This is a genomic window from Pseudomonas sp. P9_31 (genome assembly GCF_034008235.1).
Taxonomy (GTDB): domain Bacteria; phylum Pseudomonadota; class Gammaproteobacteria; order Pseudomonadales; family Pseudomonadaceae; genus Aquipseudomonas.
Window position 1 is genome coordinate 5560002 of the sequence record NZ_CP125375.1, and the last position, 57671, is coordinate 5617672.

Annotated in this window: 44 protein-coding genes (2 of these 44 cut by a window edge); 36 read left to right on the plus strand and 8 right to left on the minus strand. The window is 59.5% G+C overall.

Annotated features, from left to right (window positions below; all coding sequences use genetic code 11):
• The 12 genes from QMK51_RS25180 to QMK51_RS25235 form a co-directional block, all read left to right on the plus strand.
• Window positions 1–484, plus strand: the 3' end of a protein-coding gene (locus QMK51_RS25180) for a protein-disulfide reductase DsbD (RefSeq protein ID WP_320392366.1). It extends 1256 nt beyond the left edge of the window; the window shows 484 of its 1740 coding nt (coding positions 1257–1740); its start codon lies off the left edge, out of view; its stop codon occupies window positions 482–484.
• Window positions 485–616: 132 nt separating this feature from the next.
• Window positions 617–1069 (plus strand): type II 3-dehydroquinate dehydratase, encoded by a 453-nt coding sequence (gene aroQ, locus QMK51_RS25185; protein ID WP_123358611.1) that lies wholly within the window; start codon window positions 617–619, stop codon window positions 1067–1069.
• A gap of 46 nt (window positions 1070–1115) precedes the next feature.
• A complete protein-coding gene (gene accB / locus QMK51_RS25190) occupies window positions 1116–1577 on the plus strand; it encodes an acetyl-CoA carboxylase biotin carboxyl carrier protein (RefSeq protein WP_320392367.1) in 462 nt (153 codons plus the stop codon).
• Window positions 1578–1594: 17 nt separating this feature from the next.
• Window positions 1595–2953: an acetyl-CoA carboxylase biotin carboxylase subunit gene (gene accC / locus QMK51_RS25195; protein ID WP_320392368.1), complete on the plus strand. Its 1359-nt coding sequence runs from the start codon at window positions 1595–1597 to the stop codon at window positions 2951–2953.
• Between the two features lie 247 nt (window positions 2954–3200).
• Window positions 3201–4079, plus strand: coding sequence for a 50S ribosomal protein L11 methyltransferase (gene prmA / locus QMK51_RS25200; RefSeq protein ID WP_320392369.1), 879 nt, complete (start codon window positions 3201–3203; stop codon window positions 4077–4079).
• Between the two features lie 30 nt (window positions 4080–4109).
• Window positions 4110–5333, plus strand: a complete 1224-nt coding sequence (locus tag QMK51_RS25205) for a DUF3426 domain-containing protein (RefSeq protein WP_258697741.1) — start codon at window positions 4110–4112, stop codon at window positions 5331–5333.
• A 185-nt stretch (window positions 5334–5518) separates the two neighbouring features.
• Window positions 5519–6529 (plus strand): tRNA dihydrouridine synthase DusB, encoded by a 1011-nt coding sequence (gene dusB, locus QMK51_RS25210; RefSeq protein ID WP_320392370.1) that lies wholly within the window; start codon window positions 5519–5521, stop codon window positions 6527–6529.
• A complete protein-coding gene (gene fis / locus QMK51_RS25215) occupies window positions 6526–6846 on the plus strand; it encodes a DNA-binding transcriptional regulator Fis (protein ID WP_003186237.1) in 321 nt (106 codons plus the stop codon). The genes dusB and fis overlap by 4 nt, the downstream gene beginning before the upstream one ends.
• A gap of 80 nt (window positions 6847–6926) precedes the next feature.
• A complete protein-coding gene (gene purH / locus QMK51_RS25220; RefSeq protein WP_258697743.1) occupies window positions 6927–8534 on the plus strand; it encodes a bifunctional phosphoribosylaminoimidazolecarboxamide formyltransferase/IMP cyclohydrolase in 1608 nt (535 codons plus the stop codon).
• A gap of 151 nt (window positions 8535–8685) precedes the next feature.
• Entirely contained in the window at window positions 8686–9981 is a 1296-nt protein-coding gene (gene purD / locus QMK51_RS25225; RefSeq protein WP_258697744.1) for a phosphoribosylamine--glycine ligase, read from the plus strand.
• Between the two features lie 99 nt (window positions 9982–10080).
• Window positions 10081–12858: a hybrid sensor histidine kinase/response regulator gene (locus QMK51_RS25230; RefSeq protein WP_320392371.1), complete on the plus strand. Its 2778-nt coding sequence runs from the start codon at window positions 10081–10083 to the stop codon at window positions 12856–12858.
• Between the two features lie 64 nt (window positions 12859–12922).
• The gene (locus tag QMK51_RS25235; RefSeq protein ID WP_017336334.1) at window positions 12923–13519 is read left to right on the plus strand and encodes a MarC family protein; all 597 of its coding nucleotides are present in this window, start codon (window positions 12923–12925) and stop codon (window positions 13517–13519) included.
• 414 nt (window positions 13520–13933) lie between these two features.
• On the opposite strand, the gene QMK51_RS25240 is transcribed toward QMK51_RS25235, so the two are convergent.
• Both QMK51_RS25240 and QMK51_RS25245 read right to left on the minus strand, forming a co-directional pair.
• Window positions 13934–14287 (minus strand): hypothetical protein, encoded by a 354-nt coding sequence (locus QMK51_RS25240; RefSeq protein ID WP_320392372.1) that lies wholly within the window; start codon window positions 14285–14287, stop codon window positions 13934–13936.
• 14 nt (window positions 14288–14301) lie between these two features.
• Complete coding sequence (locus QMK51_RS25245; protein WP_320392373.1) at window positions 14302–15126, minus strand: hypothetical protein; 825 nt, start codon at window positions 15124–15126, stop codon at window positions 14302–14304.
• A gap of 242 nt (window positions 15127–15368) precedes the next feature.
• Here QMK51_RS25245 and QMK51_RS25250 point away from each other — a divergent pair, with 242 nt between their 5' ends.
• Complete coding sequence (locus tag QMK51_RS25250; RefSeq protein ID WP_320392374.1) at window positions 15369–16019, plus strand: hypothetical protein; 651 nt, start codon at window positions 15369–15371, stop codon at window positions 16017–16019.
• Window positions 16020–16141: 122 nt separating this feature from the next.
• Here the strand turns inward: QMK51_RS25250 and QMK51_RS25255 are convergent, their stop codons facing one another.
• From QMK51_RS25255 to cobG, 6 genes are all read right to left on the minus strand, one after another.
• Window positions 16142–23176: a TcdA/TcdB pore-forming domain-containing protein gene (locus QMK51_RS25255; protein ID WP_320392375.1), complete on the minus strand. Its 7035-nt coding sequence runs from the start codon at window positions 23174–23176 to the stop codon at window positions 16142–16144.
• Between the two features lie 76 nt (window positions 23177–23252).
• A complete protein-coding gene (locus QMK51_RS25260; protein ID WP_320392376.1) occupies window positions 23253–30338 on the minus strand; it encodes a TcdA/TcdB pore-forming domain-containing protein in 7086 nt (2361 codons plus the stop codon).
• Window positions 30339–30925: 587 nt separating this feature from the next.
• On the minus strand, window positions 30926–32629 hold the full coding sequence (cobJ, locus tag QMK51_RS25265) for a precorrin-3B C(17)-methyltransferase (protein WP_320392377.1): 1704 nt from the start codon (window positions 32627–32629) through the stop codon (window positions 30926–30928).
• On the minus strand, window positions 32629–33360 hold the full coding sequence (locus QMK51_RS25270) for a precorrin-2 C(20)-methyltransferase (protein WP_258700795.1): 732 nt from the start codon (window positions 33358–33360) through the stop codon (window positions 32629–32631). Before QMK51_RS25270 ends, cobJ begins: the two co-directional genes overlap by 1 nt.
• On the minus strand, window positions 33360–33986 hold the full coding sequence (locus tag QMK51_RS25275) for a precorrin-8X methylmutase (RefSeq protein WP_007937188.1): 627 nt from the start codon (window positions 33984–33986) through the stop codon (window positions 33360–33362). The genes QMK51_RS25270 and QMK51_RS25275 overlap by 1 nt, the downstream gene beginning before the upstream one ends.
• Window positions 33979–35301 (minus strand): precorrin-3B synthase, encoded by a 1323-nt coding sequence (gene cobG / locus QMK51_RS25280; protein ID WP_320392378.1) that lies wholly within the window; start codon window positions 35299–35301, stop codon window positions 33979–33981. Before cobG ends, QMK51_RS25275 begins: the two co-directional genes overlap by 8 nt.
• A 144-nt stretch (window positions 35302–35445) precedes the next feature.
• Between cobG and cbiE the strand changes: the two genes are divergently transcribed.
• From cbiE to ureC, 23 genes are all read left to right on the plus strand, one after another.
• Window positions 35446–36657 carry a precorrin-6y C5,15-methyltransferase (decarboxylating) subunit CbiE gene (gene cbiE / locus QMK51_RS25285; protein WP_320392379.1) on the plus strand — a complete coding sequence of 404 codons (1212 nt, stop codon included), beginning with the start codon at window positions 35446–35448 and terminating at the stop codon, window positions 36655–36657.
• Entirely contained in the window at window positions 36650–37747 is a 1098-nt protein-coding gene (locus QMK51_RS25290; protein ID WP_320392380.1) for a cobalt-precorrin-5B (C(1))-methyltransferase, read from the plus strand. The genes cbiE and QMK51_RS25290 overlap by 8 nt, the downstream gene beginning before the upstream one ends.
• Complete coding sequence (locus QMK51_RS25295; RefSeq protein WP_320392381.1) at window positions 37744–38478, plus strand: cobalt-precorrin-6A reductase; 735 nt, start codon at window positions 37744–37746, stop codon at window positions 38476–38478. Before QMK51_RS25290 ends, QMK51_RS25295 begins: the two co-directional genes overlap by 4 nt.
• A 270-nt stretch (window positions 38479–38748) precedes the next feature.
• Complete coding sequence (locus tag QMK51_RS25300; RefSeq protein WP_223483948.1) at window positions 38749–39147, plus strand: DUF2946 domain-containing protein; 399 nt, start codon at window positions 38749–38751, stop codon at window positions 39145–39147.
• Between the two features lie 48 nt (window positions 39148–39195).
• Window positions 39196–39675, plus strand: a complete 480-nt coding sequence (locus QMK51_RS25305) for a copper chaperone PCu(A)C (RefSeq protein ID WP_320392382.1) — start codon at window positions 39196–39198, stop codon at window positions 39673–39675.
• Window positions 39676–39696: 21 nt separating this feature from the next.
• A complete protein-coding gene (locus QMK51_RS25310; RefSeq protein WP_258697758.1) occupies window positions 39697–40134 on the plus strand; it encodes a DUF2946 domain-containing protein in 438 nt (145 codons plus the stop codon).
• An 84-nt stretch (window positions 40135–40218) separates the two neighbouring features.
• On the plus strand, window positions 40219–42336 hold the full coding sequence (locus QMK51_RS25315) for a TonB-dependent copper receptor (RefSeq protein WP_320392383.1): 2118 nt from the start codon (window positions 40219–40221) through the stop codon (window positions 42334–42336).
• A gap of 127 nt (window positions 42337–42463) precedes the next feature.
• Window positions 42464–43843 (plus strand): PepSY domain-containing protein, encoded by a 1380-nt coding sequence (locus QMK51_RS25320; RefSeq protein ID WP_320392384.1) that lies wholly within the window; start codon window positions 42464–42466, stop codon window positions 43841–43843.
• Window positions 43844–44064: 221 nt separating this feature from the next.
• Window positions 44065–44853, plus strand: coding sequence for an ABC transporter ATP-binding protein (locus QMK51_RS25325; protein ID WP_320392385.1), 789 nt, complete (start codon window positions 44065–44067; stop codon window positions 44851–44853).
• On the plus strand, window positions 44850–45797 hold the full coding sequence (locus QMK51_RS25330; RefSeq protein ID WP_320392386.1) for an ABC transporter substrate-binding protein: 948 nt from the start codon (window positions 44850–44852) through the stop codon (window positions 45795–45797). Before QMK51_RS25325 ends, QMK51_RS25330 begins: the two co-directional genes overlap by 4 nt.
• Window positions 45794–46804: an iron ABC transporter permease gene (locus QMK51_RS25335; RefSeq protein ID WP_320392387.1), complete on the plus strand. Its 1011-nt coding sequence runs from the start codon at window positions 45794–45796 to the stop codon at window positions 46802–46804. The genes QMK51_RS25330 and QMK51_RS25335 overlap by 4 nt, the downstream gene beginning before the upstream one ends.
• Before the next feature lie 517 nt (window positions 46805–47321).
• Window positions 47322–47693: a DUF6124 family protein gene (locus QMK51_RS25340; RefSeq protein WP_320392388.1), complete on the plus strand. Its 372-nt coding sequence runs from the start codon at window positions 47322–47324 to the stop codon at window positions 47691–47693.
• A gap of 385 nt (window positions 47694–48078) precedes the next feature.
• Window positions 48079–49344, plus strand: a complete 1266-nt coding sequence (gene urtA / locus QMK51_RS25345; RefSeq protein ID WP_258697766.1) for an urea ABC transporter substrate-binding protein — start codon at window positions 48079–48081, stop codon at window positions 49342–49344.
• 166 nt (window positions 49345–49510) lie between these two features.
• Window positions 49511–51013 carry an urea ABC transporter permease subunit UrtB gene (gene urtB / locus QMK51_RS25350; RefSeq protein ID WP_320392389.1) on the plus strand — a complete coding sequence of 501 codons (1503 nt, stop codon included), beginning with the start codon at window positions 49511–49513 and terminating at the stop codon, window positions 51011–51013.
• Entirely contained in the window at window positions 51013–52092 is a 1080-nt protein-coding gene (gene urtC / locus QMK51_RS25355; RefSeq protein WP_320392390.1) for an urea ABC transporter permease subunit UrtC, read from the plus strand. Before urtB ends, urtC begins: the two co-directional genes overlap by 1 nt.
• Entirely contained in the window at window positions 52089–52958 is an 870-nt protein-coding gene (urtD, locus tag QMK51_RS25360; RefSeq protein ID WP_258697769.1) for an urea ABC transporter ATP-binding protein UrtD, read from the plus strand. The genes urtC and urtD overlap by 4 nt, the downstream gene beginning before the upstream one ends.
• A 186-nt stretch (window positions 52959–53144) precedes the next feature.
• Window positions 53145–53843 carry an urea ABC transporter ATP-binding subunit UrtE gene (gene urtE / locus QMK51_RS25365; RefSeq protein WP_007907370.1) on the plus strand — a complete coding sequence of 233 codons (699 nt, stop codon included), beginning with the start codon at window positions 53145–53147 and terminating at the stop codon, window positions 53841–53843.
• A gap of 30 nt (window positions 53844–53873) precedes the next feature.
• Window positions 53874–54713 (plus strand): urease accessory protein UreD, encoded by an 840-nt coding sequence (locus QMK51_RS25370; protein WP_320392391.1) that lies wholly within the window; start codon window positions 53874–53876, stop codon window positions 54711–54713.
• A gap of 154 nt (window positions 54714–54867) precedes the next feature.
• Window positions 54868–55170, plus strand: a complete 303-nt coding sequence (gene ureA, locus QMK51_RS25375; RefSeq protein WP_007937143.1) for an urease subunit gamma — start codon at window positions 54868–54870, stop codon at window positions 55168–55170.
• A gap of 9 nt (window positions 55171–55179) precedes the next feature.
• The gene (locus QMK51_RS25380) at window positions 55180–55713 is read left to right on the plus strand and encodes a GNAT family N-acetyltransferase (protein WP_258697771.1); all 534 of its coding nucleotides are present in this window, start codon (window positions 55180–55182) and stop codon (window positions 55711–55713) included.
• 5 nt (window positions 55714–55718) lie between these two features.
• Window positions 55719–56252, plus strand: a complete 534-nt coding sequence (locus QMK51_RS25385) for a GNAT family N-acetyltransferase (protein WP_258697772.1) — start codon at window positions 55719–55721, stop codon at window positions 56250–56252.
• Window positions 56252–56557 carry an urease subunit beta gene (locus QMK51_RS25390; RefSeq protein WP_030128285.1) on the plus strand — a complete coding sequence of 102 codons (306 nt, stop codon included), beginning with the start codon at window positions 56252–56254 and terminating at the stop codon, window positions 56555–56557. The genes QMK51_RS25385 and QMK51_RS25390 overlap by 1 nt, the downstream gene beginning before the upstream one ends.
• Window positions 56558–56696: 139 nt before the next feature.
• A protein-coding gene (ureC, locus tag QMK51_RS25395) for an urease subunit alpha (protein WP_258697773.1) crosses the window boundary here: on the plus strand, window positions 56697–57671 show its 5' portion. It continues 726 nt past the right edge of the window; only the first 975 of its 1701 coding nucleotides appear in the window; its start codon is at window positions 56697–56699; the stop codon falls past the right edge of the window.

Consider the following 57671-nt stretch of genomic DNA (forward strand, 5'->3'; position numbering starts at 1 on the left):
CCTGCTGTTTTATGCGCTGGCCTGCTGGTATGGCGCGTTCAGCGGTCAGACCGATCCGCTCAACCCCATTGGCCAACCGCGCATTGTCGCGGGCAACGATCAACCGCAAAACACCAGCAACTGGCAGACCATCACCACGCCAGCCGAACTGGATCGCGCCCTCAATGACGCCAAAGCCGCCGGCACACCGCTGCTGCTCGACTGGTATGCCGACTGGTGCATCAGTTGCAAAGTCATCGAACACGAAGTCCTCAACGATGCCAACGTCGTCGAACGCCTGAAAGGCTATCGACTGATCCGCTTCGACATCACCGCCAGCAATACCGAACAACGTGCCCTGCTCGACCGCTACACGCTGTTCGGTCCTCCGGCGCTGATGTTTTTCGGCAAGGACGGCGTCGAACGCACCGATGTGCGAGTGATCGGCGAGATCAATGCCACGGACTTCGCCGAACGTGTTGCGAAAGCAAATGACCGGATTTAATTACCCGGTCACAAATTTCGCGCAAACATCGGCCATCGTGCTGGCTATTGCATAGAACTGGACAGTCACAAAGGCTTTGCGGCATAGTCGCCGGGTTCTGACAATTGCACACAGATAACAAAGGAGCAGCAGATGGCGACCCTATTGGTTTTGCACGGCCCGAACCTGAACCTGCTCGGCACCCGGGAACCGGGCGTCTACGGTGCAACCACCCTGGCGCAAATCAACCAGGATCTGGAACAGCGGGCGCGCAATGCCGGCCACCATTTGCTCTACCTGCAAAGCAACGCCGAGTACGAATTGATTGACCGCATCCACGCTGCTCGCGGCGAAGGTGTGGACTTCATTCTGATCAATCCAGCAGCTTTTACGCACACAAGTGTCGCATTACGTGACGCGCTGCTGGCGGTGAGCATCCCATTCATCGAAGTGCATTTGTCTAACGTGCACAAACGCGAACCTTTCCGCCATCACTCTTACTTCTCCGACGTAGCGGTGGGAGTGATCTGCGGCCTTGGCGCCAGCGGTTATCGACTGGCCCTGGAGGCCGCCCTAGAACAGCTTGAAAGACCGGCAACAGCTTGAACAACAAGCGTAACGCCCCTGACCGACCCTTGGGAGTTGATGATTCATGGATATCCGTAAAGTTAAGAAACTGATCGAACTGCTGGAAGAGTCCGGCATCGACGAGCTCGAGATCAAGGAAGGCGAAGAGTCCGTACGCATCAGCCGCCACAGCAAGACGCCGGCTCAGCAGTACTACGCACCGGCTCCAATGCCTGCCCCGGTTGCCGCGCCTGTGGCTGCCGCTCCGGTTGCCGCTGCCACCCCTGCGGCTCCGGCTGCCCCAACGCTGAACGGCAACGTTGCCCGTTCGCCAATGGTCGGCACCTTCTATCGCAAATCTTCGCCAAGCTCGCCGTCCTTCGTTGAAGTCGGCCAGACCGTGAAGAAAGGCGACACCCTGTGCATCGTCGAAGCCATGAAGATGATGAACCACATCGAAGCTGAAACCAGCGGTGTGATCGAATCCATCCTTGTCGAAGACGGCCAGCCGGTTGAGTACGACCAACCGCTGTTCACCATCGTTTGAACCGCGGAGAAACTTTGATGACTGCGAAGTTGGAAAAAGTTCTGATCGCCAACCGCGGTGAGATTGCCCTGCGGATTCTGCGTGCCTGCAAAGAGATGGGCATCAAGACTGTCGCCGTTTACTCCAAGGCCGACAAAGAGCTGATGCACCTGGGCCTGGCAGACGAATCAGTCTGCATCGGCCCGGCCTCGGCCGCGCACTCTTACCTGCACATTCCGGCCATCATCGCCGCGGCTGAAGTGACCGGCGCTACTGCCATTCACCCAGGCTACGGTTTCCTTGCGGAAAACGCCGACTTTGCCGAACAGGTCGAGAACTCCGGCTTCGCGTTCATTGGCCCGAAAGCCGAAACCATCCGCCTGATGGGCGACAAGGTATCGGCCAAGCACGCCATGATCGCTGCCGGCGTTCCAACCGTTCCGGGCTCCGACGGCCCACTGCCTGAAGATGAAGAAACCGCTTTGCGCATCGGTCGCGAAGTCGGTTACCCGGTGATCATCAAAGCCGCTGGCGGCGGCGGTGGTCGTGGCATGCGCGTGGTGCACAAAGAAGAAGACCTGATCTCCTCGGCGAAACTGACCCGCTCCGAAGCGGGCGCAGCGTTCGGCAACCCGATGGTCTACCTGGAAAAATTCCTGACCAACCCACGCCACGTGGAAGTTCAGGTCCTTTCCGATGGCCAGGGCCACGCTATCCATCTGGGCGACCGCGATTGCTCGCTGCAACGTCGTCACCAGAAGGTTCTCGAAGAAGCACCGGCACCGGGCATCGACGAGAGAGCACGCCAGGAAGTCCTCGCTCGCTGCGTCAAGGCTTGCATCGACATCGGCTACCGTGGCGCCGGTACCTTCGAGTTCCTGTACGAGAACGGCCACTTCTACTTCATCGAGATGAACACTCGTGTCCAGGTAGAGCACCCGGTATCGGAAATGGTCACCGGCATCGACATCGTCAAGGAGATGCTCAGCATCGCCGCTGGCAACAAGTTGTCATTCACCCAGGATGATGTAGTCATCCGCGGTCACGCGCTGGAATGCCGGATCAACGCCGAAGACCCGAAAACCTTCATGCCCAGCCCAGGCACGGTCAAGCATTTCCACGCACCAGGCGGCAACGGCGTTCGCGTCGATTCGCACCTGTACAGTGGCTATGCCGTTCCGCCGAACTACGATTCGTTGATCGGCAAGCTGATCACCTACGGTGCAACCCGTGACGAAGCCATGGCGCGCATGCGCAATGCGCTGGACGAAATCGTTGTCGACGGGATCAAGACCAACATCCCGCTGCATCGTGATCTGACCCGCGACGAAGGCTTCTGCAAAGGGGGCGTGAACATTCACTACCTCGAGCACAAGCTGGCTGGCGACAAGCACTAAGCTTCAGCCGGAACATGACAAGGCCGCTTTCGAGCGGCTTTGTTGTTTCTGAAGGTTTCATCAAGCAATACACATCCCCCGTGGGAGCGGGTTTGCTCGCGAAAGCGGTCTGTCAGTCACATCAATGTTGGATGTGCCGACGCCTTCGCGAGCAAGCCCGCTCCCACAAAACCTCCGCGCTCGCGTAAACTTGCGCGCTTCTCGCAGCCCGCTAGGCTGCAATCTATATTTTTCAAAGGTGCCCGCCATGCCTTGGCTGCAAGTCCGTCTCGCCATCAGCCCAGAACAAGCCGAAACCTACGAAGACGCTTTCCTTGAAGTGGGCGCCGTGTCGGTGACCTTCATGGATGCCGAAGATCAACCGATCTTCGAGCCAGAACTCAACACCACCCCGCTGTGGTCGCACACGCACCTGCTGGCCCTGTTCGAAGGTGGCACCGAAGCCGCCAGCGTGCTGGCCCACCTCGAGTTGCTGACCGGCAGCCCGCTGCCCGAGCATCACAGCGAAGTGATCGAAGACCAGGACTGGGAACGCAGCTGGATGGATGGTTTCCAGCCGATGCGCTTCGGCCAGCGCCTGTGGATCGTCCCGAGCTGGCACGCCGCGCCCGAGCCTGACGCAGTGAACCTCCTGCTGGACCCGGGCCTGGCGTTCGGCACCGGCACTCACCCCACCACCGCGCTGTGCCTGGAATGGCTCGACGGCCAGGACCTCAAGGGTTGCAACGTGCTGGACTTCGGTTGCGGATCGGGGATTCTGGCGATTGCCGCCCTGTTGCTGGGCGCCAAGGAAGCCGTCGGCACCGATATCGACGTGCAGGCGCTGGAAGCCTCCCGCGACAATGCCGGGCGCAACAACATTGCCCAAGCGCTGTTCCCGCTGTATCTGCCGCAAGACCTGCCGCAGGTTCAAGCCGACGTACTGGTCGCCAACATCCTCGCCGGCCCGCTGGTTTCCCTGGCGCCGCAACTGTCCAGCCTGGTCAAGCCGGGCGGTCGCCTGGCGCTGTCGGGCATCCTCGCCGAACAGGGTGAGGAAGTTGCCGCCGCTTACGCTCAGGACTTCGATCTGGACCCGATTGCCAATCGCGATGGCTGGGTGCGCATCACTGGCCGTCGGCGCTAGAATGAGCGCCTGCATAAACCGGATTGCCGCATGACCGACAGCTTCGTCACCCAGTGCCCGCATTGCCAAACCAGCTTCCGTGTCAGCCATGCTCAGTTGAGCGTGGCCCGCGGAGTGGTTCGTTGCGGCTCGTGCTTGCAGGTGTTCAACGCCGCCAGGCAGTTGCTCGAGCAACGAGCAGCCGGCAAGGAAGCGGTCAAACCGGTTGCACCGGCACCCGTCGAACCGCCGGTACAGCGGGCCATCAGCCAAAAGCAATGGACCGCTGCCGAAATGGATCTGGACAGCCTGGACCTGGACGAAGAGCTTGCCCGGCTCGAACAGCGGGAAATCCAGCCAACAACGGAATTCGGTCGGCCCCGCGAAGACAGCCTCAGCGCTCGCCGTGATAACGCCGAGCACGACGAAGCCCCCTGGTCCGACAGTCTCTTCAGTGAGTCAGCCGCCGATCGCGCACAAGCCGCCGACGCGCCGATGCCAGAACCGACGATCGAGCCTGGCAAACACGCGCGCACCGAGCCTTCGCTGTCCCTGGAGCCCGTGGAGCCGAACGACGAGCCCCAGATACAACAGCTGCGCCTGCACGACCCGCTCGACGCCCCAATCCCCTTTGGCGGCCTGTCGGCGACAACCGACGAGATCGACGACGACCTGCCCTCGGTCGAACCCCTGCGCAAGCGACGCGAACGCAGCGAACCAGCCCTGCGCGCTGAAGTGCTGCAGGACCTGACCGACGACCCGTTGCAACTCGATTGGCAAAGACGTCGCTCCCCCTGGGGTCGGCGCTTTTTCTGGTTGCTGCTGATCCTGCTCGGTGCCGCCGGCCTCGTCGGTCAATACGTCGCCTACCACTTCGACGAACTGGCTCGTCAGGACCAGTACCGTCCATGGTTCCAGCAACTGTGCCCGCACATCGGCTGCACGGTGCCGTCCAAGGTCGACATCGCCAAAGTCAAAAGCAGCAACCTGGTGGTTCGCAGCCACCCGGACTTCAACGGTGCGCTGGTGGTCGACGCCATCATCTACAACCGCGCCCCCTTCTCCCAGCCGTTCCCGCTGCTGGAACTGCGCTTTGCCGACCTCAACGGCCACCTGATCGCCAGCCGCCGCTTCAAGCCCGGCGAGTACCTCAACGGCGATCTTGAAGGCTTGGCGGAAATGCCGCCGCAAACGCCGATCCACATCGCGCTGGACATTCTCGATCCAGGCCCCAAAGCGGTGAACTACAGCCTGAGCTTCCACTCTCCCGAGTGAAACGCTCAAGCGTTACGGGCTTGACGGCGGTTTTCTGACTTAGACCGTTCTAACCAAACCGCTGGCGATAACGAATTAACTGTTCAGATTTTGTTCAATTCAGCCTTTATCCAGTCATCGAGAGCGGGTATCATGCCAACCCTTTTTCGAACTCTCATGATCCGGCCCCACAACAGGGAAGTCCTATGTCGGCGGTACGCATCGGTCCATATACATTGCACAACGGCTTGATCCTCGCCCCCATGGCGGGTGTCACCGACCAACCCTTTCGTCAGCTGTGCAAGCGGCTGGGCGCGGGTCTTGTAGTCTCGGAAATGGTCACCAGCGACATGAGCTTGTGGAATACCCGCAAATCGCGGATGCGCATGATCCACGAAGGCGATCCCGAGCCACGCTCGGTTCAGATCGCCGGTGGTGATGCGCAGATGCTGGCGGATGCGGCCCGAGCCAACGTCGAGCTGGGTGCACAGATTATTGATATCAACATGGGCTGTCCGGCGAAGAAGGTCTGTAACAAGGCCGCCGGTTCCGCCCTGTTGAAGGATGAAGCATTGGTGACCGAGATCCTGCAGGCCGTGGTGGCCGCAGTCGATGTGCCGGTCACCCTGAAGATCCGCACCGGCTGGGACCGGGCGAACAAGAACGGTCTGACGGTGGCGAAGATCGCCGAACAGGCAGGCATTACGGCGCTGGCGGTGCATGGCCGCACCCGCGCCGATCTGTACACCGGTGAAGCCGAGTACGACACCATTGCCGCGATCAAGCAGGCGGTGTCGATTCCGGTCTTCGCCAACGGCGATATCGACTCACCCGAGAAGGCCCGGTACGTGCTTGACGCGACTGGTGCCGATGGCCTGTTGGTGGGTCGGGCTGCCCAGGGGCAGCCATGGATTTTTCGTGAAATCGACCATTATCTGCGTACCGGTGAAAAACTCCCGGCACCGGAACTGATCGAGGTGGAATTTATTCTGCTTGAGCATCTGGCCGCGCTGCATGCCTTCTATGGCGACGTCATGGGCGTGCGCATAGCTCGCAAGCATGTGGGCTGGTATCTCGCAACCTTGCCGGGCGCCAGGGAGTTCCGCGCCCACTTCAATCGTTTGGAAGATACGGAAGCACAATGCGCCTACGTTCGGGCCTTCTTCGCCGAACGCTACAAGAGCCTGACAGGGGACGGAGAAGGGGTGGCTGCATGACGATGATGACCGAGACTTTAGTGAGTGGAACAACACCCGTGAGCGACAACGTGAATTTGAAACAGCACCTCAATACGCCTAGCGAAGAAGGTCAGACCCTTCGCGGGAGTGTCGAGAAGGCGCTGCACAATTATTTCGCCCACCTTGAGGGCGCTGCCGTCACGGATGTGTACAACCTGGTGCTCTCCGAAGTAGAGGCTCCCCTGCTCGAAAGCGTGATGAACTACGTCAAGGGCAACCAGACCAAGGCCAGCGAGCTGCTCGGGCTGAACCGGGGCACCCTGCGCAAGAAACTCAAGCAATACGATTTGCTGTAAGCATTCAATCAAACCAGAAAGGCGCCTGCGTAAACCGGTCGCCTTTTTTGCTGACTCCTTTGCTTTTGATGGACATTGAAATGACCGACCAGACTACCCGCCTGCCGATCCGCCGCGCCTTGATCAGCGTTTCCGACAAGACCGGGATTCTCGAATTCGCCAAAGAGCTCGAAGCCCTGGGCGTCGAAATCCTCTCCACCGGCGGGACATTCAAGCTGCTGCGCGACAACGGCGTTGCCGCAGTGGAAGTCGCGGATTACACCGGTTTCGCAGAAATGATGGACGGTCGGGTGAAAACCCTGCACCCGAAAATCCACGGCGGGATCCTCGGTCGTCGCGGTATCGACGATGCCATCATGAACGAGCACGGCATCAAGCCGATCGACCTGGTAGCGGTCAACCTGTACCCGTTCGAAGCCACCATCAACAAGCCAGGCTGCGACCTGCCGACCGCGATCGAGAACATCGACATCGGCGGCCCGACCATGGTCCGTTCGGCAGCCAAGAACCACAAAGACGTGGCCATCGTGGTGAATGCCAGCGATTACGCCAACGTCCTGGAAAACCTCAAGGCCGGCGGCCTGACCTATGCTCAGCGTTTCGACCTGATGCTCAAGGCCTTCGAACACACCGCCGCCTACGACGGCATGATCGCCAACTACATGGGCACCGTGAATCAGGCGGCTGAAACCCTCAGCACAGAAGGTCGCAGCGAATTCCCGCGCACCTTTAACAGCCAGTTCATCAAGGCTCAGGAAATGCGCTACGGCGAGAACCCGCACCAGAGCGCGGCGTTCTACGTTGAAGCCAAGCCTGCCGAAGTCGGCATCGCCACCGCGACCCAACTGCAAGGCAAGGAGCTGTCGTTCAACAACGTGGCCGACACCGACGCCGCGCTGGAATGCGTGAAGAGCTTCGTCAAGCCGGCCTGCGTGATCGTCAAGCATGCCAACCCGTGCGGCGTGGCCGTGAGCCCGGACGCCGAAGGCGGTATCCGTCAGGCCTACGAACTGGCCTACGCCACCGACACCGAGTCCGCGTTCGGCGGCATCATCGCGTTCAACCGCGAGCTGGATGCTGAAACCGCAAAAGCCATCGTCGAGCGTCAGTTCGTCGAAGTGATCATCGCCCCGTCCGTCAGCCCGGAAGCCCGCGCCATCGTGGCTGCAAAAGCCAACGTACGCCTGCTGGCCTGCGGCGAGTGGTCGGCTGACCGCGTTCCGGCCTGGGACTACAAACGCGTCAACGGCGGTTTGCTGGTGCAAAGCCGCGACATCGGCATGATCGGCAGTGAAGACCTGAAAGTGGTGACCAAGCGCGCACCAACCGAACAGGAAATCAATGACCTGATCTTCGCCTGGAAAGTCGCCAAGTACGTCAAGTCCAACGCCATCGTCTACGCCAAGAACCGTCAGACCATCGGTGTCGGCGCCGGCCAGATGAGCCGCGTGAACTCCGCGCGCATCGCCGCGATCAAGGCTGAACACGCAGGTTTGCAGGTAGCCGGCTCGGTGATGGCTTCCGACGCGTTCTTCCCGTTCCGCGATGGCCTGGACAATGCGGCCAAGGCTGGCGTGACTGCTGTGATTCAGCCGGGTGGTTCGATGCGTGATGCTGAAGTGATTGCTGCGGCGGATGAAGCCGGCATCGCGATGGTATTCACCGGCATGCGCCACTTCCGTCACTGATTTCTTTGTTTGATCGTACCCACGCTCTGCGTGGGCACGCAGCCCGGGACGCTCCGCGTCCCTCGGACGCAGAGCGTCCGTAGAGGCATTCCCACGCAGAGCATGGGAACGATCAGTCCCCACAGAATTAGCGTCATCCGAGGTTTTTGAAATGAATGTTTTGATCATTGGCAGCGGTGGCCGTGAACACGCCCTGGCCTGGAAAGTGGCTCAGGATCCGCGTGTGCAGAAAGTTTTCGTTGCCCCGGGCAATGCCGGCACGGCCATTGAAGCCAAGTGCGAGAACGTCGCCATCGACGTGCTGGCCCTCGAGCAACTGGCTGACTTTGCCGAGAAGAACGTTTCCCTGACGATCGTCGGTCCGGAAGTACCGCTGGTCGCCGGCGTTGTCGATCTGTTCCGCTCCCGTGGCCTGGATTGCTTCGGCCCGACCGCTGGCGCTGCTCAGCTGGAAGGTTCGAAAGCCTTCACCAAGGACTTCCTGGCGCGCCACAAGATCCCGACCGCCGATTATCAGAACTTCACCGAGATCGAGCCAGCCCTGGCTTATCTGCGTGAGAAAGGCGCACCGATCGTGATCAAGGCCGACGGCCTGGCCGCCGGTAAAGGCGTGATCGTGGCCATGACATTGGCCGAAGCCGAAGACGCCGTGCGCGACATGCTGGCTGGCAACGCGTTTGGTGACGCCGGTTCCCGTGTGGTGATCGAAGAGTTCCTGGACGGCGAAGAAGCCAGTTTCATCGTCATGGTCGATGGCAAGAACGTGCTGCCGATGGCCACCAGCCAGGACCACAAACGCGTCGGCGACGGTGACACCGGTCCGAACACCGGCGGCATGGGCGCTTACTCCCCGGCTCCGGTCGTCACGACCGAAGTCCATCAGCGGGTCATGGACCTGGTGATCTGGCCGACCGTGCGCGGCATGGCCGAGGAAGGTAACGTTTACACCGGTTTCCTCTATGCCGGCCTGATGATCGACAAGGCTGGTAACCCAAAAGTCATCGAGTTCAACTGCCGTTTCGGCGATCCTGAGACCCAACCGGTGATGCTGCGTTTGCAGTCGAGCCTGGTGTTGCTGGTCGAAGCTGCCCTGGCGCAAGCGCTGGACAAGGTCGAAGCACAATGGGATCCACGTCCGAGCGTCGGTATCGTATTGGCCGCTGGCGGTTACCCGGGTGACTACGCCAAAGGCGTCGCCATCAACGGTCTGGATGCAGCCGCGGCACTGGAAGGCAAAGTCTTCCATGCCGGTACTGCACTCAAGGACGGTCAGGTGGTGACAGCCGGTGGTCGAGTGCTGTGTGCAACCGCCATGGGCGCCAGCGTCGACGCAGCCCAGCAGCAGGCTTACAAACTGGCGGCTAAAATCGACTGGGAAGGCTGCTTCTACCGCAAGGACATTGGCTACCGTGCCATTGCCCGCGAGCGTGGCGAAAATCAGGAATAAGCCATCCATTCGGCCAGGCAAGGGCTTGCGGCCCTTGCCGGACTATTCCGGCGCCGCGCATAGTTATATTCTGGCATCAACCTACGAAGGGATTTCGCCGTGCGCTGGCTCAGGATCGCCATAGGCTTCACCGTCACTCTGCTGACCTTGCTCTGCATGCTCCCGGCCCAGGCCACGCAAGGCAGTGGCTGGGCGGTATTGCTCGACGAACAGGGCGACCTGCAGCTGAGCGACATCCGCTCCAGCCGCTACACCAATCAATTCAGCCCCATCGAACTCGACCACCTCACCGCGGCCGGGCCCGAGGGTGCGCTATGGCTGCGTTTCAGGCTAGCGCCCGGCAAGCACGAGCAATTGCTGCGGGTATTCGCTCCCGACCTGTCGCACCTCAATCTGTATGTGCTCGACGGCGACCAGCTGATCGATCAACTGAATACCGGTACCCGGCAGCCCCAGACTGAGCGCCCCCTGCCCAGCAGTGACTTCATGTTGCCGCTGCCACAAAGCGACAAAACCCTCGACGTCTATTTGCGGCTGGTCTCCGAACATCAGTTGCGGCCTTACATCACCCTGCAATCGGCGATCGTGACCGCGGCCACTCAGAGCCAGACGTTGATCTACGGCCTGCTGTTTGGCTGCATCGGGATGCTGATCCTGCATAACCTGACCCGTTACGCCTACACCCGCTCGCGCAGCAGTCTCTGGCTGGCGGCGTGCGAAGTGTTGTTGCTGCTCAGCCTGGTGCTGCTGCTGAACCTGGCCGGCCCATGGTTGCCGAACTGGCACGCCGTGCAAACCCCCGGCGCTTATCTCGCCTTGCTGCTAACCGCACCTTGCGGCCTGATGTTCGCCTACTGCTTCTTCGCCCCGCTCGGCCCCCACCCGCTGAACAAATTGCTGCTGGGGGACATCCTGTTCATCGTGGCCTGCGGCCTGCTGTTGTTGTTCGTCAATACGCTGCCGCTGAACCTGATCACGTACGCGCTGGTTGCCCTGGCCGGCCTGAGCATGCTGTTCGTCAGTGCCTATCACTGGCAGAAAGGTTATCGCCCGGCACGTCTGTTCGTGGCGGCCATGGTGGTGTTCAACCTCGGCACATTGATTATCCTGCCGGCGCTGCTGGGGCTGACCCTTGTCGCCCCGCAAGGCCTGATCATCACGCTGTTGGTGTTTATCTGTATCAGTGGCCTGTTGATGAGTGTTGCCTTGGGCGAGCGGCAGCGCAGCATCACCGAAGACCGTTTCAGCGTCAGCCGCGACCTGGCCGCCAGCAATGCCGAAATCAATGCCAAGGCGGAGTTCCTGGCGAAGATCAGCCACGAAATCCGCACCCCGATGAATGGCGTGCTGGGCATGACCGAACTGCTGCTGGGCACACCGTTGTCGGTCAAGCAGCGCGACTACGTGCAGACGATCCATAGCGCCGGTAACGAGCTGCTGACACTGATCAACGAAATTCTCGACATCTCCAAGCTTGAGTCAGGGCAGATCGAACTGGACGACGTGCAGTTCGACCTCAACGCCCTGATCGAAGACTGCCTGAGCATCTTCCGCGCCAAGGCCGAACAGCAGAACGTCGAGCTGATCAGCTTTATCCAGCCGCAGGTACCACGGGTCATCAGCGGCGATCCGACGCGCCTGCGCCAGACCTTGCTCAGCCTGCTGGAAAACGCTCTGAAGAAAACCGACGAAGGCGAAGTCCTGATCGTCGTCGCGCTGGATGAGCGCAGCGCCAAACCGCGACTGCGCATCGCCGTGCAGGACAGTGGCCAACCGATGGAAGCGGAAGAACGCGACGCGCTGATGCATGCCGAACTGCACAGCAAGCACTTCCTCTCGGCTACCACCCTGGGGGGCAATCTGGGGCTGGTGATTGCCCGTCAGCTGATCCGTTTGATGCAGGGCGAGTTCGGCATCAAGAGTGGCGCCAACCAGGGCAGCACATTGTGGCTGACCCTGCCGCTGGACCCGGACCGTCTCGAACATCCGACCTCGGACCTGGACAGCCCGTTGCAAGGCGCACGGGTACTGGTGGTGGACGACAACGATACCTGTCGCAAGGTGCTGGTACAGCAATGCAGCGCCTGGGGCCTGAATGTCAGCGCCGTGCCGTCCGGCAAGGAGGCCCTGGCGCTGCTGCGCACCAAGGCCCACCTGCGCGATTACTTCGACGTGGTGCTGCTGGACCAGAACATGCCCGGCATGACCGGCATGCAACTGGCCGCCAAGATCAAGGAAGACCCGAGCCTGAACCACGACATTCTGCTGATCATGCTCACCGGCATCAGCAACGCACCGAGCAAGATCATCGCCCGTAACTCCGGGATCAAACGCATCCTCGCCAAGCCAGTGGCCGGCTACACCCTCAAGACCACCCTGGCGGACGAGCTGAACCAGCGCAACAAAGGCCCGGCCATCTCGCAGCATCTGCCCACAGGCCCTACCCTTCCGGTCAAGGTGCCGAGCGATTTCCGTATTCTGGTGGCCGAAGACAACAGCATCTCGACCAAGGTCATTCGCGGCATGCTGGGCAAACTCAACCTGCAACCGGACACCGCCAGCAATGGCGAAGAAGCCTTGGTGGCGATGAAGGCCCAGCGTTACGACCTGGTGCTGATGGACTGTGAAATGCCGATCCTTGACGGTTTCTCTGCCACCCAGCAATTGCGTGCCTGGGAAGTCGGCAACCAGCGGATTCGCACCCCCGTGGTGGCGTTGACCGCACACATCCTTGCCGAGCACAAAGAACGCGCGCGCCAAGCCGGCATGGACGGGCACATGGCCAAACCGGTCGAGCTGTCGCAACTGCGCGACCTGATCGAGCATTGGGTTGCCCAGCGTGATCAGCAGAACCGGGCAGCGGTTCAGACTTCTTGAGCCGACAGCCCCCGCAGCGCCTGATAGACTCCCCCACGACTTCCCTCGCCAGTGAGCTTGCACCATGCTCCACGTGTTGTTCAGCGTTTACCTGAAGATGCTGGTGCTCTACAGCCCGTTCTTCGTGTTGTCCTGTTTTATCAGCCTGACTCGCGGCTATTCGCGCAAGGAGCAACGACGCCTGGCTTGGAAAGTGGCAACCGCCACCCTGGTTTCCAGCGTCTTGCTGTATCTGTTCGGTCGCGTGATTTTCAATGTCTTCGGCATCACCGTGGACGCCTTCCGCATCGGCGCCGGCAGTGTGCTGTTTATCTCGGCATTGGGCATGGCCCAAGGCAAATCGGCGGTGCAGACCGACAACGTGCAACAGGACGTGACTATCGTCCCGCTGACCATCCCCTTGACGGTCGGCCCCGGCACCATCGGCGCCTTGCTGGTGATGGGCGTGAGTCAGCCACATTGGGACGACAAACTCACGGCGATTCTCAGCATTGCCCTGGCCAGTTTCACCGTCGGCGTAGTGCTGTATCTGTCGAACCGTATCGAACGGATTCTGGGTGATCAGGGTTTGCAGATTGTCAGCCGATTGATGGGGCTGTTCGTGTGCGCATTGGCGGCGCAAATTATTTTTACCGGCGTGAAAGGCTATCTGGTTCCCTGAATACACAAGGCAGGATTTAAAGCCCTCGGCCCTCGCTTTCGCCAATCGATAGAGAGGGCTCAATCTCGATACATTGAGTGCCCCGAAGTCCCCCTAACCACTGCACGGTGTCTTCCCTGTATTCGTTAAAGTGATCCTGATTAAAACGAGCCCGGTAAAACCGGCGTCTTACGGCGCCGTCAACTTTATTCAACCCAATCTCTTTCTCAAAGACATGTTCAGCGATTACTTCGCGAGTAGCGAAAGACACAGACGTCATATTCAAAAACCCATCCGCCTCCACAATACCTGTCATCACCCTTACCCGCGTCGTCTCTGCGCCGCCCCCCAAGAGGCAGTGTTCTCGAAAGACTTGTGCCGCGTCCGAATCGGGCGACAACGTCGCGACTTTATTCATTACAGCTGAAACAGCCGCTACCTGATGTTCGGGAAAATTACGGTTAACGGATTCGGCAGTACCCTCCTCACTGAAAACGTCGCATCAAAAGACCTGGAAAACACCTCATCTGTGTCTTCCTTCGCGTAAAAGGTCCAACCACAGCCGGATAAGGTGTTCGTAAAGACCTCAAACCATTGCGAGTCATTCAAACCGCCAGGAAAATCCTCGTCAGTTGCAAGTTGAGAAAATAGAAAAATATCAAGCACGCCTTGTTTCCTGGCAGGAAATAAAGCCTGCGGCACGGCCAGAAGACTGCATGCATTTAAATAAAAAGAATATCTAACTTCCGTACTCCCCCCGCCTAAAAACAGGCCAGTGACATTAGTCACTGGCCTGACAGGTTTTATTGGGTCTCGTTTTTGCGTCGCTGAAACCTTTTACTCAGGACCGCCTTATAATACTTTCCAAGGTACTCTTCCAGATCATCCTTTATTGCCGCATAACGAAGGGGGTTAAAGGTAATGTAAGAGTTACCCCGGAAGATAGTACGACTGGATGTTTTCCAGTCGAAAAAAACAACCCCGGTTTCCTTGTCGCCACCGTCGCTATCGATCGACGCTAACGACGTAATAATATGACCGTTCGCCAGTTGGTCACATGGCATGACCGTCAACCTGACGCCTTTGCTTTTGGTCACTTCACGATGAAACAAATCAATCGCCTCAGGTTCCTTCTTTAGCGCGTCCAATGTCGAGTCGACAATTGCGCTGAGAGCCGTTGCCCCTGGAATTGCCGCTTTCGCCGCCTCAACACCAGCCTTGATAATATCGGTAACAATGTTATCCATTGTCAATTGATGGGAGCTCTTCTCATAGGCGGTATAACCGGAGTCCGCGACAAGACAACCCGCCTCATCCATGCACTGTAGAAAGGCGAGGTACCAGGCTTTCGGATCATTGCCAGGAACTTCATAGCTCGCCTCCAGCTTCGAAAACTTAATCAGATTTTCGATAATCGCCATGTTTTCAAGGGAAATATTTGCGCCATAACCCACCAGCGTATCGGACAATACTGCGGCATCCAATTCTTTGGCTGGACTAGTAGTGTCTATTGCTGCAAATGCCTTTACGCGAGCAACAGAGGGCTGCATTAATTGGCGCTTGCTAATACGCGCCTTTATCAACGCAACGCTTTTATCAAGGCTAACGGCACTTTCCATAACTTCCATATTCAACATTCCTTTGATGAGTCAATTCATGCTCCCTGTGGGCATGCATTGAATTTATCGCACAGCACTCCAACGAACAAACCGAATCTTGATTCCACATATGTACAACAACCCCCTCACCCGGCCAACAAGCAAAAAACATATTAAGAACAAATTCCATAGCGTTACTTCATCTCAGCAAATGCAATCTACTTGAGTTACTTTGCACGTAAAGCAACTACCAAAATTAATCAGGAAGACTTATGAGCAACAACACACCCTGCGGAATGGTCACAGGCCACAATCTTATCTCGTGTATCGGCGAACTATCCTTGCAAGACTTTGATGACATGACAGACTGCACGCGAATTGCAACAAGATCAGCCGACCTCGGCCATGGCCGCTTTGCCAACTCACAAGACTGGCTGGAAGAGTATGTTCGCACGTTGATGTTTTTGGGATGGTCGCTCCATGAAGGCGTCATCAGGACACGTACACGCTCGGATATCACCGGGAGCGTTGCCGACCTCCTGGTACGCAGTGCGCAATCCATGAGCGACTCAAGGCAAGGGAACGCCATGATCGACACCCTGGATGCTTTGAAGCCCGAAAAGCCCGTCGTGCTTTCACTGGATGAAGAGAGTCGTAAAGGGCGTCGCTTCCAGGTAGCACCCTCGCGTTACGATTCAAGTGGAAACCTTCATATGGCGGTTTTTAATCTCGAACTGGTTGCCAATACCGAGAAGAGCGGCTTTTTGTTTTGGTCTTGGGAGAAACAAACAGCAAAAATCGTCCAGCAGAGTGCCTTTCTTAAATTGGACAGAGAGGTACTCGACACCAAAAGGGAATTCATGGAGAAGAAACTCAGAGATCAAATCATGAAGCGGTTTGCCTTGGCGAAGAGACAGCCATAAACCCTGCGATAAATGAGCCCCGAAAGGCGTTGCTGCTCCGATTGAAGCAACAACGCCCCGCAGAGGCGCGCAACGCAAGGCTGGCCATTCCACAGACCATCACCTCGCGCCACAGATCATCTTTAAGGGGTCAAAGGTTCCGTGACGGCCATCTTCGTCATGAGTGCCGCAAGCTGATTGTCTTCGTCTTCGATAGCCAACGCTTGCACCAAGTCATCCTGGGTAACAGTCATCGTAGCGCCATGCACCTGAAGGCGCAGCGTCACCGGGTTGTACGAGTTTGAATCGGCGAACTGATCGCGCATGATCAGCGTGTGCCCGGTGGCCGGGTCAGTCAACAGCAGCTGCCCTTCGACCCGACTGACCCACCAGGTATCCTGGGCGCCCGTCTCTACGATCAATGTGCCCGGCATCATCGAACGGCGACCATCAACCACAATGCACTCAAGCTGCTGCCAGACAGCGCTCGACAAACAGCAGCTGATCGCACTCGATCCATAACTCAAGACCAACTGACTGACGCCGTCAGGTATCAACGGCATAAGGTCCTTGAGTTCGCCCTGAAACTCCAGCGACAACACCTCGCCCTCCCGACGTGCAACGCTGCTCTCCAGCCATACGTCCCTCGAAGCGCTGTAAGTCACTTGGCTGGGCACTTCGTGGAGCAAGGCCGTTTTTTTCTGTCGAACACCCAGCAGTCGGGTTTCAAGGCCCGTATTGACCTCGCCAACCACCTGATCAATGTCCACGACGTACCATTGATACCCCGAGTGACCGCCAACCGATATAAACGCTTCGTGGGGATGCTCGCTCACCAAAGCTTTCAAGGCGTGCCTCACACCCGCATCGTAAGGATCATTCGTTCCCTGCTTCGCCAGCACCCAATCTCCCGTGACGCCGACAATACGTGCCGGCTCACCGAAGCGCATCTCGAGTTCGACGCCCTCAAGCGTTCGCCCTCGCAGACCTGTTTCATGTGCCCATACGTGAGCAAAAGACCATTGCGACCAAACCTTTTGAGGCGCAGGCAGCAGGTCCTGCCGCAGAAGCTGCTGGCCATTTTCAAAGAGTATCTGTAGTTTTTCAGGCTCAAAAAACGCTTGACGATAGAGCTGGCCAGCGGACACATCCAACAGCCAGCCCGCCTGATCATTTGGCGTCGTTGCCACTAACCGCACCACCTTTTCCGGTCCGAAGTCAGCCATTAACCATCGATGGTCGGTGTACCAGGCGCACAGCTTTGCGCCTCCCCTGCCGTTACCCAGACCAAGAATCGCAAAGCTCAACGCTTGATACTCCCTGGCAACAGCCTCAACCTCTGTCCACCACTCAAAACCAATGCCCAACGGCCCCCTGGCATCCTCCAGCCAGTCTTCCGTTATCGCGGCCAGCTGCGATCGCCCTTGGTCATCGATATCGAAATACAGCCCCTCCCTGGTCAACGCGACATAGCGCCCTTCATTGGCGACGACCTCAATCACATTGTAGAGATCGATGCGCTCGGCCTGCGCATCCACGCCAGTGACTGCCGGCCCGATATTCTGGCGATAGAGAGTGTGATTGTGCTTGTCATAGAACAGGAAGACATCGCCCGCACTCGTGGTAGGTGTCAGCAATAACGGGCTCACCGGCCCGCCTGGCCCTTCTGTCTGCGACATATCCGGGCGGATCACCAAGCCATCGGCGTCACGCACCCAAGTGCTGACCGGATCCTTCTTACCCTCAGTCAACGGTGTGATCGAGACAAACGCCGCCGGCTTATAGTCCACGACCTTCACTTGAGTCAAAGGCCACAGTTTCGAATCCTTGACCAACAGTTCGTAATCCCAAAAGAAGTTTGACCACCCCTTCATCACATCCTTGAGCAGCAGGTTGTGCTGACGTTCGGTCAGATGGCATGCGATCGCTATCAGCTTCACTTCCTCCTCGCCCAACAGGTAGATCACCTCGGCTTCACGCCCGGTGCGCTGTGTCACCTGCTGAACGATGCGGATGACTCCGTGCCCGAGGTCTTGAAACACCGAAATACTCGAACCGGGCACCGGATCCATCAGACGATAGAATCGATGGACCTGCCCAGTGACCACGTCAGAGCGCCAGATGAGCGCTTCACGGGAGCAATAAAAATACGCCTGCTCCCCCATCACCGCGCCCAGCCTGGCTTGGTTTGCCAGCGCTGGCGGCAAGTCGCGAGCGTAGATAAAACGATCACGGGCCTGCTCATAAAAAGCCGTGGTCAACTGTGGTTCTTGCGGGTCTGCGAACGGAACCGGGAAATTCTGTACCGCAGTGAATGGGCTGGCCAAACGATTGGTGCGGGCCAGTTTCCTGACCCGAGCCTGGATCGTTGCAGTGTCGACAGACGGGTCGGCCTCCAGCTCTTCGAGCAACACCTGCCGCTCTGTCCAGTCAACCCGAAACGAGTTATGCGAAGTCTGGACAATCAATTCAGGCGTACCCATGACCTGGACATCGACAGCCCCCAGTTTCAGCTGACCCTCGCCGACATCAATATCCTCTTCGCTCAACCAGAGCGCATGTAGCGTCCAGGCCATCGGACGAGATTTCTGAGCCTGTGACAAACTGACTGATCGCACACCCGGGTTGAGTGTCAATGCGCAATGGCCACCCAAACCTTCAATGCTGTAGGACAGTTTGCCGCGCAATATTTTTGGCAGTTCGGGCACCAGCAACGAACGTGGTTCCTCATCCAACAAGATGTTGATTGTTGTCTCGACTTCCACCGGATACAGATTATGCAAGATGTACTCGGAGGGAAACTTGTAAAAGGTAAACCAGAATTGGCGACCGCCTGCTGCGTCGTACTCCAGTTTCAGTGCAGTTTCAAAATGCTCGGAACGCGTGGTCGAAAACGGCAGCGCCGAATAATTGAACCCGAACCAGGTCTTGGCCACGCAAGGCAGCACGAGGGCCTGAAAGGTCGTCGGATCGGTAATCGTGGCATGCTCCGATAACCCGAAGTGCTGTCGAATATTGATGGCTTTTGAACGATCGATATTCGGTTCCGGCGGGTGCAGCGCGGAGGTATTGGCCGAGAAAATTTCCTGGCTGTCGAACGTCAATTGCTTGTTGCGCAAATCAATCTCGCGAATGACCGCGTAAGGATTCGGATAAAACACCCCCTCTCTGACCGAGTGACCGCCCGAGCGATATGCATTGTCGACGCGATTCAGGTACTGACCGATCCGCCGCCCTCGTTCCAACGTGCCGTTGAACCCTTCGACCAGTGCGCTCACACCAATGGCCAACCCGCCGAGGATCACTCCGGCCCCGCCAAGAAACGCAGCGGCCGTACTGGCACCTGCCAGTCCGGCGCCCACACCGGCCACCGACAGTGCCAACCCCGTCGAATCGAACGCCAATTGCGTGCCGTATTGCGCCTGTTGCAGATCGTCCTTGGCATTGGCCAGCAGATAGATATCGAAACCCAGAGTGGCGAGTTGCAGCACTGTGGCCAGACCGTCACGGGCAATATGCCCCAACGCGTTGACCACCACCGAGGAGGTGGTCCGGGCCACCAGTGGTGCATCGCTCAACGCCACCCGGAACAACTTGACCAGTTCCACGACGTCGAGCAGATTGCCATGCGCCAGTTGCGCGTAACTGAGGTAGCCATGCATTTGCACGGCAGTCGTCAGGCTCCGGTCTTCATTGATGTCGCTGACTTGCTCATGGGACTTGAGCGCCATCAGCAACGCCTGAACCGTAAAAGCCGCATTCAGGGTATGCACGGCGCTGACGTCGGTCGGGTCGACCTTGCCCGGTACTGACGGCTTGACCGACAGCGTCTGAAAAGTCTCCGTCAGGTAAGAGCGGATTCGCGACAGCACACTGTCAGTGCTCGACACCCTGACGGTGCGCGCGGGGTCCTTGAGATTGACCAGGCTGATTTCATACTGACCACCAGGCATTTCTCGCACACTGTCGAACACCGGCGCAAAGTCTCGCCCAAGGTTGTTTTCCGCGTGTAGACGAGCTGCACTGTTCTGAATCTGTCCTGCCCAGTAGCGAGCGTCCAGTTCGTTCAGTCCACGCCCCAGTCGGGCATTTTCCGACAACGAACGCGCCCTCAACGCGGCGTGATGCTCCCATGGTGTCACCGTCACACCGGGACTGATCGGATCATGGCTCAACAAACCCGATACATTATTGTGTGATGGCAGCGGCTGATCGGCGATAGCCGGGCCATTGAGGTCGACGACGTTGAACGTTGCGTCCATCAAGTGACTGATGTCATACAGTTTGGCCAGCTCCGGGCTGCTCAGAAATTGCTCAAGCGCGCGGTTCAGGTCCTGCGCCTGTTCAAACCCGAAAACACCGAAATTCGGATCGTAGAAGCGGTAGGCACTCGCCCCCCCATTGACGATTTTTGCGACCAGCAGGGAATGGCTTTCGGTGTTGAGCATCAAGGTGCAGGTAGACGTCCTGGTCTCTAGTGCATGCATGACCTGATCCAGCCGGGACGCACCCAACAGGATGCCCGACCGCGCCATTGGCACCGTACGCAGTTCATCGAGGGTTGTTAGAAAAGCGTGGGTTTCATTGGCGTCGGGCGAGAGGTTGGCATTGGCCAGCCTGCCGCTCAGAGCGTCCACGGCCGAGGGGCCCTTTTCAAGGGCCGCTGCCATGGCCAACACCAGTGGATAACAGCGTCTTCCGGGATCGCCTTCACCCCGAACCAGCAATCCCTGAGGCATCAACCTCCCGCTGGAAGCGCCCTTCGCAATGAAAGTTTCCAACACTGTGGCGCTGCGCTCAAAGATAAGGTGACGCAGCTCGTATTCGGCCTGGAACCTGATCCTGGCAACGTGCTCACCCCATTGTCGGACACTCATCGGCTCCGCGAAGGCCAGCACCTTGAGCACTTGCGCACTAGGGACATCCCCGTGAAACGTCGACGGCTTTTTGAAGCCGGCCTCGAACCGGGTATTTTTTTGCTTGAGCAGCGTTTGCTCGATGGCTTCATAACGCGCCGCGAGGCCACGCTCGGCGGTATTGGAGGCAAGAGCCCGAGTAGCCTTCCAGGCTTCGCCGAAACCTTGTTCGTCGAGGGTATGCGCTCCGAACAGACCACCGAGCACGACCCGTTGCAAAGGGCTCAACTGGTTCAAGGGCAGCGAACCATGTTCAATGCGGGAGAACATTTCGTTCAGGTTGCCCACCGATTGCGCCCCGTCCGACTTCGGCAGTTCGCTGACCGTTTGTGCCAGGATCTGCTGGCGCTCAGCAAAACTGATGGACAGCGGTTTGTCTAAGGTTACTTCGCCACTTAACTTGTCGTTCATCGCCCGGATGAAGCGCTCGCCCTGTTCATCGAGCAGTCGTTGCAGCACGTCAGTCAACAAAACCGGCTTGCCTTCGATGACTGGCCATCCTTGTTTGAAGGTCAGGGTCTGCCCCTTCAGCAACTCCGCAAGATTGCCGGTATATCGAGCCTTGTATTTGCCGTCGCGCCAACTCTGCTGTTCTTTCGACACCCACTCTTCATGTTCTGTGACATTGTCGACCCACCCGCTAATGGTCTCTTCTTCTGTCGCACGGTTGTATCCGGTGTCGAGTTTCAGCTGATCTTTCAGCTGCGCCATAGTGTCCGGAGCGCAGTTGGCTTGCATAAAATCGTCCATCCCCCAAATGGCAGCTCCGGGCCCGGTCAAGAGAATCGTCCCAGCGGCCTGGGGATAGATTCCGTCGCGATGGTAATTACCTATGGCGTTGAACAGTTTGGGAATATTCGGATCCCTATAGTCCAGGGGACGGTGTGTCAGCTCACTTTCCCGCTGAAGGATTTCTTGAGCGAACTGCCCGGCCAAATCGCTATCCCAATGAGCACCCGTTTCGATGATTTTCTGTTCCACATCGAGCAGCAAGTCGTAATTGCTGCGAATGCGTTTCATGATCGAATCAACCATTCCGGACTCAGGATGAGCCATGATGAAAGCGTTCATCTCTTTGTTGCCAAGCGCCGTTCCCAAACGAACACCTTCCTGTGGAACGGTCAGCCCTTTGGTCGCGGCAAAAATATCAAGCACATCAGGACTGCTTTCTGAAAACTTGACTAAAGCTTCCCGGTCTTCGACGGGTACTGACTCCACGTGACTCTTGTACCTATTCTTGTCACGCTTGGGCATCAAGGCAGGATTACCATTGAGCAACAACTGCAAGACACCCAACTTTTGACCGAAGGAATACTTGCTGATGTCTACACCGCCCAACTCTTCGACCAATGGCGGCAGATAGTCCAGGTCACTGTAAGTACCGCCCTCCAGGCTTTGCGCCTGAAGTCGAACCACATCCGAAGCGGCGGCCAGATTCCCGCGAAACGACACTTCGCGCTCATAGACGTCCCACAGAAAGTGAGAGCTGAATGCCGCGCGGGCATCGCGTACCCGAACGTGCTCCCCCGCCATCGCCAAGTGACTCTCCAGGTATCGCGCCCTCGCGGCTTCAAGCGTGACCCGATCCTGCCCATAGGCGTTGACCAACAAATCTATGCGCGCATCGTCACCTTTGCCGCCACGTTGTTGAACAGCTTTGACGTGTTCGAACATTTGCTGTCGCAGAACCACCACACGACGTTCGACAAGTTCAAACAGATCCTTGAGCCGGGTCAGTTCCGCCCCACCCGTCTCCATGGCATGCGCCTTGGCGGCTTGGGTAATAATCCGATTGGTATCAAAAGCCATCAGCGCATCAGGGTCATACCAAAGATTCAAGGTATACCCGTCTTTACTCAGCACTTGCTTCCAGATATTGAAATAGTCGCGCTGATTATCCCCGAACAGGGCGCCGCCCACCCAGACAAAGTGCAACTTTTTTGGCACAGGTTTGGCAGCACTCAACAGTTCGACTGTTGTATTTAAACGCCGCAAGTAGTCCGCCAACTTATCCTGAACTGTTTGTAGCGCGGTACTTGAACCCCTTGGACTTATTGATTCAAGTGTTTCCTTCAAAAGGCTTACTGGCGTCAGCCGGGCCTGCGGACTCGATGCTTCGACAGCACCTTCGTAGTAACGCAAGGCTGCATCATACTCCGGCACGGTTTCGAAACCATTCAACGCCGACTCCAACTCGCTGCGCTCAAACAATGTCGAAATAGCGTTAGCTTGATTAAGCGCTACAGGGGTTTTACTGTTCACTATCATTTCCTTATGAATAAAAATCGACAGCCACTCACACACTGAACAGGTTCAATGTGTGAGTAGCTTTCAGAATTTAACTTTCGACTTTTTCTACTTTTCCGACCGGCAAAAGTTTACTGAGCAATATGCTGTTCGAGGTGTCCTTTCTGGCGAGCAGTGCACTCACCAGTGTCGATACCGCAAAGGACTGATAGCCGCTCATTGCCAGAAATACATCTCCGCGCAAGGCTGGGTCCATCGCAAATACCTGACGAAAGATCAAACTGTGCCCGCTGTCGGAATCAACAATCACCAAGTGTTCATCAACCCGGTTCACCCACAACTGATCCACAACTACGATATCCCAGATCAGTTTTCCTGGGACCGAAGGCGTGTGATCAAGTGAATAGCGGCAATCGACGATGACCGATTCAAGCTTCAACCACGCCGCCCTGGTAAGCCGACTGGTTATCGAACCTTGACCTATTTTGAGAACCAGGATGCTGACATCATCGGCAATCAACGGGAGTAGGTCCTTGCCCATCTTCGGCCCTTCGACCGTTAGGACTTCGTCATTTCGCTGAATATAGACAAGGGGCCCGACCTTGTTTTCTTGCGGATAGGTGTGCAAGAAACCATCCGCGTATTCGTGCAGCATCACATTGGTTTGATTCTGAGTGCCCACCAGCGCGTATTGCGCGGCAGTGTCGATTGTCGGAATCCGGATCAACCGTCCGGTCCGGACCACGTACCATTGCAAGTAGTCAGGGTCTTTGACGCAAAGAAAGTCAGCGCATCGATGTTCGTTCGCCAGCGCCGCCAATCCGTCACGCAATTCACCTTCCAGTGCAGCGACCCAATGGCTGTCAACGCCCGTAATCCGTGCCGGTTCGTTGTGCTGTAAATCCATCTCCACGCCTTCACGAGTCGTTGCCCTCAGGCCAGCGCCTTCCACTGTCACGTCGATAAAGGTCCAGGGCGCCCACTCCTGCATGGGGGTCGGCAATGCCTCAGCCTGTAACAGCTTCGTTCCCTGGGCAAATGCCGCGTCCAAGTGGTCCGGATCGATAAAACCTTGGCGGACAATCTTGCCGGTTGAAAGATCGAACAGCCAGACGGTCTGGTTGTCCGGAGTAATACTCAGCAACCGTACTTCTTTCCCCTGCCCCAGGTCCGCGAGTAGCAGTCGATCATCAAGGTACCAGGCGCACAAACCGGCATTGCCCTGCAAGCCTGTCAAGCCCAGGATGGCAAAGCTCGACACCGGGTACTGTGTCGCCACCGTTGCGAGTGCGGACCACCATTGGGTTCGATCTTTGAGCCAGGACTCAGTCAACCCGCCCAATCGCAGATGCCCGTCCGGCATCATATTAAAGAACAGGCCGGAATCGGTCAGCGCAAGAAAGCCCTGCTCAACGGCGACAACATTTTTCAACCCCTGAGGGCCGATTCCGCTGGAGGACCATTGTGCGCGACCATTCACTATCGACCTTTGCTGTCGCACGAGTCTTCGGTCAGTTTTGTCGAAGGTGACAAACACTTCACCCTCGACCCCAGCGGGAGCGATGAGCAGAAGGTCGGCCAAAGCCTTGATCGAGTCTGTCCATCCCCGCAAACGGTGACGCCTGGCCGGTGCACGAATGGTCAAGCCGTCACTGTCCCGGACCCAGATCAGATCTCGACGCTTGTCATCCAGCTGCCAACAAATCGATACCAGTGCACCGGGACGCCAGTTCACGGTATTCGTTGATTCTCTCGGCAATATATAATCGCCCAGCACCTGCTTCCAGTCAGTCAGCCTGTCCGCGTCCAGAACTGGCTGGAGTGCGGGAACCAGACCCAGGGTGATCGAACTTAGCCACACCGCACGGTCATGGATCAGGTAGGTCAGTTCATCATGCTGACCGTCCTTTCGAATGAACTGCTGCACGACCTGGACAGCACCATGGGCCGTCACCTCGCATCGGATAATGGTCGCTTTGCCCTGCGGTATGAGTAGACGATAGCTCTGAACCAGCGTGCCGGTGGTTGCGTCGACCTGCCAGACATCAAAACTCTCAGGGTGATAGAAGTAGGCAAAGTCCTCCGCCACTGCTCCCAATATGGCCTCATCGGCCAATATCACTTTCGAATCGCGTATATACAGAAAGCGATCCCGAGCCGAGTCGTAATACGCGGCCACCGTCCTGGGCTCATCCGGCTTTTCGAATGGAACGACAAACTCATGAACGGGGGTATATGGCATGGCCAGTCGATGCTCAAGGGCCAGTGACTTGAAATGATCCAGCAACGCTTGCTCCCCGAGCGCCGGATCCGCATCTTCTTCGACCACCTCCAACCGCAGGGCAACAAGATCAACGCGCATGATCTTGTTGCCAGCTAGCTTGAGCAATACATCGTGAGCGCCATTGCCACTGAATTTCACATCCAAGGTGTTTGAAACAAGTCGACCCGCGGCTTCTATCCGGATGTCTGCCTCCGCCAGCCAGGGAGCCAGCAGCACCCAGCGCATCGCATTATGACCCGGCGCATTGAGTTCGAGGCTCACACCCGGGTTGAGTAGTACAGAACATTGAGCGCCCGCCCCTTCTATCCGGTAGGAAACCATGCCGTGCCACATCTTCGGCAGCACGGGCACCACCAGAGAGCGCTCGATGTTGTCGAGACGAACGTTGAAAACCGTTGGCTTGTATACGGGGTTCAACCGGTTGACCACGTACTCACCGGGAAATGAGTAGAACGAAAACAGGAACTGCCATTGCCCCTGTTCGTTCTTTTTCTCCAGCCGACGTGCCGTGTCGAATCCACCGGCATGACGAAACGTGACAAACGGCAGCAACTTGTATTCGTAGCCGTACCACGTCTTGGGTGTGCAAGGCAGAACGATCGTTTGCCCTGCCTGCGGTGAGAAAGGTGCCGAGCCGGGCAATTCAAGACCCTGGCGAATATCGGTGGCGCGAGCGTAATCCACGTCGAAATCCGGAACCCCAAAATGGTCCCGAAGCGGAAACAGCTTCGGGCTGTCGAAACGGACAGTGGATGCGTGCAAATCCAACTCGGCGAATACCAGCGATGGATGTGCAATCCAGGCATTCGACGCCTTATCCAGGTGATAGCCGCCTTGCAGATAAGCCTTTTCCAGCCCATCAAAAAACAGCGCGACCTCCTTGGCCTCCTCCGCAATGGTGGCAAAACCTTCGGCCAGCGCAGCAACGCCCACCGCCAACCCGCCCAGAATCACCCCGCCGCCTCCCAATACCGCAGCAACCGTACCCGCACCTGCAAGTGCGGCACCCAGGCCTGCAGCGGCCAATACCACGCTGGCGGAGTCGAACGCCAACTGCGTCCCGAACTGTGCCTTTTCAATGTCATTGGCTGCGTGGCTCAATTGGTAAATATCAAAGCCGACATTCACCAGTCCCAACACCGTACCCACCCCTTCGTTGGCAATATGCCCCAAGGCTCTTTGCACGAGTGGCGCGCTGGTTCTGGCGATCAGCTTTTCATCGTCCAGTGCCTGGCGAACCAGTTTTACAATGCCAATGACATCCACGACATTGCCATGGGCAAGCTGGGCATAGTTCACATAAGCATGCAGGCGAATAGCGGTGGTCAGCGCATTGTCACCACCACTTGCCGCGCCTTCATGATGTCGCAGCGCGTTCATCAAAGCCTGTATGGTGAAACCGGCATTGAGCGTATGGACACTGCCCGCATCAGTCGGATTGAACTCGGAGACTGGCGACCGTTGTTTGCTGGCCAACGTCTCGAAAAGCCCGGAGAGAAACGCCTTTATCCTGAGAAACCGGTGATCATCACTCGTGACATGCGCCATGGTCTGCTCAACCTTGGGGTCGACCAGACTGATCTTGTATTCCCCGCTCGGCGTAACCTCCAACGTCTCGAACAACGGGACGGCATCCGCCGATAATTGGTGCTGGGTCTGCAACTGCCTTGTCGCCTGGGCGATCTGTTCTCCCCACCAGTGAGCATCCAACTCCAGCAAAGAGCTGCCCAGCGCTACATTGCTCACCAGCGATCGCCCACGGGCACTGGCCACGCGTTGTCGAACCCGTGACAGCGTTTGTTCAGGCAAAGCGCCGGGTTTGGACAAGCTTGACACTTCGATACCGGACGCCAGCACCATCTTGTTCAGGCTGACGCCGTCGAGCTCGATCAGATCGAAGGTCGGCCTCTGCGCATCGCCAAAGGCTGCGTAATGCCTGGCCATCTGCTTACTGACGAAAAAGTGCGTCAATGCATCATTGAACGCCAGGGGTGTAACAAACTCGCAGATTCCGAAGTTCGGGTCGTAAAGAAGATAAATGCTGCGCTCGCCTTCGAAGACTTTCGCCACCAGCATCGAGTGGTTGTCCGAGTTGAGCATCATGGTAGTAGTGGCTGTTTTCTCTTCCAGCATCGCTACGATCTGAGTCAGTTCAGAGCGCATCAATGGCTTGCCGATGTCATCGACAGGGGCATCACGCAGCTCTTCGATCATGTTCACAAACACCCTTGAATCACTGGCCTCAGGCTCAGTGACGGCCAGGTAAAAGCGCTCCCGCAATGTGTTTGCCGCATTGTTGCCTTTATGAAGAGCAGCAGCCATGGCCAGCGCCAATGGGTAGCAGCGCCCGGCGACCCGGTCGCCCGCGCCTTCGAGCAACAAGTCCTGTGGCACCATTTTGAAACTGCCTTGATCGAAGCTCGCCAGCACTTCTCCCATTTGCTCGCTGATCCGGTCGCGGTATTCGAGTTTCGCCACGCGCTGAATTTTAGCGACCTGCTTGCCCCACTGGCGCAAAGTCAGCGGTTGTTCCAGTGCATCTTTCTTCAGTCCCAAGGCGGTTTCGGAATACGTCGGTGGCTGATCGACAGGGCTTACAAGCCCGGCCAGAAAAGCCGGAGCCTGGCGCTGGTACAGCGCGTACTCGATCACCGAGTAACGGCCCGCCGTCCCCAGTTCGCGGAGGTTGCTGGCCAGCTTCTCCAACTGCGGGCGAGCCGCATCAAGGCTGCGATTATCCAGGGTTTGCGCGCCGGTCAAGGCACCGAGCAACAGACGTTGCAAGGGGCTCAACTGAGCGACTTCGACACTACCCTTGGCGAGTCGACTCAAGAGTTCATCAAGCGACAACTGTTGCGTCTGCGGATCGCTCAATGATGCAGGGGGCAGTGTCCTGGCACTTTGGGCGCGGATCGACTGACGCTCATCGAAGCTCAGTGAGACAGCCTTGTCGAAGGTCACCGCACCGTTATGGCGGCGATTCATCATGCGCATGAACGGTTCACCCAACTCATCAGCCAGATGCTGCAACAGGTCGGTGGACAATACATGGCGCCCCTCGATCACCGGCCAGCCTTCATCGAAATCAATGCTCTGGTGCTTGAGCAGTTCTGCCATGTTTCCTTTGTAATGGGCTTTCAATTCGCCGTCGGTCCAGCGCTTTTTTTCCGCTTCGAGCCAAGCCTCCATGTTCTCAGCGTTTTCTTTCCACGAGTGGTCCCTATCCTCCTCCGTTGCGTTGTTGAACCCTGTGTGCAAACGTACGGCATCCCGAAATGCATCAGCGCCACCCGGCGTCAAAAGCTTGCTTTCGTAGTCCACTAGACCGGCCCGCACAGCCCCCGGCCCCGTCAAGAATATCGAGCCCTGAGCTTGGGGACGGATGCCGTCACTGAAGTAATCGCCTATCCCCCTGCACAAGTCACTGGCCCGAAAATCATCGCCGCCGGCTTTTTGATCGAAGATATCGAATTCGTCCCTGAGCACTTCCTCCGTTAACCTATAAATGCTATTGCCATCGTGGTATTTGATTTTGCGCTTGTCGGCCTGAAGTTCAACTGCCAGCAGTACACGCTGGTGGGTCTCGAAGCGCTCAATGATGGCTTCCAGCGCGGCCGACCCTGGATGGCTAATAATCAGCGCATTGGACTCGCCGTTGTCGATCATCGCCAACCGCAAACTGTCGGGCTGAACATCGCGATCCTTGAGTGGAGCAAACACCTGTTCTAACGCAGGCGCACTTTTGGCAAACCGCTCCAGGGCATCGCGGTGCGTCGCAGGGATTCGCCCGATATAGTTGGTATAGCGACTGCGCAAATTCTGGCGGTTCGGCATCCAGTGAGGATTGTGGTCCAGTAACAGCTGCAAAATACCGAGCCGTGCGTCGAACTCCAGTTCGTTAATTGCAATGCCTGCCAGTTTCTGAACAAGCGGCGGCAAGAAATCCACGTCGTTGTAGATTCCACCTTCGCCGTATTCCACCAGTACCCGCACAATGTCCGAGGCCGCCGCGAGATTGCCGCGCAAAGACATTTCACGGTTATAAAAACCTCCCAGCCGAGAGAATGCCTGGAGCTCATGAACATCGCGCAACCGGATGTGTCCATCATTGAGGCTGGCCATGACTTGAGCGTTTTTATCCCGCAGGGTCTGCAGGATTGCCTCGTCCTGACCATAGCCGCGAACCAGTAAGTCCATGCGCGCCTGATCAGCACTCTTACCGAGTTCGATCGCCTGATTGATGTGCCTGTACATCTGGCGCTTCAACGCCGTGGCTCGTTCTTCATAAAGATCGGCCAAATCATGGCCGGAGGTAACCTTTTGCCCTTCACCGGACAACACATCAGCCTTTGCCGCCTCGACAATGATTCGGTTGGTTTCGTGTACCAGCAACCCATCACTGTCATACCAGACATTCAGCCCGTAGCCATCCTTGGCCATCACCTGCTTCCAAATGTTGATGTAGTCGCGCTGAATCTCCCCGACGCCGCCCCCAAGCCAGACAAAATGCAGATTTTTCGGCACTTCGGTGACGGGTAACTTAAGCTGTTCAAGGCCGTTGTGCAGGCGTGCCTCGAAACCCTCCACTCTGTTGTAGATGTCCGCCAAATCAGGAGCCCCGGCAACGCCAGGACTCGTTGGCGGTTCCGACGCGGCGGCGCGGCGGCTCCGGCCACCGCCCTCCAAGGCCCCCAACGCTTGCTTGAGCAGCCCCAACGGCTCCAACAGTTGTGGAGAGTCCTGCATACCGATACAACCGGAGTAATATCGGAACACCGCATCGTATTGATCGGTGCCCTTGTGCGATATCAAGACCTGTTCAAGGTCCTCACGTTTAAACAGATCCACAAAATTGACGTAGCCATCCGCAATCGAGAACTTAGACTCGCTCATAAACAACACTTCCATTTATCGTATATAAATAGCCGGGATCGACTTTAGACATTCATGATCCCACACCCACGTTCAGGCACTCGCACACTCCACTGATTTGCAATAAGTACAAAAAAGCGTCGCCATTCCTAGACGAGCATCGAGAACACCAACAGATTCAACATTGAGCAAAACGTTACATAAGCTTTATAAAATCAACCAATATCAAAAACACAAAAGCAAAACTAACCCACCACTTGAACATTGCTCAAGCAACAAGAAATTCAATTAATTACGAAGCCAATATCACATTCAATGTTACAGATTTATGCACACTAACTCGTGGAGTGGCGACCTATACACTAGAGCCGCGAAAAACCCTTTATAAGCCTGACCTCATAACAATCATCTTAAGTAATGAGTTGTCACGCCTTGAAAAACACCGACATCAAAGTAAAACTTCCTACAACGCAGGATCAAAGTTCTTCCTGGACAGACAACCCAATCCCACTCAAATGACCGAACAGGCTTACGCCCACAAATGCCGTAACAATCGGGGAAATAGCGGGATTCAGGTGATGAAGGCGGCCCGAACGGGCCGCCAGGGTTCAGCAGAGGGGTTTGCTGCCATACCAGCGCGGTGTGTATACCCAGTCACCCCCTTCGGCGCGGGGGAACACGCAGGTGGTGGACGAGCCGATCAGCACCATGGTGCGCATGTCCACTTGCTCCGGTGTGAGCGCACCGAGTGTGGTCACCCGCAGCGTCTGGCCGGGCCGCCCGATATCACGGCCCAGAACCACCGGGGTTTCAGGCGTACGGTGCTGTGCGACGATTTCCAGAGCACGGCCCAACTGCCACGGCCGCGAACGGGAAATCGGGTTATAGAAGGCCAGCGCCAGATCCGCTTCCGCAGCCAGATCCAGGCGCTTCTCGATGATCGACCATGGCTTGAGGTTGTCCGACAGCGACATCACGCAGAAGTCATGCCCCAGCGGCGCACCGGCCTGAGCGGCGGTCGCGAGGGAAGCGGAAACCCCCGGCAGAATCTCCAGATCGACGTTGTGCCAGGCCGGATCGCTCGACTCGTGCAACGCCTCAAGCACCGCTGCCGCCATGGCGAACACACCCGGGTCGCCGGACGACACCACGATCACCGAACGGCCCTGAGCCGCCAGTTCGAAGGCGTGACGGGCACGCTGCATCTCCTCGCGGTTGTCGGTGCAATGCTGCACCTGATCGGAGCGGAAGGGACCGGCCATGCGCACATAGGTTTCGTAACCCAGAACGTCGGTGGCCCGCGCCAGTTCGGCCTTCACGACAGGCACCATCAATTCGGCCGCGCCCGGTCCGAGACCGATCACCGCCAGACGCCCGCGCGGGCGGCCAATCTGTGTCACGTCCAATGGCTGCGCGGCGACGGCGATGGCCAGGCACTGCGCCACCGCAATGATCGTTGCATCGGGCACCGCGCTGCGCGCCAACTCACCGCCATCGGCTGCCGCCGCAACGAAGCGCAGTGGCACACCGAGCTCCAGCGCCGCTTCACGCAATGCCGCACTGGCGATCAAATCATCAGCCGCCACCAGGCACGCCAACGCTTGCACTGCCACTTTCGCCTGCTGCAATGCCGCGCGAACCCTGTTCGGCAGATCAGCCACTTCGGCACTCACCGCCACCGCGACGCTGCGCGGATAAATCAGCAGTTCGTTGGCGCTCGCCTCACGCTCGGCAGTGCCGACATGGATCGAACGCTGCGCCTGCGGATCTTCCGGCAGTTGCGCCTGATCCAACCACGGCGCCCCTCCTTCGATACGCACGCTGTGCCCGGCGAGCAGGTCAGAGACGAAACGCTTGCCCAGCTCCAGATCGCCGAGGGCATAACCGCTGGGCGGATTGAGCAGGCAGGTGCCAAAGCGCAATTCACCACTGGTGGTGATCGCCGCAGCGACCTGCAACCCGGCAGCGATCTCTCGCGCCATGACATTCACCCCGCCGAGGCCGCCAAGCAGCGGCACCACCGCGCTACCGTCTTCAGCCACGGCCAGCACCGGTGGCTCGGCCCCCTTCTCCAGCAGCAACGGTGCCAGGGTACGAATCACAATCCCCGCCGCGCAGAGGGCGATGATCGGCGTGTCCTGTTGATAAAGCTCGCGCAGGGTTGCGCCGAACTCGTGATAAACACGGTCAGCGCCTTCCACCCGTGCGGCCAGTCCATGGATCAGTGCGCCGGGGTATAGCTGCGCAATCTTGCGTGCGGTCGCGAGGCTGCCATTGCCGAGAATGACAATCGCCGGAGCGGAATGGGCCATCAGCCTTGCCACCTTTCACCGGGAACGATGATCAGCGAGAAATACGGCGAAGACATCGGCTCGACCTGATCCAGCGGCACGATTTTCTGGTTGGCCATGGTCGCGCGCTCCACGTACAGCGCGCGCTCCGCCAGACCGAGCTCTTCCAGCACCTGACGGACCTTGGGGAAGTTGCGCCCCAGTTTCATGATCACCGCCGCATCGGCATCGGCCAGTCGCCGCTTGAGGTCTTCGTGGGGCAACACACCCGACAACACCGACAGGCTCTGGTTGCGATACACCAACGGCGCACCGAGTACCGACGCGCCGCCGAGCATCGAGCAGACACCCGGCACGACTTCGGCTTCATAGCGTTCGGCCAGACGATCGTGCAGGTACATGTAAGAGCCGTAGAAGAACGGATCGCCTTCGCAGATCACCGCCACGTCACGGCCCGCATCCAGATGCGCGGCGATTTCTTCGCCGGCGGCATCGTAGAAATCGCTGATCACTTGTTCGTACGACAACGGCGCCGGCAGCGCTTCGGTGGTCACCGGGTAAACCAGCGGCAGCAGGGTTTGTGCGTCCTGCAGATGCGCTTCGATGATGCCGAACGCATTGCCCTTCTTGCCCTTGGCGACGAAGTACGCCACCACCGGTGATTCGCGCAGCAGGCGCAAGGCTTTGACGGTAATCAGTTCCGGATCACCGGGGCCGACACCCAGGCCAATCAAACGTCCAGGTTGCTGCATCATTCGATCTCCGTGGCGAGGGCGTTGACGGCGGCGGCGGCCATGGCACTACCACCCAGCCGGCCTTGCATGATGACGAAAGGAACGCCACGGCTGTCCGCCGCGAGCATCGCCTTGGATTCGGCGGCGCCGACGAAGCCCACCGGGAAGCCGAGGATCAGCGCCGGTTTCGGGGCACCGGCGTCGAGCATTTCCAGCAGATAAAACAGCGCGGTCGGCGCATTGCCGATCACCACCACACTGCCTTCCAGGTGCGGGCGCCACAGTTCCAGCGCGGCGGCGGAACGGGTATTGCCCAACTCGCGGGCAAGCTCCGGGACGCTGTCGTCGCGCAGGGTGCAGATCACTGGGTTATTGGCAGGCAAACGCGCGCGGGTCACGCCTTCGCTGACCATCCGCGCGTCGCACAGAATCGGCGCGCCAGCGGCCAGTGCATCGCGCCCGGCCTTGCCGGCGCCTTCGGAAAACTGCAGACCGTCGATGGCCTCGACCATGCCGCAAGCGTGGATCACTCGCACCGCGAGTTTCTCCAGGTCGGCCGGAATGCGCGCGAGGTTGGCCTCGGCACGAATGATCGCGAAGGAGTTGCGATAGATCTCCTGACCGTCGCGGATGTAATCAAGCATCAAAGGAACTCCGTGAGCGGGCGTCGAGCAAGGCCGCGACCGCTTCAATAGTAAGGTTGCGTGCGTGCAGCGCGCCGAAACCCGGCTGCGCTGCATCGCGAAAATAGAGGTCGTAGTGACCGGGTGAGACGGCCAGCAAAGTCACTGGCGTGACGTGCGCCGCCGCGCAGGAACGCGCGCAGCCAGACAGATGCACATCAAAGACTTGGCCGTGACGTTGCAGCAACGCCGCCAGTTGCAGGGCATCACCCTTGGTGTCGGACAGGCCTTTGCCGCAACCCGCCGAACCGGTGCAGGCGATCAGATGCGCCAAGGCATCGTCTGCCGAACAGCGCAGGCCCAAACTTTCCAGGCTGTGGATAACTTGAGCGGCGTCGTCTTCGTGGATATCTGGCAGCAGCAGGCTTTGCCAAGGTGTGAAGCGCAGACTGCCATCGCCCCGTTCACGGGCCAGTTGTGCCGCGCCCCGAAGCATGGCGGGATCGAGCCGGCCCAGAGGCGGCGTCGCGCCGACATAGACACGACCGGTTTCACGCTGAGGATGAGCGCCTATGTGCAGAACACGAGAGTGCAGAACGCTTGAGTTCGTAACGCGCGGCTCGTTCACGATGGACAGTAGCGGCACACGTTTGGCCACTTGAGCGACAAACCCGGCCACCGGGTATTCGGCCAGCAGATGACGCATGCGCGTCTGATCGGGACGCGCCAGATCGAGGAACAACTCAAGCACCGCGATCACCAACGCATGGCCGTCCTCCAGTCGTACCGCGCCCGACGGAGTCTGGGTCGGGCAACCCGCCAGACCGAAGGCCAGCACGCACTCACCCTCTTGCTCAACGGCGCTCAACCACAGGTCGTGAGGATGTTCGAGCATCGCCAGGCTTTCGCCGCCATCGAGTTGCACGGCAAATTTGGCGCTCAACTGGTGAAAACGCTCATGGCTTTGCAGGCTGGTGAGGGTCTGTTCGGCCAGCGGGCGCGTATCGAGCAACATCTGCTGGTCGATCCCGGCGGTCGGGCTAAGCATCAAATTGCGAACATCGTCGCCCGCCGCGGTACGCGGGCCCAATCCTGCGGCGAGCAGGCTGTCGATCAAGGCCGCCTGCTCGCTGCCAATCCCGCGAATCTGCAGGTTGGCGCGGTTGGTCGCCTCGATCACGCCCCCGGCAAAGCGTTCGGCCGCACTGGCCACCGCCTCAGCCTGAACCGCGCTGATCGAGCCGCCATTCAATTTGATCCGACAGATACCGCCATCCAGTGCCGGGACAATACGCAGCAACCCCGGGCAGGCCGAGGGGCGTAAGGCGGTGGACATCGGGCGTTCGTTCAAAGGGGCGACCGGCTGTGTGGGAAAGGCGCTTCGCGGGCGAAGGCGCGGTATTATGCCTGCTTTGTCCGACGGCATGAAAAGCCTGCCCGTCGGAACAGTCCGTTTGTGGACTTTTTTTGAGGACGGCAGATGTCACCCTGGCTGACAGTAGTAGGTATCGGTGAAGACGGCTTCAAGGGCCTGGGCAAGAACGCCCGTCGCGCCCTGCTGGGCGCCTCGCGGATCTTCGGCGGCCAGCGGCAACTGGATTTATTGCCGGTGTGCATTCGCGGCGAGCGGCAGCTCTGGCCCAGCCCGTTTTCCCTTGAACCATTGCTGGCACAGCGTGGCGAGCCGGTTTGTGTGCTGGCCAGCGGCGACCCGATGTTCTTTGGCGTGGGCGCCAGCCTTGCGCGGCAAGTGCCCGCCGAACAGATGCTGATTCTGCCAGCGCCCTCTTCTTGCTCCCTCGCGGCAGCGCGAATGGGCTGGCCGTTGCAGGACGTGGTGACGCTTTCGGTAGTCGCCCGCCCCGTCGCCGCGCTCAACGCCCATGTGTTCAGTGGTGTGCGCTTGCTGGTGTTGAGCAACGACGGTCAGAGTCCGGCGGCCATCGCGGCGTTGCTGCGCGAGCGCGGTTTCGGGCCGAGTCGCCTCACCGTGCTGGAACATCTGGGCGGCGAAGCCGAACGACGCATCGAAGGTGTCGCCAACGATTGGACTGACCCGGCGATCGCCGACCTGAACCTGATCGCCGTCGAATGCATCGCTGAAACGAACACCCCGCGCCTGTCCCGATTGGCCGGCCTGCCGGACTCAGCCTTCCAGCATGACGGCCAACTGACCAAACGCGATGTGCGCGCCATCACCCTTGCACGCCTTGCTCCGACACCCGGCGAACTGCTGTGGGATGTCGGCGCTGGCAGCGGTTCGATCGGCATCGAATGGATGCGCGCTCATCCGAGTTGCCGGGCGCTGGCGATCGAAGCTGATGAAGGGCGGCAGTTGTTGATCGAACACAACCGCGATGCCTTGGGCGTCCCCGGTCTGCAACTGATTCGCGGCAGCGCGCCGCAAGCCTTGGCCGGGCTAGAACGCCCGGACGCGATTTTCATCGGCGGCGGCGTCACCCGCGAAGGCGTGCTCGACACTTGCTGGGCGCAACTCAAACCCGGTGGCCGGTTGATCGCCAACGCCGTCACCCTGCAAAGCGAAGTGACCCTGATGGCCTGGCGCGAACGGCATGGCGGTGAGCTGACCCGCATTCACGTCGCTCAGGCGCAACCGCTGGGCGAGTTCGACACCTGGCGTCAGGCGCTGCCCATTACCTTGCTGGACGTGACGAAACCCCTCGATGCGTGACGAAACCGCCGAACAACCCGCCCCGCTGCGCAGCGGCTTGACCACCGGCAGCTGCGCCACCGCCACCAGCCTCGCGGCCGCCCGCCTGCTGCTCGGCGGCGTGGAAGCGGACGCCGTCGAGATCATTCTGCCCAAAGGCAAACGGGTGCAGATGCGCCTGGAATTCTGTCGGCTGATGGACGACGGCGCCGAAGCCGGAACGATCAAGGACGCCGGCGACGACCCGGACGTGACCCACGGCGCCCTGCTCTTTTCCCAGGTCCGCCTGCACCGCGAGCCGGGCATCCGCTTCAGCGCCGGCCGTGGCGTGGGCACCGTCACCCGGCCCGGCTTGGTGCTGGGCGTCGGCGAACCGGCGATCAACCCGGTGCCGCGCAAGATGATCAGCGAGCACCTGACGCGGCTGGCCGAGGAGCTGGATTACCAGGGCGGTTTCGAGGTCACGGTGAACGTCGAGGACGGCGAAGCCCTGGCGCTGAAAACCATGAACCCGCGACTGGGGATTCTCGGCGGCTTGTCGATCCTCGGCACCAGCGGCATCGTCCGGCCATTCTCCTGCGCGGCCTACATCGCCTCGATCCATCAAGGCATCGACGTGGCCAAAACCAACGGTTACCTGCACATCGCCGCGTGCACCGGCAACGCCAGCGAAGACACCATGCGCCGAGTCTACGACTTGCCGGAAATCGCCCTGATCGAAATGGGCGACTTCGTCGGCGCGGTGCTCAAGCATTTGCGCAAAGTGCCTGTGGATAAACTCAGCCTCTGCGGCGGCTTCGGCAAAATCAGCAAACTGGCGGCCGGGCACATGGATTTGCACAGTCGGCATTCAAGCATCGACCTGCCGCAACTGGCTGAATGGGCCGCGGCGGTCGGCGCCGATGAGGCGTTGCAACAAGCGATCCGCGACGCCAATACCAGTCAGCAGGCGTTGGCGATGGCCAGCGCCGCCGGGATCGCGCTCGGCGACGCGGTGTGTCAGCACGCCCTGGACTTTGCCCGCAGCGTGGTGCCGGCGCAGGTTCAGGTCGAAGTGTTCGCCATCGATCGCCAGGGCGGGATTGTCGGCCATGCGGGAGTTTTCCAATGAAGCGTGTGTTGTTGCTCGGTGGCGTGACTGAAGCATTGGCCATCGCCCGGACTCTGGGCCCGGAACACATTTACAGCCTGGCCGGTGTCGGTCGTGTACCGACGGATCTGAACTGTCAGGTTCGCGTCGGCGGCTATGGCGGCGCTGAAGGTCTGGCGCAATTCATCCGGGATGAAGGCATTGACCTGCTGCTGGATGCGACCCATCCCTATGCAGCGCAAATCAGCCAGAACGCCGCCACCGCCGCGCAATTGTGCGGCATCGCCTGCTGGGCCCTGCGGCGTCCGGCCTGGCAACCACAAGCCGGGGATGACTGGCGCGAAGTCAGCGACTGGGCCGAACTGATCGAAGCGCTCAACCCCTTCCGCCGACCGCTGTTCACCCTCGGACGCGAACCATTGCAGCACCTGCACGAAATCCCGCCGGAGCAATTCTGGACATTGCGTGCGCTGGACGTTTATCCCGGGAATGAGCGCTGCGAAGTGATCGGCGCGCGTGGGCCGTTTCTGATCGAGGATGAACGCGAACTGTTCGAGCGTCGGCAGATCGACGTGCTGATCAGCAAAAACAGCGGCAGCACCGCCACCGAGCCGAAACTGGAAGTGGCGCGGGAACGTGGCGTGCCGGTGCTGGTATTGAAGCGGCCGGTGTTGCCGGGGGTTGAGCGGGAGTTTGAGGGGATAGCCGAGATCCTGGCAGCGCTAGCGAAACGCAATCTAACGGACGCGTAAATAATTGTGGCGAGGGAGCTTGCTCCCGTTGGGCCGCGAAGCGGCCCCCCTATCTCAAAAAAGAAAGGGACCGCTGCGCAGTCCAACGGGAGCAAGCTCCCTCGCCACAGGATTGTGGATTAGCCTCAACTCATCCGGCATTTCCAATCGATACCGCTACACTCGTTTGAAGTCTGCTGCGACACCACACCGCACGCGGCCTTTTTACTTATCGCCCCTGATCAGGCTAAATAGCCGCGCCTGATTGCCCACTCAACCGGATCTGTCCTCATGTCCCGACAACGGCTTGCATTTGCCTGGATCGCCTGCTTTGCAGTGCTGTTCAACATGCTCGCCATGCCGATGTCCGGAGCGATGGCGCAGACGGCGAAATCGCCTGCCGAGCAGTTGTTGTGGGGCAGTTTCTGTTCTTCCAGCGGCACGAAGCTGGTGGCGATTTCCCTCGGCGCTATCGAGCAGAAAGCTCCGCAGAGCGACGACCATTCCAACATGCAACATTGCTGGTGTTGCTCGGGTTCCGCACCGTTAGTGGCGCTACCGGGGCATGCTCCGCAATTGTATTTCGCGCGATTCGAGGCCAATCGAAGCCTGCCGCCTGCCACGCTCGACACACCGACACCGCGCCAGCAATGGCCCAGTCTCAACCCCCGCGCGTCCCCTCTGGTGTGATTCCTTCTCGCAATTGACCTGCGTTTTGAATCGTTCTGGAGAACTGCCATGTTGAACAAACTCATCGTTCTGGCTGCGTTGCTGCTGCCTGCCTGTTTTGCCAATGCCCACGAATACAAGGCTGGCGAGCTTGAGATCGCCGATCCGTGGTCACAAGAGTTGCCGCCCAATGCGCCCACCGTCGCGGCGTATTTCGTGATTCACAACAGCGGCAAAATCGCTGACCGGCTGCTCAGCGTCGGATCGCCGATATCCGGCAAGGCCGAGTTGCACGAACATGTGATGCAAAACGATCTGATGAAAATGCAGCAAGTGCCCAGCGTCGAGATTCCGGCTGGCGGCGAAGCCACCTTCGCGCCGATGGCGTATCACGTGATGCTGCTGGAGCTGAAAGACCGCAGCCTGTTGAGCGACGGCAAGCGCTTTCCGCTGACGATGCACTTCGAGAAGTCTGGCGATGTGACGGTCGAGGTCACGGTGCAGAAAGAGGCACCAGACGGCATGCAAGAGCATATGCACGCTCAGTAATCGCCCGCGTTGAAATCGCCCATGCGCCCGCTTGGCGCCAGGTCATCCGTGCAACGTCGTCAGTCAATGAGCCTGACGCGTGGCAGCTGGATCAGCCTGTTCGCCATGCTGATGATCTTTATCGGTCCGCTGATTTCTCAGTCGATGCCGATGGATTCGCGCGCCTCGATGTCCTTGAGCATGTCGATGGACATGCCCATGGACATGTCGGCCATGGAGCATGGCGCGCAACCCGCCGCCGAGCACTGCCCACCCAAAGCCGACCATCACGCGCTCTGGGAAAAATGCGGCTATTGCAGCCTGCTGTTCAATTGCCCGGCGCTCACTGGCGGCCAGTCCTTCGTCGCCTTCAACAATCCACAGACAACCACCTTCACCACACCCTTCACCCGCCTGGGCCACGCCCGGCAAACCTTCTTCCCCGGCGCCCGCACCCGCGCGCCGCCCATCGTCGCGTAAACACCCACCTCCGCTCTCACACGGTTTAGAAGACAGCCGCAGGCTGCCGGCCGTGTCGTTTACGACTGTTCGATGGAAATTGTCATGTCCAGGTTTTCTGCTGACACACGTTTGGGCACTGCCCAGGCTTCTCTTGGCCTGAACCAATCCTGCGTTCGTTTCAGGCAGGCCACCGCCGTCCTTTGCGGCTTGCTGCTGACACCGATGGTGCTGGCCGATGAACACACAGGCCACACCGAAGAACTGAGCCCGACGGTGATCACTGCCATCGCGCCAAGTTCGCCGCTGACCATCGTCACCAACCCCAAGGACCCGCGCCAACCGGTGCCGGCCAGCGACGGTGGCGATTATCTGAAGACCATCCCCGGTTTCGCGCTGGTACGCAACGGCGGCACCAACGGCGATCCGGTGCTGCGCGGCATGTTCGGCTCGCGCCTGAATATCCTCACCAACGGCAGCATGATGCTCGGCGCCTGCCCCGGCCGCATGGACGCGCCAACCTCGTACATTTCACCGGAAACCTACGACAAACTGACCGTCATCAAAGGCCCGCAAACCGTGCTCTGGGGGCCCGGCGCATCGGCTGGCACCATCCTGTTCGACCGCGAGCCGGAAAGCTTCGGCGAACTCGGCACCCGGGTGAACGCCAGCGTGCTGGCCGGTTCCAACGGCCGCTTCGACAAAGTGGTGGACGCCGCTGCCGGCGGGCCGCTGGGTTACGTGCGGGTGATCGGCAACACCGCGCATTCCAACGACTACAAGGACGGCGACAACGACACCGTGCCTTCGCGCTATGACAAGTGGAACGGCGACGTTGCTGTCGGCTGGACCCCGAGCACCGACACGCTGCTGGAGCTGACTGCCGGCAAAGGCGATGGCGAAGCCCGTTACGCCGGGCGCGGCATGGACGGTTCGCAGTTCTTGCGCGAAAGCCTGGGCCTGCGCTTCGAACAATCAAACATCGGTGAGGTACTGGATAAAGTCGAGGCGCAGGTCTACTACAACTACGCTGACCACGTGATGGACAACTACACCCTGCGCACACCGTCCGGCACCGGGATGATGGCCGGCCCCATGGCCTCTAACGTCGACCGTCGAACCCTCGGTGCGCGAATCAAAGCCACTTGGCGCTGGGCCGATGTGCAACTGATCAGTGGCCTGGATGCACAGAACAACGAACACCGCCAACGCAGCGCCATGGGCGTCGACACTTACAAGGATGTGCCACGCAACAAGGACGCCGACTTCCACAATTACGGCGTGTTCAGCGAACTGACCTGGTACGCCGCCGACCGTGATCGGCTGATCACCGGTGCACGACTGGATCGCGCCTCGGCCAAGGATTACCGGCAGACCATCGGCTCCGGGATGATGGCCCGCTCGAACCCAACGGCCGACGACACCCGCGCCGATACGCTGCCGAGCGGTTTCGTCCGTTACGAACATGACCTGGCCGACAGTCCGACCACGCTGTACGCGGGCCTCGGTCATGCCCAGCGCTTCCCGGATTACTGGGAGCTGTTTTCACCCAACTCAGGCCCTGCCGGTTCAGTGAATGCGTTCGACTCGATCAAACCGGAAAAAACCACCCAGTTCGACTTCGGCCTGCAATACAAGACCGAAGACCTCGAAGCCTGGGCCTCGGGTTACGTCGGCCAGGTGCGTGACTACATCCTGTTCAACTACACGCCCGGGATGATGGGCACCACCTCACAAGCCGAGAACATCGACGCGCGAATCATGGGCGGCGAACTCGGTGCGGCCTACAAGCTGACAGCCCACTGGAAAGCCGACGCGACCCTGGCCTACGCCTGGGGCAAGAACAGCAGCGACGGCACCGCCCTGCCGCAAATGCCGCCGCTGGATGCACGTTTCGGCCTGACCTACAGCGAAGACAACTGGAGCGCCGGCGCCCTGTGGCGGGTGGTCGCGGCGCAGAACCGCATCGACCAGAACAAGGGCAACGTGGTCGGCAAAGACTTCGACACAAGCTCGGGCTTTGGCGTGTTTTCGCTCAACGGCGCGTACCGGATCAACAAAAACTGGAAGGTCAGCAGTGGCGTCGACAATTTGTTTGGCAAGGCTTACGCCGAACACTTGAACCTGGCGGGCAACGCCGGTTTCGGCTTCCCGGCCAATGATCCGCAAGCCATCAACGAACCGGGGCGCACGCTCTGGACCAAGGTTGATATGAGCTTTTAAGAGCATCGCGAGCAGGCTCGCTCCCACATGGACAGTGTTGAATCTGTGGGAGCGAGCCTGCTCGCGATCGATTGCGCAGCAACCGCAACAAACAACTAAAAGATCCAAGCCTAGCGGAGCGTTCCTGATGAAACACCCCAAACCGAATTTCTACAACCTGGCCTGGCGCTGGCATTTCTATGCCGGCCTGTTCGTCGCACCCTTCATGGTCATGCTGGCCCTGACCGGCATCATCTACCTGTTCAAACCGCAACTCGATCCGTTGATGTACGGCAGCCTGCTGAACGTCCCGGCCGCTCATCACACAGTCACCGCCGACGACCTGCTAAAACGCGTGAAAGAGGCGTATCCACAAGACCGGATCAAGCAGTACCTGCCACCGGTCAACGCCGAGCGTAGTGCACAATTTGTGGTGATCAATGAAGGTCATGAACTGAACGTGTTCATCGATCCGTACCACGGCGACATCCTTGGCGAGCAAGACGCGAAGAAGAATCTGCAAGCGATTGCGCGCTCGATTCACAGCGAATTGATGATCGGCACTGTCGGGGATCGACTGGTGGAACTGGCCGCCGGTTGGGGCGTGGTGTTGGTGGTCTCCGGGGTATTTTTGTGGTGGCCGCGCGGCCAGTCCGCCGGGGTTCTCTGGCCGCGTTTGAACAGTCGTGGCCGCGTGCTCTGGCGTGATCTGCACGCGGTAACCGGGTTCTGGGGCGCGGCGTTCTTGCTGGTGATGCTGCTCAGTGGCATGACCTGGACCGGGTTCTGGGGCAAGCAATACGCCGACCTCTGGAACCGCTTTCCGGTCGCCATGTGGAATGACGTGCCCAAGTCCGACGTCGAAGCCCGCAGCCTCAACAGCGCCACGCGCCAGACCGTGCCCTGGGCCATGGAGAACACGCCGATGCCGATGTCCGGCGACCACGCTGAACACATGGCTCACACCGGCACACAGGCCGGTCCGGCGGCGCCGACCATCAGCCTGCAAGACGTGCAAAACATCGCCGTGCAACGCAAGGTCGAACCCGGCTACAGCATCACCTTCCCCACCACGGCCACCGGCGTGTTCACTATCGCGGTGTTCGCCGACGACCCGCGCAACGACGCCACCCTGCATATCGACCAATACACCGGCGACGTCCTCGCCGACGTGCGCTGGGAGCATTACAGCAACGTCGCCCGGGCCACGGAAGTCGGCGTGATGCTGCACGAAGGCAAGATGTTCGGCCCGTTCAATCAGATCATCGTGCTGCTGATCTGCCTGATGATTTTGCTCAGCGCCGTCAGCGGTGTGGTGATCTGGTGGAAGCGCCGCCCGCAGGGCAAATTCGGCGTGCCGCCGCTGCGTCATGATCTGCCGAAGTGGAAAACCGCGATGGTCATCATGTTCGGGCTGGCGGTGATGTTTCCGTTGGTGGGGGCTTCGTTGATTGTCGTGTGGGTAGTGGATCGGGTGCTGCTATCGCGTTTGAGCCAGCAAACTGAATCCACTTCAGCTTCGTCATGAAACAGGCGAGATGCGCGTACGCGCAAAGCCAATACAATGAGGGCCAGCAGTGGATCCTCGGCGAACCGCGATCGTTTTCCGTCACCGCGGAGTATCAGTTTTAAACCGTGTCGCACCCATCGCGAGCAGGCTCGCTCCCACAGGTTTTATGCGGTCCCTGTGGGAGCGAGCCTGCTCGCGATGGCGCCATCCGCAGCACCAAAAATCTCAAGAGAACACGCATGACCTCGCTGAACCTCACGAACCTCGCCTGGACACCCCTGGGCCACGGCCATTGCCATCACCAGTTCCAGCTGCGTGACGCATCGCTGCACGTGGCTGCCGGTGAGTTCGTCGGGTTGATCGGCCCCAACGGCAGCGGCAAAACCAGCCTGTTGCGTTGCGCCTATCGTTTCAGCAAACCGGAAAGCGGTGAGGTCAAACTCGACCATCACAACGTCTGGAAGCAATCCTCACGCTGGTGCGCGCAACGCATCGCCGTGGTGTTGCAGGAATTCCCCGATGCCTTCGGCCTGACCGTCGAGGAAGTGGTCGCCATGGGCCGCACACCGCACAAAGGCCTGTTCGATGGCGACACCCTTGAAGACCGAAAACTCGCGACCAACGCCCTCGAATCGGTCGGCCTCAAGGGCTTCGAAGACCACGCCTTCGCCACCCTTTCCGGCGGTGAAAAACAGCGTGTGATCCTCGCCCGCGCCCTGGCCCAGCAACCGCAATTGCTGATCCTCGACGAGCCGACCAATCACCTCGACCCGCGCTATCAGCTGGAGCTGTTACAACTGGTCAAACGCCTGCAAGTCGGCACGCTGGCGAGTATTCACGACCTCAATCTGGCAGCGGCTTTCTGCGATCGGCTGTACGTAATCAATCACGGTCACATTGTGGCCAGCGGCCCCCCCAAAGAAGTCCTGACCGCACAACTTTTGCACAACGTGTTCGGCGTCGACGCCCTGATCGATGACCATCCCTTGCACGGCTACCCACGAATCACCTGGATAACCCAACCATGACTTTGCGTTCCCTGTTTTGCGTCGCTCTGTTGCTGGGCAGCGCCCAAGCATTGGCCGAGGCCACCCATTACCCGCTGACCGTCCAGAGCTGCAACCGCGAAGTCACCTTCAAGGCAGCACCGAAACACGCGGTCAGCCATGACATCAACATGACCCAGATGATGCTCGCCCTCGGTCTCAAACCCAGGATGGCGGGGTATAGCGGCGTGACGGGCTGGAAGTCGGTGACGCCCGAGATGCAGACCATCCTCGATGGCTTGCCGGAGCTCGCGGCCAAGTACCCGTCGGTGGAAACCCTGCTCAACGCCAACGTCGATTTCTTCTTTGCCGGTTGGGATTACGGCATGCGCGTCGGCGGCGATCTCACGCCGCAAACCCTGCAACCGCTGGGCATCAACGTCTACGAACTCACCGAGTCCTGCGCCTTCGTCATGAAGCGCCCGCCGGCCAGTCTGGAAGACACTTACAACGACCTGCGCAACCTCGGGAAAATCTTCGACGTGCAGGACCGCGCCAACACCGTGATCACCCAAATGCAGGCGCAAGTCGCCGACATCCGCAAGGATCTGCCGACGGACAAACCTCGGGTGTTTCTCTACGACAGCGGTGAGGACCGGGCCATGACTTCCGGGCGCCTCGGCATGCCACAGGCGCTGATCGACGCCGCCGGTGGGCGCAACATTCTCGACGACGTCGAGGCGAGCTGGACCCGGGTGAATTGGGAGAACGTGGTCGAGCGCAATCCGCAGGTGATCGTGATCGTCGATTACGGCGAAGTCACCGCTGAGCAGAAGGAGCAATTCCTGCGCAGCAACCAGGCCCTGCAATCGGTGGACGCGATCAAGAACCAGCGCTTCATCGTCATACCGTACGTGCAGGCTACGCCCGGGATCGACAACGTGCTGGCGGTCGAAACCCTGGCCAAGGGTTTCCACGGCGAATGATCGATCGTCGCTATGCCTTGTTGCTGATCGCCCTCGGCGCGCTGTTGCTGGTGTCGTGTGTGGTATCGCTGGGCTTTGGTCCGGCGCGGGTGCCGGTGGAGGTGGTCTGGCGGATATTGCTGCACAAGTTTTTTGGTTTCGGTGTTCCGCACTGGACTGCCGGCCAGGAACACATCGTCTGGCTGATCCGCGTGCCACGCATGTTGCTCGGCGCGCTGGTGGGCGCCGGCCTGGCGTTGATTGGCGCGGTGCTGCAAGCGGTAACGCGCAATCCATTGGCTGATCCGCACCTGCTCGGCGTGACCTCCGGCGCGACCCTCGGCGCGGTGATCGTGGTGCTGCATGTCGGTGAAATTGTCGGGTTGCTGACCTTGCCGATTGCCGCGTTTCTCGGCGCGTTGTTGAGCATGTTGATCGTGCTGATGATCGCCAATCGTCATGGGCGACTGGACAGTGATCGGCTGCTGTTGTGCGGCGTGGCGGTGTCGTTCGTGATGATGGCGATCGCCAATTTGCTGTTGTTTCTCGGTGATCACCGCGCCAGTTCTGCGGTGATGTTCTGGATGCTTGGCGGGCTCGGGTTGGCGCGTTGGGAATTGCTCGCCGTACCCGCCGCGAGTGTGTTGCTCGGGCTGGTGTTGCTGCTGGGCATGGCCCGACCGTTGAATGCGTTGATGGCGGGTGAACAGACCGCCGTGACCCTCGGCCTGAATGCTCGCACCGTGCGGCTGCGGGTGTTTTTGATTGCCTCGTTGATGACCGGGGTGTTGGTATCGATCAGTGGGTCTATCGGGTTTGTCGGGCTGATGGTGCCGCACATTGCGCGGCGATTGGTTGGGGCAGAACATCGGCGATTGCTGCCGGTGTGCGTCTTGTTGGGCAGCCTGTTCCTCGTCTGGGTGGATGTGGCCGCACGTACCCTGATCGCCCCGGAAGACTTGCCCATCGGCGTCGCCACTGCGGCGATTGGCGGGTTGTTCTTCATCGGCCTGATGCGCCGCCGCTGACACACCACCGAACCTGTGGGAGCGAGCCTGCTCGCGATGGCGGCGGCACATCCAACATCACCGAGCCTGACAAACCGCTATCGCGAGCAGGCTCGCTCCCACAGGGGTTTGCGATTCTGCATACCCGGATGATCGTTCCCACGCTCCCGCGTGGGAACGCCGCCAGGGACGCTCCGCGTTCCGCTGTTGAATGTTTAACGGATGTGTCAAAACACGGAACTTTCCCACGCCTTTTTCAGGTTGTTCGTCGGACGCGAGGCCTCTAGTCTTGGGCTGTCGCTGAAAACTCAGCGATCGGGTGTGAGAGCCCGGAAGAGGTTTTAATCCATCGCCAGTACCACCATAATCGCCGACAGCTTATCCGCTGCCTGCAATGCTCTATGGCGGCTGTGTGCGGGCGGACTTCGGTCCGGCCGGGTTTGATCCTCTACCGGTTTCTCACTCCGCACATAGCTGCCACCACTCCGTCGCGTGAGAAACGACGAGTGATGGCTTCAACTGATTAGAGGACATTTCAATGAATAAGAAACTCGTACCAGACCCACCCTTCAATACCACCACCCCCAACGCCGAAGCCTCGCGCACCGAAGAATTACTCAAAGACCGCGAAGCCATAAAACGCGCCCTCGACTACTACCTCGATCCCCCGGCGCCCTACACCGAAAAACCCCGCCGCCCCAGCACCATGTTCATCGTCGCCCCGAATATGGACACCGAAAGCCTCCTGGCCCATGCCTGTGAATCGTTGGCCACAGCGAGTGTCCTGGCCAGCGATTCCGCCAACAACCTGATCGGACCGCTGCGTTATACGGTGTTGGCGATTCAGCAGAGCATCATGCTGGCGGAGCTGGCGGTGAACCGGGCGCTGGATAACGTCGACCCGGTGTAGACCGCGTTATCGCTCATCGCGAGCAGGCTCGCTCCCACAGGGATTATCGTCGTCCACAGATTCCGCGTACGACACACATCTACTGTGGGAGCGAGCCTGCTCGCGATGGCGGCGGCACATTCAATACTCTTGTGACTGACTCACCATCTTCGCGAGCAAGCTTCGCTCCTACAGGAGCCAGGCAATATCTGCGCCCCAATGTGGCGCACCTCTTCGCACCAACGCGCCAATCGCGATCCTTCATGGTGCGCCGCCCACACCGCGCAACCGCTCTAATACGACATTTCCTTGCCCTTCCCCGACCGGGCACAGCCCTTGCAAAACAGCCTTCAGTCGTCCGCATCTGCCAACCATAAAAAACGTTAACGTTCATGGAGATCGCACAATGAAGCGTCGCAGTTTGATCAAGGCTTTCACACTATCGGCAAGCATTGCCGCGATGGGCATGGCCTGGACGGTCCAGGCCGCCGAGACCATCAAGGTCGGTATTCTGCATTCGTTGTCCGGCACCATGGCGATCTCCGAAACCTCGCTCAAAGACATGGCGTTGATGACCATCGACGAAATCAACGCCAAGGGCGGCGTGAACGGCAAGATGCTTGAACCTGTAGTGGTTGACCCGGCATCGAACTGGCCGCTGTTCGCCGAGAAAGGCCGGCAGTTGCTGACCAAGGACAAGGTGGCGGTGGTGTTCGGTTGCTGGACGTCGGTGTCGCGTAAATCGGTGCTGCCGGTGTTCGAAGAGCTCAACGGCCTGCTGTTCTACCCGGTGCAATACGAAGGCGAAGAGATGTCGCCGAACGTGTTCTACACCGGCGCGGCACCCAACCAGCAAGCGATTCCGGCGGTGGAATACCTGATGAGCGAGGAAGGCGGCAGCGCCAAGCGCTACTTCCTGCTCGGCACCGACTACGTCTACCCGCGCACCACCAACAAGATTCTGCGCTCGTTCCTGCACTCCAAAGGTGTGGCGGACAAGGACATCGAAGAGGTCTACACCCCGTTCGGCCACAGCGATTACCAGACCATCGTGGCCAACATCAAAAAATTCTCCGCCGGTGGCAAGACAGCGGTCATCTCCACGGTCAACGGCGACTCCAACGTGCCGTTCTATAAGGAACTGGCCAACCAGGGCCTGAAAGCCACCGACGTTCCGGTCGTGGCGTTCTCCGTGGGCGAAGAAGAATTGCGCGGCATCGACACCAAGCCGCTGGTGGGCAACCTCGCGGCGTGGAACTACTTCGAGTCGGTCGAGAACCCGCAGAACAAGAAATTCGTCGCCGACTGGAAAGCCTACGCCAAGAAACACAACCTGCCGGGCGCCGACAAAGCGGTGACCAACGACCCGATGGAAGCCACCTACGTCGGCATCCACATGTGGGCGCAAGCGGCGGAGAAAGCCAAGTCCACCGACGTCGACAAAGTCCGCGAAGCCCTGGCCGGCCAGACCTTCGCCGCGCCGTCCGGTTACACCCTGACCATGGACAAGACCAACCACCACCTGCACAAGCCAGTGATGATCGGCGAGATCCAGGCCGACGGTCAGTTCAACGTGGTGTGGCAGACCGAAGGACCGATCCGCGCCCAACCGTGGAGCCCGTTCATTCAGGGTAATGACAAGAAGCCGGATTATGCGGTGAAGAGCAACTAAAGCCACTGGGTGTCGGGCTTCGGGCACCAAACCCGAGGCCGACACAAATCCCTGTGGGAGCGAGCCTGCTCGCGATGAGGCCATGACAGTCGACATTGATGGTGAATGTCAGACCGCTATCGCGAGCAGGCTCGCTCCCACATTTAGTCTGTGCAAGGCCATGCATATGCCCACCGCCCTTTACCGCTTGATCCTCGCCATCGCGCTGCTGTTACCGATGGCCACCCACGCCGGCGACGCCGAAGACTTCGTCGCAGCCAATCCCGTGCAGCAAGCAAAACTGCTGGAAGCCTGGGCCGCGCAACCCGATCCTGCTCGTATCGAACTGATCAACGCCCTGCAACAAGGCGAGTTGACCATCGATGGCCAGCCGAAAACCCTGCGCCTGAATAACCGCCTGCGCGGCCTGATCGACACCGCTTTGGCCAGCCACCAATTGCTCGCCGCCGACGCCAAAACCCGCTTGGCCGCCGCGCAGCAATTGCAGAAAAGCGCCAAACCCGCGCAGCTGAAATTCCTCGACCAGCAACTGGCTGGCGAAAAAGACGAAACCGTTCACGCCGCCCTGAGCCTGGCGCTGGCCAATCTGCAACTGGTCGACACCGACCCGGCCGTGCGCCTCGCCGCTGTGCGTTTGCTCGGTGAAACCGGCGACCCATTGGCCCGCACCCGCCTCGAAGGTTTGCTTGAACCCGGCGTCGAAGCCGATGCCAATGTGCGCACCGCCGCCGAAACCAGTCTGGCCCAGGTCAAACGCAAACTGCTGATCGGCGAGATGCTCGGCCAGGCCTTCAGCGGCATGTCCCTCGGTTCGATTCTGTTGCTGGCGGCCCTCGGGTTGGCGATCACTTTCGGCCTGCTCGGCGTGATCAACATGGCCCACGGCGAGATGCTGATGCTCGGCGCTTACTCGACGTACGTGGTGCAGCTGACGTTCCAGCGCTTCGCCCCGCAGGCCATCGAGTTCTATCCGCTGATCGCCCTGCCGGTGGCGTTTTTCGTCACTGCCGGGATCGGCATGGCGCTGGAACGCACGGTGATTCGTCATCTCTACGGCCGCCCGTTGGAAACCCTGCTCGCCACGTGGGGCATCAGCCTGATGCTGATTCAATTGGTGCGGCTGGTGTTCGGCGCGCAGAACGTCGAGGTGGCCAACCCGGCGTGGTTGTCGGGCGGGATTCAGGTGCTGCCGAACCTGGTGCTGCCGTACAACCGCATCGTGATCATCGCGTTCGCCTTGTTTGTGGTGGTGCTGACCTGGCTGCTGCTGAACAAGACGCGCCTGGGCCTGAACGTGCGCGCCGTCACCCAGAACCGCAACATGGCCGCCTGCTGCGGCGTGCCGACCGGACGCGTCGACATGCTCGCCTTCGGCCTCGGCTCGGGCATTGCTGGCCTCGGCGGCGTGGCGCTCAGCCAGATCGGCAACGTCGGCCCGGACCTCGGCCAGAGCTACATCATCGACTCATTCCTGGTGGTGGTGCTCGGCGGTGTCGGTCAACTGGCCGGTAGCGTGTTGGCGGCGTTTGGCCTGGGGATCGCCAACAAAATTCTCGAACCGCAGATCGGTGCGGTGCTGGGCAAAATCCTGATCCTCGCGCTGATCATTCTGTTCATCCAGAAGCGTCCGCAAGGCCTCTTCGCACTGAAAGGACGGGTGATCGACTGATGAATCAGCCTCTGATGCTCACGGCCACACAAAAGGCCGGCCCCAAAGTCACCCTCGCTGTTGGCGCGGTGATCCTTGTTTTGCTGCTGGCGTTGCCGCTGCTGTCGCTGTTATCGCCCATCAGTGTTTTTCACGTTTCGGCCTACACGCTGACACTGGTGGGCAAAATCCTTTGCTACGCCATCGTCGCCCTGGCGCTGGATCTGGTCTGGGGTTACGCCGGCCTTTTGTCGCTGGGTCACGGTCTGTTCTTCGCCCTCGGCGGTTACGCCATGGGCATGTACCTGATGCGCCAGGCTTCGGGTGACGGCTTGCCGGCGTTCATGACGTTCCTGTCGTGGACCGAGTTGCCGTGGTACTGGAGCGGCACCAGCAGTTTCCTCTGGGCCATGTGCCTGGTGGTATTGGCGCCGGGATTGCTGGCGCTGGTGTTCGGTTTCTTCGCCTTCCGCTCGCGGATCAAGGGCGTGTACTTCTCGATCATGACCCAGGCCCTGACCTTCGCCGGGATGTTGCTGTTTTTCCGCAACGAAACTGGCTTTGGCGGCAACAACGGCTTCACCAATTTCCGCACCATCCTCGGGTTCGGCATTACGGAACCGGGGACGCGTGCGGTGTTGTTTTTCGCCACGGTGCTGTTGCTGGTGGCAAGCCTGTTCATTGGCTGGCGTCTGGCGCAAAGCAAGTTTGGCCGAGTACTGACCGCGTTGCGCGATGCCGAAAACCGCCTGATGTTCTGCGGCTACGACCCACGTGGTTTCAAACTGTTCGTGTGGGTGTTGAGCGCGGTGCTATGCGGTTTGGCTGGCGCGCTGTATGTGCCGCAAGTCGGCATCATCAACCCGAGCGAAATGTCGCCGACCAACTCGATCGAGGCCGCCGTGTGGGTCGCCTTGGGTGGTCGCGGCACGCTGATCGGGCCGTTGCTTGGCGCCGGAGTGGTCAACGGCATGAAGAGCTGGTTCACCGTGGCATTCCCGGAATACTGGCTGTTCTTCCTCGGCGCGCTGTTCATCGTCGTGACGTTGTACCTGCCTAAAGGCGTGATCGGCCTGCTGAAAAAAAGAGGTGAACAATGAGAGTCACTGCGACGGCGGAATTCATGCTCGAACCGGCCTTTTTCCCCGTGGAGCCCAACAAGGACGCCGGCAGCAGCCGCGACGCCATCGGCCTCGGGCAACGCGTGGGCCCCGGCCTGAATACACGCCACGGCACCATCCTGACCCTGGAAGACATCAGCGTCAGCTTCGATGGTTTCAAGGCGCTGAACGATTTGAACCTGTACATCGGCGTCGGCGAATTGCGCTGCATCATCGGCCCCAATGGCGCGGGCAAGACCACGCTGATGGACGTGATCACCGGCAAGACCCGCCCCAGCCATGGCAAGGCCTGGTTCGGTGAAACACTCGACCTGACGCAGATGAGCGAAGTGCAGATCGCCCAGGCCGGCATCGGTCGCAAGTTTCAGAAACCGACAGTGTTCGAAGCGCTGAGCGTGTTCGAAAACCTGGAGCTGGCGCAGAAAACCGACAAGTCGGTGTGGGCCAGCCTGCGGGCACGTCTGAGCGGCGAACAAACAGATCGCATCAGCGAGGTGCTGGAGACCATTCGCCTGACCGCTTCGGTCAATCGCCCGGCGGGTTTGTTGTCCCACGGTCAGAAGCAGTTTCTGGAAATCGGCATGTTACTGATGCAAGACCCGCAACTGCTGTTGCTCGACGAGCCGGTGGCAGGCATGACCGACGCCGAAACCGAATTCACCGCCGAGCTGTTCAAAAGCCTGGCCGGCAAGCATTCGCTGATGGTGGTCGAACACGACATGGGCTTCGTCGGCTCGATCGCCGACCACGTCACCGTGTTGCACCAGGGCAGCGTGCTGGCCGAAGGGTCGCTGGAACAGGTTCAGGACAATGAGCGGGTGATCGAGGTGTACCTCGGCCGGTAGATTGCGAACACATGATCGTTCCCACGCTCTGCGTGGGAACGCCGCCTGGGACGCTCCGCGTTCCGCTGACAATGCAGGGCTCAAGTCCTGCGCACGGGTGACGCGGAGCGTCACGGGATGCATTCCCACGCAGAGCGTGGGAACGATCACATCAGCGTTCTGTGTGGAACAGAAGGAATTTTGAACATGCTGCAAGTCGACAAGCTGCACCAGTACTACGGCGGTAGCCACATCCTGCGGGGCCTGACGTTTGAGGTGAAGGTCGGCGAAGTCACCTGCCTGCTCGGGCGCAATGGCGTGGGCAAGACCACCCTGCTCAAATGCCTGATGGGTTTGCTGCCGGCCAAAGAAGGCGCGGTGAACTGGGAAGGCAAACCGATCACCACATTTAAGCCGCACCAACGGGTGCATGCCGGCATCGCTTACGTGCCTCAGGGCCGGGAGATCTTTGGCCGACTGACCGTGGAAGAAAACCTGCTGATGGGCCTGTCACGGTTTCCCGGCTCTGAAGCCAAGGAAGTCCCGGCGTTCATCTACGAGCTGTTCCCGGTGCTGCTGCAAATGAAGCAACGGCGTGGCGGTGACTTGTCCGGGGGGCAGCAACAGCAACTGGCGATCGGTAGAGCACTGGCCAGCCGTCCACGGTTGCTGATTCTCGACGAACCCACCGAAGGTATCCAGCCGTCAGTGATCAAGGAAATCGGCGCGGTGATCAAGCAGCTCGCAGCACGGGGCGACATGGCGATTCTGCTGGTGGAGCAGTTCTACGATTTCGCCGCCGAACTGGCCGACCAGTATCTGGTGATGTCTCGGGGAGAGATCGTGCAGCAGGGTCGTGGCGAAAATATGGAGGCCGAGGGTGTACGCGGTCTGGTTACGATCTAATCTGTAGCGTCCTAACGATAATTAGAAAATATGACCTTACCTGCCCACACCATCCTGTTCACCCCCAGCTGGCATGCCGAGCTGGAACTGGGTTACACCCGTTTCGGTGACAGCACACGCCCGGTCCAGCGCCGTCACAAAGGCCCGCTGCGGGTGCAGAAGCATCTGTATGCCGAAGGCCCCGAGGTGTGTCAGCACATCATCGTCCACCCGCCGGGCGGGATTGCCGGTGGTGATCGGCTGGACATCTCGGCCAGCGTCGGTACGCACGCCTGGGCGCAAATCACCAGCCCCGGCGCCGCCAAGTGGTATCGCGCGGTCGGGCCGGCTTATCAGAAACTCGACTTGCGTGTTGCCGCCGGTGCTACGTTGGAGTGGCTGCCGCAAGAGACGATTATCTTCAGCGACGCTCAGGCGGAACTCAGCACGAGCATTGATCTGCAAGGCTATGCACGGCTGTTCTACTGGGACGTGGTGGCATTGGGTCGCCCGGCCAGTGGCGAACGCTTCGACCTCGGGCATTTTCAGGCGCACCTGGATATCCGCCGCGACGGCCAGTTGCTCTGGCACGAGCGCCAGCGCATTGTCGGGAACGACGGTTTGCTGGACTCGCCGATAGGGCTGGATGGCCAACCGGTGTTTGCGACGTTGCTGGTGACCGGGGAGATTGATAGCGAACTGTTGGAAAAGTGCCGCTCGCTACCCAATGAGGTGCGCGGTGATCTGACGCAATTGCCGGGGCTGTTGGTCGCCCGGTGCCTGGCCAGCGAGGCGTTGTTGGCACGGGGTTGGCTAATTGATTTGTGGCGATTGCTCCGGCCTGCGTTGCTCGGCCGCGAAGCCGTCCCGCCAAGAATATGGAGCACCTGAATGCTTTTCTGTGGGAGCGAGCCTGCTCGCGATGGCGATCGTATAGTCAACATCTTCGCTGGATGTGATGACCTCATCGCGAGCAGGCTCGCTCCCACAGGTAACGCGTTCACAGATCCGATTACTTTTTAATCTGCCCTGATGGATTTCTACGATGGACCTGACCCCACGCGAAAAAGACAAGCTGCTGATCTTCACCGCCGGCCTCGTGGCCGAACGACGTTTGGCTCGCGGCGTGAAGCTCAATTACCCGGAGGCCATGGCCTATATTTCCGCGGCGTTGCTCGAAGGCGCGCGGGACGGCCAGACCGTGGCCGAGCTGATGCATTACGGCACCACCCTGCTCAGCCGCGAACAAGTGATGGAAGGCATCCCGGAAATGATCCCGGAGATCCAGGTCGAAGCGACGTTTCCCGACGGCACCAAACTGGTCACCGTTCACCAACCGATCGCCTGAGGCCGCGCCATGACTTTCCACATCCGCGATGCGCTGCACGCCGATCTGCCAGCGATCCGCGATATCTACAACGACGCCGTGCTCAATACCACGGCGATCTGGAACGAACAGGCCGTGGACCTGGGCAACCGCCAGGCCTGGTTCAGCGCCCGGCAAGCCCAGGGTTATCCGGTGCTGGTGATCGTCGACGGCGACAACAGCGTACTCGGCTACGCTTCTTTCGGTGACTGGCGGCCGTTCGACGGGTTCCGCCACACGGTCGAGCACTCGGTGTATGTGCGCAACGACCAGCGCGGCAATGGCCTCGGCCCGCGCCTGATGGAAGCGCTGATCGAACGCGCCAAAGGCTGCAACAAACACGTGATGGTCGCCGCCATCGAAAGCGGTAACGGCGCCTCGATCCGGCTGCACGATCGGGCCGGTTTTGTCGTCACCGGCCAAATGCCGCAGGTGGGTACCAAGTTCGGCCGCTGGCTGGACCTGACCTTCATGCAACTGATTCTCGACCCGGGCGTAATGCCTCCCGGTCCCCACAAGGAGTGATACCCATGAACGCCGCCCAACTGCGCCGCGTCAACGTTGAAAGCTTTGCGCACTATCGTCAGGGTTTGATTGATTTGCTGCTCGACGCCGTCGGCTATGGCGCCAGTGTCGGGTTCATGGCGGATCTGGACGCCACCCAGGCCCGAGCCTATTTCGATGAAGTCCAGGACAACCTGAACAAAGGCAACGTGCTGCTCTGGGTGGTGGTCAAGGACGAACAGGTACAGGCCAGCGTGCAACTGACGTTGTGCCAGAAAGCCAATGGGTTGAACCGCGCCGAAGTGCAGAAACTGCTGGTGCGTGAACACGCCCGTCGTCGCGGCCTGGGCCAACAGATGATGCATGCCCTTGAACTCGCTGCCCGCCAACACAAACGCGGCATGCTCTACCTCGACACCGAGGCCGGCTCCCCCGCCGAAGACTTCTACAAGGCGATGGGCTACACCCGCGCCGGCGAAATCCCCGACTACGCCTGCGACCCGAACGGCCAGTACAAACCGACTGCCCTTTACTACAAGATTCTCCAAGGAGCCCATTGATGATTCCCGGTGAATACCAGATCCAGCCCGGCGACATCGAACTCAACGTCGGCCGCCGCACCCTCAGCCTGAAGGTGGCCAACAGCGGCGACCGGCCGATCCAGGTCGGCTCGCATTACCACTTCTTCGAAACCAACGACGCCCTGACCTTCGACCGCGCCGCCAGCCGCGGCATGCGCCTGAACATCCCCGCCGGCACCGCCGTGCGCTTCGAACCGGGGCAGAGCCGCGAGGTCGAGCTGGTGGACCTGGCCGGGCATCGCCGGGTGTTCGGGTTTGCCGGCAGGATCATGGGTGATCTCTGACTAATGCGGCGTCTGCACTGGCCCCATCGCGAGCAGGCTCGCTCCCACATGAGACCGCGATCAAATGTGGAAGCGAGCCTGCTCGCGATAGCGAGTAATGCGAGCGATCTCAAAATCAATTGAATTCCAAGGCGAACACATGAAGATTTCCCGTCAGGCCTACGCCGACATGTTCGGCCCCACCGTCGGTGACAAGGTCCGTCTGGCCGACACCGAGCTGTGGATCGAAGTGGAACAGGACTTCACCACCTACGGCGAAGAAGTGAAATTCGGCGGCGGCAAAGTCATTCGCGACGGCCAGGGCCAGAGCCAGTTACTGGCCGCCGAGGTCGTCGATACCCTGATCACCAACGCGTTGATCATCGACCACTGGGGCATCGTCAAGGCCGACGTCGGCCTCAAGGACGGGCGCATCGCGGCCATCGGCAAGGCCGGCAACCCGGACATCCAGCCGAACGTCACCATCGCGGTCGGCGCCAGCACCGAAGTCATCGCCGGTGAAGGCATGATCCTCACCGCCGGCGGCATCGACACCCACATCCACTTCATCTGCCCACAGCAAATCGAAGAAGCGCTGATGAGCGGTGTCACCACCATGATCGGCGGCGGCACGGGACCTGCCACCGGCACCAACGCCACCACCTGCACCTCCGGGCCATGGCACCTGGCGCGCATGCTCCAGGCCGCCGATGCGTTCCCGATGAACATCGGCCTCACCGGCAAGGGCAACGCCAGCCTGCCGGAACCGTTGATCGAACAGGTCAAGGCCGGCGCCATCGGCCTCAAGCTCCACGAAGACTGGGGCACCACCCCGGCGAGCATCGACAACTGCCTGACCGTGGCCGACCAGTACGACGTGCAAGTGGCGATTCACACCGACACCCTCAACGAGTCGGGCTTCGTCGAAACCACCCTCGCCGCCTTCAAGGGCCGCACCATCCATACCTACCACACCGAAGGTGCCGGTGGCGGTCATGCCCCGGACATCATCAAGGCCTGCGGTTTTACCAACGTGCTGCCGAGCTCGACCAACCCGACCCGGCCGTTCACCCGCAACACCATCGACGAACACCTCGACATGCTGATGGTCTGCCACCACCTGGACCCGAGCATT

Excerpts from the sequence above, each read along its gene's own strand:
- QMK51_RS25305 (WP_320392382.1), top strand. The coding sequence starts at position 39,196 with ATGTTGAACAAACTCATCGTTCTGGCTGCGTTGCTGCTGCCTGCCTGT.
- QMK51_RS25245 (WP_320392373.1), bottom strand. The coding sequence starts at position 15,126 with ATGGAAGTTATGGAAAGTGCCGTTAGCCTTGATAAAAGCGTTGCGTTG.
- QMK51_RS25380 (WP_258697771.1), top strand. The coding sequence starts at position 55,180 with ATGACTTTCCACATCCGCGATGCGCTGCACGCCGATCTGCCAGCGATC.
- cobG (WP_320392378.1), bottom strand. The coding sequence starts at position 35,301 with ATGTCCACCGCCTTACGCCCCTCGGCCTGCCCGGGGTTGCTGCGTATT.
- QMK51_RS25390 (WP_030128285.1), top strand. The coding sequence starts at position 56,252 with ATGATTCCCGGTGAATACCAGATCCAGCCCGGCGACATCGAACTCAAC.
- QMK51_RS25295 (WP_320392381.1), top strand. The coding sequence starts at position 37,744 with ATGAAGCGTGTGTTGTTGCTCGGTGGCGTGACTGAAGCATTGGCCATC.
- urtC (WP_320392390.1), top strand. The coding sequence starts at position 51,013 with ATGAATCAGCCTCTGATGCTCACGGCCACACAAAAGGCCGGCCCCAAA.
- QMK51_RS25325 (WP_320392385.1), top strand. The coding sequence starts at position 44,065 with ATGACCTCGCTGAACCTCACGAACCTCGCCTGGACACCCCTGGGCCAC.
- purD (WP_258697744.1), top strand. The coding sequence starts at position 8,686 with ATGAATGTTTTGATCATTGGCAGCGGTGGCCGTGAACACGCCCTGGCC.
- QMK51_RS25235 (WP_017336334.1), top strand. The coding sequence starts at position 12,923 with ATGCTCCACGTGTTGTTCAGCGTTTACCTGAAGATGCTGGTGCTCTAC.
- prmA (WP_320392369.1), top strand. The coding sequence starts at position 3,201 with ATGCCTTGGCTGCAAGTCCGTCTCGCCATCAGCCCAGAACAAGCCGAA.
- purH (WP_258697743.1), top strand. The coding sequence starts at position 6,927 with ATGACCGACCAGACTACCCGCCTGCCGATCCGCCGCGCCTTGATCAGC.
- QMK51_RS25290 (WP_320392380.1), top strand. The coding sequence starts at position 36,650 with ATGCGTGACGAAACCGCCGAACAACCCGCCCCGCTGCGCAGCGGCTTG.
- QMK51_RS25300 (WP_223483948.1), top strand. The coding sequence starts at position 38,749 with ATGTCCCGACAACGGCTTGCATTTGCCTGGATCGCCTGCTTTGCAGTG.
- QMK51_RS25335 (WP_320392387.1), top strand. The coding sequence starts at position 45,794 with ATGATCGATCGTCGCTATGCCTTGTTGCTGATCGCCCTCGGCGCGCTG.
- cobJ (WP_320392377.1), bottom strand. The coding sequence starts at position 32,629 with ATGGCCCATTCCGCTCCGGCGATTGTCATTCTCGGCAATGGCAGCCTC.
- QMK51_RS25310 (WP_258697758.1), top strand. The coding sequence starts at position 39,697 with ATGCGCCCGCTTGGCGCCAGGTCATCCGTGCAACGTCGTCAGTCAATG.
- dusB (WP_320392370.1), top strand. The coding sequence starts at position 5,519 with ATGTCGGCGGTACGCATCGGTCCATATACATTGCACAACGGCTTGATC.
- cbiE (WP_320392379.1), top strand. The coding sequence starts at position 35,446 with ATGTCACCCTGGCTGACAGTAGTAGGTATCGGTGAAGACGGCTTCAAG.
- QMK51_RS25315 (WP_320392383.1), top strand. The coding sequence starts at position 40,219 with ATGTCCAGGTTTTCTGCTGACACACGTTTGGGCACTGCCCAGGCTTCT.
- QMK51_RS25275 (WP_007937188.1), bottom strand. The coding sequence starts at position 33,986 with ATGCTTGATTACATCCGCGACGGTCAGGAGATCTATCGCAACTCCTTC.
- urtE (WP_007907370.1), top strand. The coding sequence starts at position 53,145 with ATGCTGCAAGTCGACAAGCTGCACCAGTACTACGGCGGTAGCCACATC.
- QMK51_RS25370 (WP_320392391.1), top strand. The coding sequence starts at position 53,874 with ATGACCTTACCTGCCCACACCATCCTGTTCACCCCCAGCTGGCATGCC.
- accC (WP_320392368.1), top strand. The coding sequence starts at position 1,595 with ATGACTGCGAAGTTGGAAAAAGTTCTGATCGCCAACCGCGGTGAGATT.
- urtB (WP_320392389.1), top strand. The coding sequence starts at position 49,511 with ATGCCCACCGCCCTTTACCGCTTGATCCTCGCCATCGCGCTGCTGTTA.
- urtD (WP_258697769.1), top strand. The coding sequence starts at position 52,089 with ATGAGAGTCACTGCGACGGCGGAATTCATGCTCGAACCGGCCTTTTTC.
- urtA (WP_258697766.1), top strand. The coding sequence starts at position 48,079 with ATGAAGCGTCGCAGTTTGATCAAGGCTTTCACACTATCGGCAAGCATT.
- QMK51_RS25270 (WP_258700795.1), bottom strand. The coding sequence starts at position 33,360 with ATGCAGCAACCTGGACGTTTGATTGGCCTGGGTGTCGGCCCCGGTGAT.
- QMK51_RS25260 (WP_320392376.1), bottom strand. The coding sequence starts at position 30,338 with ATGAGCGAGTCTAAGTTCTCGATTGCGGATGGCTACGTCAATTTTGTG.
- accB (WP_320392367.1), top strand. The coding sequence starts at position 1,116 with ATGGATATCCGTAAAGTTAAGAAACTGATCGAACTGCTGGAAGAGTCC.
- QMK51_RS25250 (WP_320392374.1), top strand. The coding sequence starts at position 15,369 with ATGAGCAACAACACACCCTGCGGAATGGTCACAGGCCACAATCTTATC.
- QMK51_RS25385 (WP_258697772.1), top strand. The coding sequence starts at position 55,719 with ATGAACGCCGCCCAACTGCGCCGCGTCAACGTTGAAAGCTTTGCGCAC.
- ureA (WP_007937143.1), top strand. The coding sequence starts at position 54,868 with ATGGACCTGACCCCACGCGAAAAAGACAAGCTGCTGATCTTCACCGCC.
- fis (WP_003186237.1), top strand. The coding sequence starts at position 6,526 with ATGACGATGATGACCGAGACTTTAGTGAGTGGAACAACACCCGTGAGC.
- QMK51_RS25320 (WP_320392384.1), top strand. The coding sequence starts at position 42,464 with ATGAAACACCCCAAACCGAATTTCTACAACCTGGCCTGGCGCTGGCAT.
- aroQ (WP_123358611.1), top strand. The coding sequence starts at position 617 with ATGGCGACCCTATTGGTTTTGCACGGCCCGAACCTGAACCTGCTCGGC.
- QMK51_RS25340 (WP_320392388.1), top strand. The coding sequence starts at position 47,322 with ATGAATAAGAAACTCGTACCAGACCCACCCTTCAATACCACCACCCCC.
- QMK51_RS25330 (WP_320392386.1), top strand. The coding sequence starts at position 44,850 with ATGACTTTGCGTTCCCTGTTTTGCGTCGCTCTGTTGCTGGGCAGCGCC.
- QMK51_RS25205 (WP_258697741.1), top strand. The coding sequence starts at position 4,110 with ATGACCGACAGCTTCGTCACCCAGTGCCCGCATTGCCAAACCAGCTTC.